Source organism: Agromyces sp. GQ35, from assembly GCF_059758475.1.
In genome coordinates, this window is record NZ_JCAXEO010000001.1 from 1,806,547 (window position 1) to 1,864,217 (window position 57,671).

The 57,671-nt window shown below is 69.2% G+C and carries 50 protein-coding genes (2 of these 50 only partly in view); 30 read left to right on the top strand and 20 right to left on the bottom strand.

Going from position 1 to position 57,671, the window contains the following annotated elements; translation table 11 throughout:
* On the bottom strand, positions 1-1,571 hold the 5' portion of the coding sequence (locus AC6CH0_RS08355) for an MOSC domain-containing protein (protein WP_498099627.1). 265 nt of this gene lie to the left of the window's left edge; only the first 1,571 of its 1,836 coding nucleotides appear in the window; its start codon is at positions 1,569-1,571; its stop codon lies off the left edge, out of view.
* A gap of 295 nt (positions 1,572-1,866) precedes the next feature.
* On the opposite strand from AC6CH0_RS08355, the gene AC6CH0_RS08360 reads away from it, so the two are divergent.
* From AC6CH0_RS08360 to AC6CH0_RS08400, 9 genes are all read left to right on the top strand, one after another.
* A complete protein-coding gene (locus AC6CH0_RS08360; protein WP_498099629.1) occupies positions 1,867-3,489 on the top strand; it encodes an ABC transporter substrate-binding protein in 1,623 nt (540 codons plus the stop codon).
* 3 nt (positions 3,490-3,492) lie between these two features.
* Entirely contained in the window at positions 3,493-4,464 is a 972-nt protein-coding gene (locus tag AC6CH0_RS08365; RefSeq protein ID WP_498099631.1) for an ABC transporter permease, read from the top strand.
* Positions 4,461-5,345 carry an ABC transporter permease gene (locus AC6CH0_RS08370; RefSeq protein ID WP_498099633.1) on the top strand — a complete coding sequence of 295 codons (885 nt, stop codon included), beginning with the start codon at positions 4,461-4,463 and terminating at the stop codon, positions 5,343-5,345. Before AC6CH0_RS08365 ends, AC6CH0_RS08370 begins: the two co-directional genes overlap by 4 nt.
* On the top strand, positions 5,342-6,250 hold the full coding sequence (locus AC6CH0_RS08375) for an ABC transporter ATP-binding protein (protein ID WP_498099635.1): 909 nt from the start codon (positions 5,342-5,344) through the stop codon (positions 6,248-6,250). The genes AC6CH0_RS08370 and AC6CH0_RS08375 overlap by 4 nt, the downstream gene beginning before the upstream one ends.
* Before the next feature lies 1 nt (position 6,251).
* Positions 6,252-7,007 (top strand): ATP-binding cassette domain-containing protein, encoded by a 756-nt coding sequence (locus AC6CH0_RS08380; protein WP_498099637.1) that lies wholly within the window; start codon positions 6,252-6,254, stop codon positions 7,005-7,007.
* Positions 7,004-8,041, top strand: a complete 1,038-nt coding sequence (locus AC6CH0_RS08385) for a P1 family peptidase (RefSeq protein WP_498099639.1) — start codon at positions 7,004-7,006, stop codon at positions 8,039-8,041. The genes AC6CH0_RS08380 and AC6CH0_RS08385 overlap by 4 nt, the downstream gene beginning before the upstream one ends.
* Before the next feature lie 32 nt (positions 8,042-8,073).
* Positions 8,074-9,150: a P1 family peptidase gene (locus AC6CH0_RS08390; RefSeq protein WP_498099641.1), complete on the top strand. Its 1,077-nt coding sequence runs from the start codon at positions 8,074-8,076 to the stop codon at positions 9,148-9,150.
* Between the two features lie 85 nt (positions 9,151-9,235).
* On the top strand, positions 9,236-10,312 hold the full coding sequence (locus tag AC6CH0_RS08395) for a C45 family autoproteolytic acyltransferase/hydrolase (RefSeq protein ID WP_498099643.1): 1,077 nt from the start codon (positions 9,236-9,238) through the stop codon (positions 10,310-10,312).
* A gap of 43 nt (positions 10,313-10,355) precedes the next feature.
* Positions 10,356-11,363: a LacI family DNA-binding transcriptional regulator gene (locus AC6CH0_RS08400; protein ID WP_498099645.1), complete on the top strand. Its 1,008-nt coding sequence runs from the start codon at positions 10,356-10,358 to the stop codon at positions 11,361-11,363.
* Here the strand turns inward: AC6CH0_RS08400 and AC6CH0_RS08405 are convergent.
* Both AC6CH0_RS08405 and AC6CH0_RS08410 read right to left on the bottom strand, forming a co-directional pair.
* Positions 11,350-12,717 carry an FAD-binding oxidoreductase gene (locus tag AC6CH0_RS08405; RefSeq protein WP_498099647.1) on the bottom strand — a complete coding sequence of 456 codons (1,368 nt, stop codon included), beginning with the start codon at positions 12,715-12,717 and terminating at the stop codon, positions 11,350-11,352. The two genes, AC6CH0_RS08400 and AC6CH0_RS08405, sit on opposite strands and share 14 nt — an antisense overlap.
* 55 nt (positions 12,718-12,772) lie before the next feature.
* A complete protein-coding gene (locus tag AC6CH0_RS08410) occupies positions 12,773-13,345 on the bottom strand; it encodes a GNAT family N-acetyltransferase (RefSeq protein ID WP_498099649.1) in 573 nt (190 codons plus the stop codon).
* A 117-nt stretch (positions 13,346-13,462) separates the two neighbouring features.
* Here AC6CH0_RS08410 and AC6CH0_RS08415 point away from each other — a divergent pair, with 117 nt between their 5' ends.
* Positions 13,463-14,026: a DUF6434 domain-containing protein gene (locus AC6CH0_RS08415; protein WP_498099651.1), complete on the top strand. Its 564-nt coding sequence runs from the start codon at positions 13,463-13,465 to the stop codon at positions 14,024-14,026.
* Between the two features lie 218 nt (positions 14,027-14,244).
* Here AC6CH0_RS08415 and AC6CH0_RS08420 read toward each other — a convergent pair whose 3' ends face one another.
* Positions 14,245-14,976, bottom strand: coding sequence for a TetR/AcrR family transcriptional regulator (locus AC6CH0_RS08420; RefSeq protein ID WP_498099653.1), 732 nt, complete (start codon positions 14,974-14,976; stop codon positions 14,245-14,247).
* Positions 14,977-15,158: 182 nt separating this feature from the next.
* Between AC6CH0_RS08420 and AC6CH0_RS08425 the strand changes: the two genes are divergently transcribed.
* From AC6CH0_RS08425 to AC6CH0_RS08450, 6 genes are read left to right on the top strand one after another with little or no spacing between them, the layout of a single operon-like run.
* Positions 15,159-16,817 (top strand): amidohydrolase, encoded by a 1,659-nt coding sequence (locus AC6CH0_RS08425; protein WP_498099655.1) that lies wholly within the window; start codon positions 15,159-15,161, stop codon positions 16,815-16,817.
* A 15-nt stretch (positions 16,818-16,832) separates the two neighbouring features.
* Positions 16,833-18,491: an ABC transporter substrate-binding protein gene (locus AC6CH0_RS08430; RefSeq protein WP_498099657.1), complete on the top strand. Its 1,659-nt coding sequence runs from the start codon at positions 16,833-16,835 to the stop codon at positions 18,489-18,491.
* Between the two features lie 48 nt (positions 18,492-18,539).
* The gene (locus tag AC6CH0_RS08435; RefSeq protein WP_498099659.1) at positions 18,540-19,496 is read left to right on the top strand and encodes an ABC transporter permease; all 957 of its coding nucleotides are present in this window, start codon (positions 18,540-18,542) and stop codon (positions 19,494-19,496) included.
* The gene (locus AC6CH0_RS08440) at positions 19,493-20,353 is read left to right on the top strand and encodes an ABC transporter permease (RefSeq protein ID WP_498099661.1); all 861 of its coding nucleotides are present in this window, start codon (positions 19,493-19,495) and stop codon (positions 20,351-20,353) included. The genes AC6CH0_RS08435 and AC6CH0_RS08440 overlap by 4 nt, the downstream gene beginning before the upstream one ends.
* Entirely contained in the window at positions 20,350-22,053 is a 1,704-nt protein-coding gene (locus AC6CH0_RS08445) for a dipeptide ABC transporter ATP-binding protein (RefSeq protein WP_498099662.1), read from the top strand. The genes AC6CH0_RS08440 and AC6CH0_RS08445 overlap by 4 nt, the downstream gene beginning before the upstream one ends.
* Positions 22,050-23,339, top strand: a complete 1,290-nt coding sequence (locus AC6CH0_RS08450) for a flavin-dependent oxidoreductase (RefSeq protein ID WP_498099664.1) — start codon at positions 22,050-22,052, stop codon at positions 23,337-23,339. The genes AC6CH0_RS08445 and AC6CH0_RS08450 overlap by 4 nt, the downstream gene beginning before the upstream one ends.
* Here AC6CH0_RS08450 and AC6CH0_RS08455 read toward each other — a convergent pair.
* Positions 23,320-24,345 carry an NADPH:quinone reductase gene (locus AC6CH0_RS08455; RefSeq protein WP_498099666.1) on the bottom strand — a complete coding sequence of 342 codons (1,026 nt, stop codon included), beginning with the start codon at positions 24,343-24,345 and terminating at the stop codon, positions 23,320-23,322. The genes AC6CH0_RS08450 and AC6CH0_RS08455 overlap by 20 nt on opposite strands.
* A 111-nt stretch (positions 24,346-24,456) precedes the next feature.
* Here AC6CH0_RS08455 and AC6CH0_RS08460 point away from each other — a divergent pair, with 111 nt between their 5' ends.
* On the top strand, positions 24,457-24,837 hold the full coding sequence (locus tag AC6CH0_RS08460) for a DUF7882 family protein (protein ID WP_498099668.1): 381 nt from the start codon (positions 24,457-24,459) through the stop codon (positions 24,835-24,837).
* 13 nt (positions 24,838-24,850) lie between these two features.
* Here the strand turns inward: AC6CH0_RS08460 and AC6CH0_RS08465 are convergent, their stop codons facing one another.
* Both AC6CH0_RS08465 and AC6CH0_RS08470 read right to left on the bottom strand, forming a co-directional pair.
* Positions 24,851-25,780 (bottom strand): NADP-dependent oxidoreductase, encoded by a 930-nt coding sequence (locus tag AC6CH0_RS08465; protein WP_498099670.1) that lies wholly within the window; start codon positions 25,778-25,780, stop codon positions 24,851-24,853.
* A gap of 26 nt (positions 25,781-25,806) precedes the next feature.
* Positions 25,807-26,889 (bottom strand): alkene reductase, encoded by a 1,083-nt coding sequence (locus tag AC6CH0_RS08470; protein ID WP_498099672.1) that lies wholly within the window; start codon positions 26,887-26,889, stop codon positions 25,807-25,809.
* Between the two features lie 100 nt (positions 26,890-26,989).
* Between AC6CH0_RS08470 and AC6CH0_RS08475 the strand changes: the two genes are divergently transcribed.
* Positions 26,990-27,529, top strand: a complete 540-nt coding sequence (locus AC6CH0_RS08475; RefSeq protein ID WP_498099674.1) for a MarR family winged helix-turn-helix transcriptional regulator — start codon at positions 26,990-26,992, stop codon at positions 27,527-27,529.
* Here AC6CH0_RS08475 and AC6CH0_RS08480 read toward each other — a convergent pair.
* On the bottom strand, positions 27,526-27,900 hold the full coding sequence (locus AC6CH0_RS08480) for a hypothetical protein (RefSeq protein ID WP_498099676.1): 375 nt from the start codon (positions 27,898-27,900) through the stop codon (positions 27,526-27,528). The two genes, AC6CH0_RS08475 and AC6CH0_RS08480, sit on opposite strands and share 4 nt — an antisense overlap.
* Before the next feature lie 80 nt (positions 27,901-27,980).
* Positions 27,981-28,823 carry an aldo/keto reductase gene (locus tag AC6CH0_RS08485; RefSeq protein WP_498101078.1) on the bottom strand — a complete coding sequence of 281 codons (843 nt, stop codon included), beginning with the start codon at positions 28,821-28,823 and terminating at the stop codon, positions 27,981-27,983.
* 159 nt (positions 28,824-28,982) lie between these two features.
* Between AC6CH0_RS08485 and AC6CH0_RS08490 the strand changes: the two genes are divergently transcribed.
* Positions 28,983-29,480: a DUF2975 domain-containing protein gene (locus tag AC6CH0_RS08490; RefSeq protein ID WP_498099678.1), complete on the top strand. Its 498-nt coding sequence runs from the start codon at positions 28,983-28,985 to the stop codon at positions 29,478-29,480.
* Entirely contained in the window at positions 29,480-29,749 is a 270-nt protein-coding gene (locus AC6CH0_RS08495) for a helix-turn-helix domain-containing protein (RefSeq protein WP_498099680.1), read from the top strand. Before AC6CH0_RS08490 ends, AC6CH0_RS08495 begins: the two co-directional genes overlap by 1 nt.
* A gap of 36 nt (positions 29,750-29,785) precedes the next feature.
* On the opposite strand, the gene AC6CH0_RS08500 is transcribed toward AC6CH0_RS08495, so the two are convergent.
* On the bottom strand, positions 29,786-31,366 hold the full coding sequence (locus AC6CH0_RS08500) for a PucR family transcriptional regulator (RefSeq protein ID WP_498099682.1): 1,581 nt from the start codon (positions 31,364-31,366) through the stop codon (positions 29,786-29,788).
* 146 nt (positions 31,367-31,512) lie between these two features.
* Between AC6CH0_RS08500 and lysA the strand changes: the two genes are divergently transcribed.
* From lysA to AC6CH0_RS08535, 7 genes are all read left to right on the top strand, one after another.
* Positions 31,513-32,823: a diaminopimelate decarboxylase gene (gene lysA, locus AC6CH0_RS08505; RefSeq protein WP_498099684.1), complete on the top strand. Its 1,311-nt coding sequence runs from the start codon at positions 31,513-31,515 to the stop codon at positions 32,821-32,823.
* 43 nt (positions 32,824-32,866) lie between these two features.
* Positions 32,867-33,802 carry an ABC transporter substrate-binding protein gene (locus AC6CH0_RS08510; protein WP_498099686.1) on the top strand — a complete coding sequence of 312 codons (936 nt, stop codon included), beginning with the start codon at positions 32,867-32,869 and terminating at the stop codon, positions 33,800-33,802.
* On the top strand, positions 33,799-34,776 hold the full coding sequence (locus AC6CH0_RS08515) for an amino acid ABC transporter permease (RefSeq protein WP_498099687.1): 978 nt from the start codon (positions 33,799-33,801) through the stop codon (positions 34,774-34,776). Before AC6CH0_RS08510 ends, AC6CH0_RS08515 begins: the two co-directional genes overlap by 4 nt.
* Complete coding sequence (locus tag AC6CH0_RS08520) at positions 34,773-35,576, top strand: amino acid ABC transporter ATP-binding protein (RefSeq protein ID WP_498099689.1); 804 nt, start codon at positions 34,773-34,775, stop codon at positions 35,574-35,576. The genes AC6CH0_RS08515 and AC6CH0_RS08520 overlap by 4 nt, the downstream gene beginning before the upstream one ends.
* A 92-nt stretch (positions 35,577-35,668) precedes the next feature.
* Positions 35,669-37,705, top strand: coding sequence for an N-acyl-D-amino-acid deacylase family protein (locus AC6CH0_RS08525; protein ID WP_498099691.1), 2,037 nt, complete (start codon positions 35,669-35,671; stop codon positions 37,703-37,705).
* A gap of 178 nt (positions 37,706-37,883) precedes the next feature.
* A complete protein-coding gene (locus tag AC6CH0_RS08530) occupies positions 37,884-39,170 on the top strand; it encodes a DUF2254 domain-containing protein (protein ID WP_498099693.1) in 1,287 nt (428 codons plus the stop codon).
* 157 nt (positions 39,171-39,327) lie between these two features.
* Positions 39,328-40,920: an ABC-F family ATP-binding cassette domain-containing protein gene (locus AC6CH0_RS08535; RefSeq protein ID WP_498099695.1), complete on the top strand. Its 1,593-nt coding sequence runs from the start codon at positions 39,328-39,330 to the stop codon at positions 40,918-40,920.
* A gap of 10 nt (positions 40,921-40,930) precedes the next feature.
* On the opposite strand, the gene AC6CH0_RS08540 is transcribed toward AC6CH0_RS08535, so the two are convergent.
* Entirely contained in the window at positions 40,931-43,078 is a 2,148-nt protein-coding gene (locus AC6CH0_RS08540; protein ID WP_498099697.1) for an NHL repeat-containing protein, read from the bottom strand.
* 467 nt (positions 43,079-43,545) lie between these two features.
* Positions 43,546-44,949, bottom strand: a complete 1,404-nt coding sequence (locus AC6CH0_RS08545) for an HNH endonuclease signature motif containing protein (RefSeq protein WP_498099699.1) — start codon at positions 44,947-44,949, stop codon at positions 43,546-43,548.
* A 244-nt stretch (positions 44,950-45,193) separates the two neighbouring features.
* Here AC6CH0_RS08545 and AC6CH0_RS08550 point away from each other — a divergent pair, with 244 nt between their 5' ends.
* Positions 45,194-46,165, top strand: a complete 972-nt coding sequence (locus AC6CH0_RS08550) for an alpha/beta fold hydrolase (RefSeq protein ID WP_498099701.1) — start codon at positions 45,194-45,196, stop codon at positions 46,163-46,165.
* A 199-nt stretch (positions 46,166-46,364) separates the two neighbouring features.
* On the opposite strand, the gene AC6CH0_RS08555 is transcribed toward AC6CH0_RS08550, so the two are convergent.
* The 5 genes from AC6CH0_RS08555 to AC6CH0_RS08575 all read right to left on the bottom strand — a co-directional run bounded on the left by AC6CH0_RS08555 (position 46,365) and on the right by AC6CH0_RS08575 (position 53,018).
* A complete protein-coding gene (locus AC6CH0_RS08555) occupies positions 46,365-49,877 on the bottom strand; it encodes a glycosyl hydrolase family 95 catalytic domain-containing protein (protein WP_498099703.1) in 3,513 nt (1,170 codons plus the stop codon).
* Between the two features lie 267 nt (positions 49,878-50,144).
* Positions 50,145-50,927 carry an SDR family oxidoreductase gene (locus AC6CH0_RS08560; protein ID WP_498099705.1) on the bottom strand — a complete coding sequence of 261 codons (783 nt, stop codon included), beginning with the start codon at positions 50,925-50,927 and terminating at the stop codon, positions 50,145-50,147.
* A 9-nt stretch (positions 50,928-50,936) separates the two neighbouring features.
* Positions 50,937-51,698, bottom strand: a complete 762-nt coding sequence (locus AC6CH0_RS08565) for an SDR family oxidoreductase (protein WP_498099707.1) — start codon at positions 51,696-51,698, stop codon at positions 50,937-50,939.
* 86 nt (positions 51,699-51,784) lie between these two features.
* Positions 51,785-52,150, bottom strand: a complete 366-nt coding sequence (locus AC6CH0_RS08570; RefSeq protein WP_498099709.1) for a hypothetical protein — start codon at positions 52,148-52,150, stop codon at positions 51,785-51,787.
* A complete protein-coding gene (locus tag AC6CH0_RS08575) occupies positions 52,137-53,018 on the bottom strand; it encodes an RNA polymerase sigma-70 factor (RefSeq protein ID WP_498099711.1) in 882 nt (293 codons plus the stop codon). The genes AC6CH0_RS08570 and AC6CH0_RS08575 overlap by 14 nt, the downstream gene beginning before the upstream one ends.
* A gap of 303 nt (positions 53,019-53,321) precedes the next feature.
* On the opposite strand from AC6CH0_RS08575, the gene AC6CH0_RS08580 reads away from it, so the two are divergent.
* The gene (locus tag AC6CH0_RS08580; protein WP_498099712.1) at positions 53,322-53,777 is read left to right on the top strand and encodes a GNAT family N-acetyltransferase; all 456 of its coding nucleotides are present in this window, start codon (positions 53,322-53,324) and stop codon (positions 53,775-53,777) included.
* A 45-nt stretch (positions 53,778-53,822) separates the two neighbouring features.
* Here the strand turns inward: AC6CH0_RS08580 and AC6CH0_RS08585 are convergent, their stop codons facing one another.
* The 3 genes from AC6CH0_RS08585 to AC6CH0_RS08595 form a co-directional block, all read right to left on the bottom strand.
* Positions 53,823-55,271 carry a DUF2252 domain-containing protein gene (locus AC6CH0_RS08585; RefSeq protein WP_498099714.1) on the bottom strand — a complete coding sequence of 483 codons (1,449 nt, stop codon included), beginning with the start codon at positions 55,269-55,271 and terminating at the stop codon, positions 53,823-53,825.
* Complete coding sequence (locus tag AC6CH0_RS08590) at positions 55,268-56,908, bottom strand: MFS transporter (RefSeq protein WP_498099716.1); 1,641 nt, start codon at positions 56,906-56,908, stop codon at positions 55,268-55,270. Before AC6CH0_RS08590 ends, AC6CH0_RS08585 begins: the two co-directional genes overlap by 4 nt.
* Before the next feature lie 143 nt (positions 56,909-57,051).
* Complete coding sequence (locus AC6CH0_RS08595) at positions 57,052-57,366, bottom strand: ArsR/SmtB family transcription factor (protein ID WP_498099718.1); 315 nt, start codon at positions 57,364-57,366, stop codon at positions 57,052-57,054.
* A gap of 85 nt (positions 57,367-57,451) precedes the next feature.
* Here AC6CH0_RS08595 and AC6CH0_RS08600 point away from each other — a divergent pair, with 85 nt between their 5' ends.
* Positions 57,452-57,671: the 5' portion of an SDR family oxidoreductase gene (locus AC6CH0_RS08600; RefSeq protein ID WP_498099720.1), read on the top strand. It continues 842 nt past the right edge of the window; only the first 220 of its 1,062 coding nucleotides appear in the window; the start codon lies at positions 57,452-57,454; its stop codon lies off the right edge, out of view.

Below are 57,671 nucleotides of genomic sequence, written 5' to 3' on the forward strand. Positions count from 1 at the left end.
GACGGGTCGCGCGGAGCGGCCAGCTCGGCCGTGGTCGGGGAGAAGAACACCTCGGTCGAGAGCCGCTGAGGGGCCAGCCCGAGTTCGGCGAATCGCGCGCGGAGCTCGGCGGTGAACTCGGCGGGCCCGCAGACGTACGCCGAGACCGTCTCGAGGTCGAGTTCGGCGAGCACCGCCGCGAACGACTCCGTCGTCGGCCGCCCTGCTCTCGCCCCGGCGGACGCCGCGGCCGTCGGCGTCTCTCGGGTGAGGAAGAGGTGCGCCTCGGCATCGGGGAGCACCGCGCATGCGTCTCGCACCTCGTGCCAGAGGGAGAGGTCTGTGGCGCTGCGCTCGACGTGCATCACCCGGATGCGGCGGGTCGAGCCGTCGAGCGCGCGAAGCATCGCGACGGTCGGCGTGATGCCGGCGCCGGCGCTCACGAGCAGCACCTCGCCCGCGGCATCCGGGTCGATCGTCACCTCGCCGAACGGGCCGGTGATGACCAATTCCGTGTCGGGCGCGAAGTCGTCGTGCAGGGCGGAGGAGACCCGGCCGTCGCGCTTCACGCTGATGCGCAACCGGCCCGGCTCGGTCGCCGAGATCGTGTAGCACCGCCAGCTCGGCGCCGTGGCACCGGGCAGGTGCACGCGCACGTGCTGACCCGGGCGGGCGTTCGGTGCGAAGCCGAGGGGGTCCGAGATCCAGAGGCTCGTGGTGCGAGCCGATTCCTCGCGGCGCTCGAGCACGACGCCGGTGCGCGGCCAGCCATGCTCGCCGTCGATCGGGCCGGCCGGCTCGTCGAGCACCTCGATCGGCGCGCCCGGCATCACGTCGCCCGCCTCGATGACACGGGCGTAGACGCCGCAGAACATGTGGCCGAAGCGGCTCGCGAGCAGCGCCGGCACGTTGAGGTCGGAGACGGCGTCGGCCGGGTTGATGGTCGTGGCGCGACAGCGGTCGGTGGGCTGGAAGACCTCGAGCACGGCGGTGCCGATGCGGATGCGGCGGCCGAGCATCGCCAGCTCTCCCCACGCGGGCAGGCCCCCGACGTAGAGGTTCCCGCGGAAGCGGCGTCGGTCGACCGGCGCACCTGCCGCGTCGGCGAGGGCGTCGAGGGTCGCGAGGTTGATGATCGACAGGTGCGCCTCGGGCCAGTCCCAGAGGCCGGCGCCCGTGTGCACGAGGGCCGGTGCTCCGATCGGACCGGCGGGCAGCACCGCGCCGAGCAGGGTGTCGACCTCATCGGTGCCGGTTCCTGCCGTGGTCGCCGCGCCGTCGCCCGCGCCGAGCTGCACTCGGGCGCTGCGGCCGTCGGGTGCGGTCAACGTCAGCGCGGGCGCGTCGCCCTCCGCCTCGTCGAGGGTCACGCCGAGGCGCACGATCGCCTCGTGCTTGGCGACATGGAAGTACGTCTCGCGCGGGTTCCATCCGGTGGGTGAGCTCGGCGCGACGACGCCGTTCTCGATGGCGTGGCTGCGGTCCCAGCGCAGGCCGCGGCCGGGGTGCAGCGCCACCGGCTCGTCGGCGATGACACCGGCCAGGCCCTTCACGGGATAGCGCACGATGCGGTCGACGTATGCCGCGGTCATGGCCGTCTCCTCGGGTCGGTGTGTGCGTGCGACGGGTACTGCCGGATCGATCCGGCATTGTGGCGATGCTAGCCCGAGCCGGGTGCACGCGTCAACGATTCGCGGATGCCTCGTGCGCGCGCGGTTCCGGTCGGCGACGGCTTCGTCTCGATGCGCCGCGATCTGAAATCCACTCTTGACGATGAGATGAGCTGCGGCTAGGTTTCCTGCAATGCCGGAACGATCCGGCTTGCTGCTCCTCACTGCACCGCCCGCACCGCGGCCCCGCCGCGCCACAGCACACCAGGAGTCACCCATGCGAACCGCCCTTCCGCTGCTCGGCACCTTCGCCGCAGCTGCGCTCGTGCTCACCGGCTGCACCGCGGCCGATCCCACCGACACCGCCACCGAAGAGGTCGCAGAGGGCTTCCTCGCGGTGGCCGACGACTCGATCGAGTCGAGCGGCACCCTGCGCGCCTACCTCGACTACGACACCGTCGAGCCCAACGGGCTCGACCCCCGCTCCGCCGACACCGCCCGGTCATGGACGATCATGGGCCTGTCGTACGAGACGCTCGTGAACATCGACGAGAACTTCGGGTTCACGCCCGGCCTCGCCGAGTCGTGGGAGGAGGTGAGCCCGACCGAGTACGTGTTCCACCTCCGCGACGACGCGGTGTTCTCGAACGGCCGGCCGATGACGGCCGACGATGTGAAGGGCAGCATCGAGCTGCTGCAGGAGAGCCAGTCGGCCTGGTCGCTGCAGCTGGGCCCCGTGGCATCCGTCGAGGTCACCGGCGAGCTCGAGGTCACCGTCACCCTCGCGTCGCCGTACACGGCGCTGCTCGGCGCGCTCGCCAACACCCCCGCGGCGATCCTGCCGGTGCAGGAAGTGCGCGACGGCACCGTCGACCTCACCACCGAGATGGTCGGCACCGGTCCGTTCGTCGCGACCTCGCACGTGCAGGACGAGTCGTGGACCTTCGAGCAGAACCCGAACTACCACGGCATCGACGAACTCGGCATCGACGCCCTCGAACTCGAGATCGTGCCCGACGAGGCCAACCGTCTCGCCGCGATCCGCGACGGCAGCGCGCAGTACGCCTTCTTCAACAACGCCGACGCCCTCGACCTGCTGGCCGGCACGGCAGAGGCCAGGGCCGTGAACCAGCAGAACACCGACTTCTACTACGCGATCCTGAACTCCACCGACCCCGATTCGCCGCTCGCCGACGAGCGCGTTCGATTCGCCGTCAACGCCGCGATCGACCGCACGCAGCTCTCCGAGCTCACGCTCGCCGGCCACGGGCTCGCCACCGGCGTCTCGCCGGTCAGCCTGCCGGGCGCGTGCAACCCCGACGAGCTGCCCTCAGCGCAGCTCAGCGACGAGGAGATCACCGCCCTGCTCGAGGAGGCCGGTGCGGAGCACATCGAGCTCTCGCTGACGACGTGGAACTCCGAGAGCGCCCCCGGCCAGATCGCGCAGGTGATCCAGCAGCAGCTCGAGCCCTTCGGCATCACGGTCGACATCAAGATCGTCGACGACGCCACCTACGGCGCCGAGTTCTACGGCGCCGACGAGACCGCCGGCGCCGACATCGGCATCAGCTGGTACGCAGGCTACGGCGACGCCGCGATGGTCTCCCGCTGGTGGAACACCGATCAGGCCGCATTCACCGCGCGCTTCATGACGGGCACGCCCGAACTCAACGAGCTCGTCGTCGCGGCGAGCGAGGAGCCGGCCGGCGCCGGCCGCGACGAGGTGCTCACGGAGCTCTGCGCCGAGGTCGACCAGACCGCCGAGCAGGTGCCGCTCGTGACCCGACCCGGCGTCATCGCCTACCGCAGCGACCTGCTGAGCCCGACGATCAATTCGAACGAGGGGTACGGCGACATCTTCCGCTACATCACCGACTTCCGGCTGATCGAGGCCGGCTAGGCGATGCGCGTTCTCCGTTGGCTTCCGGGGAGGCTCCTCAGCGCGCTGATCGTGCTGCTCGGGGCATCCATCCTGATCTTCGCCGCCGTCAGGAGCCTCCCCGGCGACTTCGCCCAGATCGTGCTCGGCCCTCTCTCGAACGAGGAGGCGCGCGAGCAGTTGCGGCAGAGCTTCGGCTTCGACCGGAGCCTGCCCGAGCAGTACCTGCTGTGGCTCGGCAACGCGGCGCGGGGTGACTTCGGCCTCTCGCTCGCCAGCCAGGCGCCGGTGCTCGACGAGCTCGCCGCCCGGCTGCCGGTGACGGCGCTCCTCGCCGCGATGGCGATGCTCATCACGATCGCCATCGGCCTGCCGCTCGGCGTCTACGCCGGCACGCACGCGGCGAGCGGTCGCGGCAGCGTCGCCACCCGCATCGTCAGCACCATCGGCATCAGCCTGCCCGAGTTCGTCATCGGATGCCTCGTGGTGTTCCTGTTCTCGCGCTTCGACCTCGGCCTGAGCGTCGGCACCTTCACCTCGCCCACCGACGACTTCGGGCGCGGACTCGTCTCGCTCATCCTGCCCGCGATCGTGCTCTCGATCTTCTGCGTCGCGGCAACGGCGCGCACCACGCGGGATGCCGTGATGGGCGTGCTCGTGGAACCCCACATCGCGGCATCCGTCGCCCGCGGCGAGCGGAAGGGATTCATCGTGCGCCACCACGTGCTGCGCAACGCGCTCATTCCCGTGCTCACGCTCACCGCGACCATCACCGCCTACCTGCTCGGCGGGGCCGTCATCGTCGAGCGGGTGTTCAACGTGCCGGGCATCGGTTCGTACCTCGTGCTCGCCCTCGACCGGCGCGACTACACCGTGATCCAGGCGGGCGTGCTGCTGGCGACGGTCGTCTTCGTGTTCGCGAGCCTCATCATCGACCTCGTGACCGGCATCATCGATCCGCGCGTGAGTGTCACGGCGAAGGGACGCACCGCATGACCACCGTCATCGCGACCGAACCGCGTCGGCGAAACCCGATCGCGCGGGCCTGGGCCTACCTCGCGTCATTCGACGGGCTCGCGAAGACGGCGATGTGGACGATCGCGGTGCTCTTCGCCCTCGCCCTGCTCGGCCGCCTGTTCGGCCTCGGCGGCAGCCCGACCGAGATCGTCGGTGCGCGCCTCGCGCCGCCGTCGCTCGCGTACCCGGTCGGCACCGACAGCCTCGGCCGCTCGGTGCTGCCACGACTGCTCGAGGGCATCATGACGACGCTGCTGCTCTCGGCCGTCGCCGTGCTGCTGACCGCCGTCATCTCGACGGTGTGCGGCATCATCGCCGGCTATCGGGGCGGCCGGCCTGGTGGGGTGATCATGCGCATCGGCGACATCCTCTACGCGTTCCCGGCCATCGTGCTGGCGATCCTCGTGGCCGCAGTCGTCGGCCCGGGCTACATCGCGGCGCTCGCGAGCATCGTGCTCGTGACCGTGCCGCTCATGACCCGCATGGTCGGCCAGTCGACACGGCAGATCGCCCAGCGCGACTTCATCACCTCAGCCGTCATCAGTGGCGTCTCGACACCGACGATCATGACCCGCCACATCCTTCGCAACGTCTCAGGAACCATCGCAGTGCAGGGTACCTACGCGCTCTCGGTCGCGATCCTCGTCGAGGGCGGCCTGAGCTTCCTCGGCTACGGCGTGCAGCTGCCAGGGTCCTCGCTCGGCCTGCTCGTGCAGGAAGGAACGCTCTACATGGTGAAAGCACCGTGGCTCATCATCGCGCCGGGCGCGATCCTCGTGATCGCGATCCTCGCGATCAACGTGATCGGCGACAGCCTGCGCGATCGCTTCGAACCCAGGGAGGTGAGGTCGCTCGAATGAGTGCCATCCTCGACATCCGAAACATCGCGGTCGAGTACTCGACCGGCGGCACCGTCGTGCGTGCGCTCGATGGCGCGACGCTGCAGGTCGAAGCCGGGGAGACCGTCGGCATCGTGGGTGAGTCGGGCTCGGGCAAGTCGACGCTCGGGCTGCTCGTCGGCAAGCTGCTGCCTGGCAATGCCCGGTTCACCGAGGGCAGCGTGCTCGTCGACGGAGCCGACGTACTCGCCCTCGATGCGAAGCGGTTGCGCGAGCTGCGCCGCGACTGCCTCGGCTTCATCCCGCAGGATCCGATCGCCGCGCTGAACCCGACGATGCGCATCGGAAAGCAGCTCGAACTCGCGTTGCGGGGGCTGCCGAACGACCGGGCTGCGCTCGTGGAGCACCTCGACCGTGTGCGCATGCGCGAACCGGAGCGGGTCCTGCGGCTCTTCCCGCACGAGATCTCAGGCGGCATGGCCCAACGAGTGATGATCGCGATGGCGATGGCCAGGACTCCGCGACTGTTGGTCGCCGACGAGCCCACCGCAGCACTCGACAGCAATGTGCGCAGCGAGGTGACGAAGCTCGTCTTCGGCCTCGCGGCAGAGGCCGGCAGCACCGTGCTCTGGCTCAGCCACGACCTGCGGTCGATCGGTCGCTGGTGCGAGCGCGTCGCCGTCATGTACGGCGGCAGGGTCGTCGAAGACGGCTCGGCGGTGCAGGTGCTCGAGCGTCCGACGCATCCGTACACCCGAGCGCTCGCCGCCGCCGACCCGGCGCTCGCCAAGCCCGGACAGCGAATCGAGACCAGGTCGATGGATGTCGGATCGGTCGCCGCTGCGCTCGCCGCGGAAGAGGCGGCTGCGGGTCGACCGGGCCAGACCGGGAGACCTGCCGACGCGACCCCGAAGGCGATGGTGTGACATGACCGAGACGATCCTCGAACTCGAACACGTGACGACCGTCTTCACCACGGGGTGGGGCCGCGGCCGCAGTGTGCTGAGCGCAATGCGCGAGGTCAGCTTCGCCGTGCATGCCGGCGAGACGCTCGGGCTCGTCGGCGAGTCGGGCTCGGGCAAGAGCACGACCGCGAGCGTCGCACTCGGGCTGCGGCAGCCGACGTCTGGCACCGTGCGGTTCCTCGGCACGCCCTTCGGTCGCCGGTCCGAGCGACTCGGCCAGATCCAGACGGTGCCGCAGAACCCGCACTGGTCGCTCGACCCCCGGATGCCGGTGGGCCAGTCGATCGCCGAACCGCTCGCCGCGCTCGACCGCTCGTCGCTCCGCAGCCACCGCGAGGCGGTCGTCGAGATGCTGCATCAGGTTCGCCTCGAGACGGCGATCGCCGACCGCTTCCCGCACGAACTGTCGGGAGGACAGCGCCAGCGCATCGCAATCGCACGTGCCCTCGTCACCCGGCCGAGATTCATCGTCTTCGACGAGGCGGTGAGCGCGCTCGACGTCTCGGTGCAGGCGCAGATCCTCAACCTCATCGGCGACTTGCAGGCCGAACATGGGTTCGGTGCGCTCTTCATCTCGCACGATCTCGCCGCCGTGCGGTACCTCGCGCACCGCATCGGCGTCATGCGGCTCGGTGAAATCGTCGAGCTCGCCGAGACGGCGCGCTTCTACGACACCCCCGCCCACGAATACTCCCGCCAACTCCTGGAGGCACTGTGACCACCGAACCGCAGACCGTCGAACATCGGCTCGCCGGCGTTCCAGAGTGGGGCGATCGCATCGCCAACCGCGATCTCGAGCTCGTGCCGCGCACCGCCGCGGCCGGGGCATCCGTCGCCTACGACTTCCCGGGCGTCGAGGTGGGCGTCGCCGAGTACGCCGAGGGTCCGACCGGCGTGACCGTGCTGCACGTGCCCGCGGGCGCGCGCCTCGCGATCGACGCCCGCGGGGGCGCCATCGGCCTCAGCAGCGGCTTCGAGTACTTCGCGCATGCGATCTGCCTCACCGGCGGATCGATCTACGGCCTGTCGGCAGGCTCGGGGGTTGCCGATGAGCTGCGTGCGCGCGGCGGCAACCGCGGCGCGGTCGACGACCTGAAGCTCGTGTCGACGGCCGTGATCTACGACTTCTCGGCACGTGACAACGCCGTCTATCCCGATGCAGCGCTCGGTCGCGCTGCGACCAGGGCGGCGAAGCACGGCAGCGTGCCCGTGGGGCGCGTCGGCGCCGGGGCCACGGCATCCGCCGGCAAGATCGACTACGCCCGCACCGAATTCACCGGGCAGGGGGCCGCCTTCGCCCAGGTCGGCGAGGTGCGGGTGCTCGTGGTGACCGTGCTGAACCCTGTGGGCGTCATCGTCGATCGCGACGGCGCCGTGGTGCGCGGCAACTACGACGCCGCGACAGGCGAGCGACGGCGCCTCGAGCCCGACTACGTCGCGGCGCTGGAACGCGCCCAGCGCCCCGCGACCGAGCACGGCAACACCACCATCACGGCGGTCATCACGAACGTGCGGATGTCGGATCGGGAGCTCGTGCACTTCGGCCGCCAGGTGCATTCGTCGATGAATCGCGCCATCCAGCCGTTCCACACGGCCCTCGACGGCGACGCGCTCTTCGCGCTCACGACCGACGAGATCGACCTGAACCCAAGCATCCCCGCCGAAGACGATGACGGCCCCGTGAACTCGATCGCGGTCGGCGCGCTCGCTTCCGAGCTCGCCTGGGATGCCGTGCTGCGAGCCGCGCGATGACCGCCGACTCCGCATCCGTTGAAGGGGCCATGATGACCAGCACTGCCAGTTCTGCCACACATGCCGCGAACGTCGTGAGCATCGCCGACGCTCCGACCCATCGGCTCACGCCGCCGCCCTTCTGGGGCGACCGCGTGGGCAACGACGACGTCGAGCTCGTACCGAGCCACGGCAGTGGCCGTGCGCTCGTCGAGTTCGACTTCCCCGGCGTCGAGGTCGGTACAGCCGAGTACGCAGAGGGCCCCACGGGGGCGACGGTGATCTCGATCCCTGCCGGCGCGCGCACCTCGGTCGACGCCCGCGGCGGTGCGATCGGCATCATCGGCCGTTACGAGGAGCTGAACCACGCCATCTGCTTCGCCGGGGGCTCCTCGTACGGGCTCGCCGCCGCGACCGGCGTGAACGAGGAACTGCTCGCGCGCCAACGCAACCGCGTCGGATGGCAGGACCTGCGCGCGACCTCGGGCGCCGTGATCTACGACCTCGCCGCTCGCGACACCGGCATCACGCCGGATGCCGCGCTCGGCCGGGCGGCGCTGCTCGCCGCTCGCGGCGATGCGATCCCCGTCGGTCGAGTGGGCGCGGGTATTGCGGCCTCGGCCGGCAAGGTCGATCTCTCGCGGTGCGAGTTCACCGGGCAGGGCGCCGCCTTCCGCCAGCTCGGCCCGGTGAAGATCCTCGTCGTCACGATCGTGAACCCCGTCGGCGTGATCGTCGACCGCGACGGCACCGTGATCCGCGGCAACTACGACCGTGAGACCGGCGAGCGCCGGCTGCCGGTCGTCGACTACGAAGCCGCCCTGCTGACCGGGACCGCGCCGACGACGGCACCGGGCAACACCACCATCACCGCCGTGATCACGAACGTGAAGCTCGACGACAAGGAGCTGCGCCTCTTCGGGCGCCAGGTGCACAGCTCGATGCACCGCGCCATCCAGCCGTTCCACACCAACCACGACGGCGACACCCTCTTCGCCCTGACGACCGACGAGGTGGCGTTGCCGCCGGCCGGCAGCACCCGCCTCGGCGAGCAGGCCGTGAACTCGATCGCGCTCGGCGCGGTCGCGTCCGAGGTGGCGTGGGACGCCGTGCTCGCCAGCGCCCGATGACGGCGGCGATCGCCGACCGCTTCGGCGAGGCATCCGTCGCCGTCACCGCAGCCGTCGAATCCGATTCCACGAAGGGACCCGCTTCATGACCGTACGCCGCTTCGAGACCGATGAGCTCGACCCGTACACGCGCGGGCTCGCGCTCGGCCGGTTCGGCGCCGAGGAGATCGCCGCGAACGTGGCCGGCTACGCCGAGCTCTTCGCAGTGGTCGGCGTCGCCGACGGCGACCTGCCCGTACTCGGCGAGCAGGCCATCGCCCGCATCGACGCGTGGGCGCCGCAGCTCGCCGACGAGCTTCGCGGGGTCGCCGACGGCGCTGAACTCGAGCTTTGGCAGATCGGCATGCTGAACGCCCGCACCGAGGTGCTCGCCACCGTCGGCGCGATCGGCGAGGGCGAGTGCTCGACCGTCGTGGTGCTGCCCGAGACGGGCGCTCCGCGCACCGTGCAGACGTGGGACTGGCACGACGTGTCGAACGACGACACGCTCGTCGTTCGATATCGCGCCCGCCCCGGCCACGAGGTGCGGTACTTCTCCGAGTTCGGCATCCTCGGCAAGATCGGCGTGAACAGTGCCGGCATCGGCGTGCACTTCAACATCCTGAATCACGCGGGCGACGGCGACGGCATCGGGGTACCGGTGCACGCCGTGGCCCGAGCGGTGCTCGACCGCGCGACGACGCTCGACGAGGCTGTGGAGCTCGCCCGCTCCGCCGAGGTCAGCGCCTCGACCGTGCTCACGATCGTGTCATACGCCGACGGTCAGGCCGACGCGCTGTGCGTCGAGCTCAGCTCGGGCGGCACCGCCGTCGTGCGGCCGGCCGACGACGGGTTCCTGCTGCACACGAACCACTTCCTCGACGCGTCGCTCGCCGAGGGCGACCTCGTGCCCGCCACGTCGAACACGTACCCAAGGCTGACGCTGCTCGGCGACCGACGTCTCGCGCTGTCATCGACCGACCCGGTCGAGCGCGCAGGGGTGGGCATGCTCGTGCATGACGCCGACGGTGCGCCGGTGTGCTGCCACCCCGATGCCTCCCTCGCCTTCGAGCACCGTTGGCAGACTCTGCTGACCATCGCCCTCGACGTCGAGGGCGGGCATCTCGAGTTCCACGAGGGCGGGCCGTGCACCGTCACCCGGGAGTCCTGGCAGGTGTTCTAGGGCGATGGGGTCTGACACAATGGCCAAAACTCGGGGAGGGCACGTGGCGCCAGCGACGATCGTCGACGTTGCGAGGGTGGCCGGCGTCTCGAAGACAACGGCCTCCGATGCGCTGCGGGGGCGCGGTCGAGTCTCGGATGCCACGCGCGAGGCCGTGGTCTCGGCTGCGGCGCACCTCGGCTACTCGATCAACCGCTCGGCTCGCTCGTTGCGCACGGCGACCACCGGAGCGATCGGGCTCTACATTCCGCAGGTGCTCGTACGCAGCGAGCACTACATGTCGTTCGTCTACGGCGTCGTGAACGAGGCGGCGGAGTTCGACTACGACGTGACGCTCATCGTGTCGGGCGAGGAGTCCCGTCCGCAATATGCGCCGCACGTCGATGGCCTCGTCATCATCGACCCCGTCGAGGGGGACGCGATGGTCGAACGGCTCATCGCCACCGGTCTGCCGGTGGTGTCATCGGAGCGGTTCACCAGCGGTGTGCAGCCGCCCGGCGTCGTCTGGTCGGACCACGGTCGGTACACCACGTTGCTGCTCGACCACCTCGCCGCCCGCGGCGCGCGGCGGCCGGCACTCATCGGCTCGACCACGATCTCGGAGTGGTCCATCGGCATTCAGAACGCCTACCGGGAGTGGTGCCGACAAGCCGGGGTGGAGCCGTTGATCGCCGTCGCGCCATTCGGAGCCGACCCGTCGTTCCTGCAGCGCGCCGCCGGTGAGCTGCTCGCCCGGGAGCCCGGCATCGACGCCCTCGTCGGGGCCGGCGATGGCGTCGCCGCCGCGATCGCACCCGCGCTGACCGCCGCAGGCCACGTCATCGGCACCGAGTTCCTCCTTGCCTCGTGCGTCGACAGCAGCACCATGCAGGCCCTGCAACCACCGGTGACCTCGATCGACACCCGAGGCGGTGAAGCCGGTGCCGCGTGCGCCAGGCTGCTGTTCCAACTGCTGCAGGGCGCGGCCGAGCCGGGCACCTCGATCGAACTGCCGCTCGAACTGCACGTGCGCGACTCGACCCGAGGCACCGAGCCCGTCAGCTCGCGGTGAGCGCCCGGTTGCCGCGGATGAGCCCGTCGGGGTCGACGCGCTGCTTCACCGCGGCGAGCCGGTCGAGCACTTCGCGATCGTAGGCGTCGGCGAGGGGCGCCGCCGCCCCGAGGAACGTCGGCAGCGTGCCGCCGCCCGGGTACTTCGCCACGAGCTCGCGCAGCGGTTGCAGGGCTGCCGCAGCATCGATCGTCGGGTCGAACAGGAGCACCCCGGAGTTCAGGAGTCCCTCGGCGTGCACCGCGCCGACCGCGGATTGATCGGCCCCGAGCTCGTCGGCGATCGCGCCGCCCATGGCGCGGATGCTGCACCGCATGAGGCCGAGATCGGCGCCGCGGAGGAACGCATCGACGAAGTCGCGGGGGAACGACTCATCGAGACCGGCGATCGCGCCACCGAAGTCGGCGGAGGGCATCGGGTCGACCGGCTCCGCTGCGACGGCGGCGAGCGAGCCGACCGTGAACGGCACGAGGGTGTCGGCGATCGGCTCGGCGACCGAACGAAGGCGGTCGGCGAACGCGCGACCCGTCTGCTCGTCGCCGAGGTGCACGAGACCGACCGTGGCGACGGTGCGACCGCGCAGGTGCGGCGGCAGGGCCAGTGCATCGGGGAATCGCATCATGCCGATGTCGAGGCCGAGCTCGGGCTCGTCGTGCGCCAGGGCGAGCGCCGCGGTGATGACGGCCTCAGCGGCCTCGGAGGGGAACATGAGGCTGCCACCGAAGATGGCGTCGCCCGGGTAGAGCGCGAGCTCGATCGCCGTGATGACGCCGAACAGCCCGCCACCGCCGCGCAGCGCCCAGATGAGCTCGGGGTCGTCGGCGTCGGTGACCCGGCGCACCTCGCCCGACGCGTCGACGAGTTCGACCGCGACGATCGAACGCGCCGTGAGCCCGTATCGGCGGCTGAACATCGACTGACCGCCGGCGATCGCGAGCGCGACGACGTTGACCTCGGGGTTCGACCCGGCGAGGGCGATGAGCCCCGTGCCGTCGAGCTGCTCGAGCGCACGACCCCAGTTGACTCCCGCGCCGACGCGGAGGAGTCGCGCTGCCTCGTCGACCGCGATCTCATCGAAGCTCGACGGGCGGATCACGATGACCCCAGAGAGGTCGGCGAAGGCGGCGTGGCCGTTGGGCTGCGTGGTGACGCCGAGACCGGCCGTTGCGGCGACGCGGAGGATGGCCCGGATGTCGTCGACATCGGCCGGCACCGCGATGGCCGCCGGCCGCTGGTCGACGCTGAGGTTCCACGGCGTGCGCGCGGTGTCGTAGTCGGCGTCGCCGGGAAGCACGATCGAGCCGTGCAGCTCGGTACGGAGGTCGAGCAGCGCGGAGTCGGGGGAGGAGGTCATCGAGGTCCTTTCGTCGGTGTCACGTTAGCGGCGGCATCCGACACTCGGCGAGGCCTCAGCCCAGGTCGAGTCGCATGAGCACACGCGGAAACCCGTTGAGCACCGACCCGGTGTCGGCAGCCTTCGTGAACCCCGCCCGCTCGAAGAGCGTGCGGGTGCCGACGTAGGCCATCGTGAGGTCGACCTTGTCGCCGCGATTGTCGACGGGATACCCCTCGATGGCGGGCGCGCCTCGCTCGCGCGCGAACTCGACCGCCCCGGTCAGCAGGTGGTGCACGATGCCCTCGCCGCGATGCCCGGGCCGCACCCGGAAGCACCACACCGACCAGACGTCGGTGTCGTCGACGTGCGGGATCTTGCGGTTGCGCGCGAAGCTCGTGTCGGCTCGCGGATGCACGGCCGCCCAACCCACGACTTCGTCGCCGTCGTAGGCGAGCACGCCGGGCGGCGGGTCTTCATCGCAGAGTCCGCGCACGCGTTCGGCGCGAGCTGGCCCCACGAGCGACACGTTCTCTTTCGACCCGATGCGGTAGCTCAGGCAGAAGCACACGTTCGACTCGGGCTTCTTCGGCCCGACCACTGCCGCGACGTCGTCGAACACCGACGCAGGACGTACTTCGATCGCCATGTCGCAACCCTGCCATCGGGGTCCGACACGGGCAAGTCCGGCCGGCCTCACCTCACGTACCTGCCGCCGTTGCGACACGAGCGGCGTCGAACTCGTCGCATCTGCGACAATTCCGGTGTGATCGAGAGCTTCGCGAACCGTCCGCCGCTCGAGTCGTCGATGTCGTCGCGTGAGTTCGAGCGCTGGTACTGGTTGAAGGGTGAACTCGAGCCGTTCGCTCGTTCGCTCGGGGTTCGTGCGACCGGCCCGAAGGAAGAGATCGCGAACAGGATCTCCGCCGCTTTGGATGGGAAGCCGGCGCCTCGTGAGGCTTCGACTCGTCGCGCGTCGAGTCAGCAGCTGAGCGGGCCGCTCTCGGAGGCGACCCTCATTCCGCCGGGCCAACGGTGCAGCCAGGAGTTGCGGGTGTGGTTCACCGATCGGATCGGTGACCGGTTCCGGTTCGACGGGCCGATGCGCGAGTTCATCGCTGCCGCCGACGGCACCAGCACTCTGGGTGACGCCGTACACGCGTGGCACGCGACCCGGGACCGGGGACCGGACGAGATCAGCGGGCAGTTCGAGCTCAACCGGTTCACACGGCACTGGTACGACCAGAACCCCGGAGGGTCACGCGCGCAATTGATGCGTGCATGGGCCGTCTATCGCGACACACCGGTCGACCTGCGGGGCAAGATCTGACCCGCACGGTCTGTGGAAACCCCGGCACCGACAGCCGGCCTGGCGGCGGGCGCCGGCTCGTTCATGGAGGCGGAGCGTCAGCAGGTGGATGCCGCGGCCGGGCGCGCTCTCGCGGGCGCCGCGGATCTCCTCGGTCGCCTCCTCGAGGGTGGGCATGGTGCCACTGCGCTCGCCGACGAGTGGGCGGTACCCGGCGGCATCCGTTTCCTCCCACAGCTTCAACACAACCGCGGGCGGACCGTGGCGGCGTCAGCCCGGGGGCGCCCCGCGGTGCGTTCGGCCGACTGGATGACGGCTTCGACACCGAGCGTGAAGAGCTCGTGATCCTTGAGGTCGGCGAGTTCGGTGTTGAACGCGGCGATGAGCGGGAACCGTCGCGGGTCGGCGAGGATCGGGCCGTCGAACCAGGGTGCCGGCTCCGGGCTGTCACCGCGTTCGGCTCGCCCGCGAGCGATGCCGGCGGCGCTCGAGAGCACATGAGTGGCGAGCAGCGCGTAGTGACGCACGACGTCGTCGCCCGTGAGGCCGGCTTCGGAGAACGCCTCGAGCATGATCTCGATGGCTTGGAGCTCGCCCGGCCCGTGCGTGGTGAGGATCACGGCCTCGGTGCCGACGGCGGGATGCGCCGAGTAGATGGCGAGCGTCGCGGAGGCGAGTTCACGGATGCGTCCGCGCCAGTCGGACGGGTCGGCGGTCACTGATGCGACGCTGCGCAGCGCCAGCTCGTCGAGGAGCGCCTGCATGAGCTGCTCCTTGCTGCGGAAGTGGCGATAGATCGCAGTCGGGTCGGCGCCGAGCTGGGCGCCGAGTTCACGCACCGAGATCGTCGAGGTACCGGCGGTCGCGGCGAGCTCGAGGCCGGCAGCCACGATCGAGTCGCGATCGAGGCGGGTTCGTCCGGCCGAGGCGCGCGATGCGCTGCCGCCGTTGGGGCCTGTTGCGGTCGTCATCGTCCTCTTCCCTGGCCGGTGGATTCCATCTTGCCGCGCGGGGCGGCGAACCCGCCGGAGCGAGTTCCCATTTCGTCAGCATAACGAATACGCGCACAATGCTGTCAACAACGTTGACAGCGGCGTTGCGACCTCGCTAACCTCGCCCTCACCATCCCAATCGACGAAGAAGCGAGGGCGACGTGTCAGCTGCCGACGTGCTGTTCACCGGAGCGGCCGTATTCACCGGAACCGGCGAGCCGATACACGGCCATGCCGTGGCGATCACGGGCGACCGCATCACCGCTGTGGTGCCCGAGCACGAGGCGGGCGGGCTCGCCGATGCCGCCACGAGGGTCATCCGGCTCGAGGGAGCGCTGCTCAGCCCGGGTTTCCAAGACGCCCACGTGCACCCCGTCGGTGCAGGCGTCGAACTGCTCATGTGCAACCTGACGGACGCGCGAGACGCCGAGGAAGCGGTCGCGAGCGTGAAGGCCTACGCCGACGCCAATCCCGACGAGCCGTGGATCCTCGGCGGCGGCTGGTCGATGGACCACTACCCGGGCGGCGCCCCGGTGAGGGCGCTCCTCGACGCGGTCGTGCCCGACCGGCCCGTGCTGCTCTCGAGCCGCGACCATCACAGCGCGTGGGCGAACACGGCCGCGATCACCGCGGCCGGGCTCGACGCCTCGACGCCCGACCCCGTCGACGGACGCATCGAACGCGAGTCCGACGGGTTTCCCGCCGGCACCTTCCACGAGGGTGCCGAGCACCTCTTCGAGCCGGTCCGCCCGGGCATCGGTTCCGACCTGGCATACGCCGGCCTGCTGCGCGCGCAAGACGAGCTCGTCTCGCTCGGCATCACCGGGTGGCAGGACGCGATGATCGGGAGCCTCTCGGGCATCGAGAGCATCGACGCGGTCTATCGTCGTGCGCTCGAAGCCGGCACGCTGCGCGTGCACGTCGTCGGCGCACAGTGGTGGCGTCGTGACGGCGGTCTCGAGCAGGTCGCAGAGATGGTCGAGCGGCGCGATGACCTCGCGGCGCTCGGCTCGACGCGGCGATATGCGCTCGGCACCGTGAAGATCATGGTCGACGGCGTCGCCGAGAACCAGACCGCCGCGATGCTCGCGCCCTATCGCGACCGCCACGGCCACGACACCGACAACAGCGGCCTCTCGTTCATCCATCCCGAGTTCCTGAAAGAGGTCGTCACAGAGCTCGACGCCGCCGGCATGCAGGTGCACTTCCACGCGCTCGGCGACCGGGCGGTGCGCGAAGCGCTCGACGCGATCGAGACGGCACGCGACGTCAACGGATCGACGGATGGCCGGCACCACCTCGCGCACCTGCAGATCGTCGAAGACGTCGAGACGACGCGATTCGCAGGGCTCGATGCGGTCGCGAACCTGCAGGCCCTGTGGGCGACGCACGAAGACCAGATCGACGAACTCACGCTGCCGTTCCTGCAGGACGGCGCCGAGGCGCGTCAGTACCCGTTCGGCGATCTCGTTCGCCACGGTGTGCGCCTCGCGGCCGGCAGCGACTGGCCGGTCTCGAGCGCCGACCCGATGGACGCCATCCACATCGCGGTCAACCGGGTCGCCCCCGGCCTCGACTGCGAGCCGCTCGGCGGCGAGCACCAGCGGCTCGACCTCCCGACGGCGATGGCGGCGTACACCTCGGGCTCCGCCTACGTGAACCACCGCGAGCACGACACCGGATACATCCGCGAGGGCTACCTCGCCAATCTCGTCGTGCTCGAACCGAATCCCTTCAGCGTCCCGGCAGGGGAGATCCACCGCTCGACGGTGACCTCCACCTGGATCGAGGGCGCACCCGTCTTCACCCGCACCGCCTGATCGCGAGGAGCCAACATGTCCCCATCACCCGCCACCACCGCCCGCGCGAACCGTCGACGTCTCACCTCGGTCGCCGCTTTCGGCCTCGGAGCCGCCCTGATACTCACCGGTTGCACGGGCTCCGAACCCGAGAAGAACGAGCCGGCCGAGTGGGAGCTCACTGGCCAGACGGATGCCCCGTCGGGCGACCTCGACTCGTTCACCTGGGTCAACTACGGCGAGCCGTACTCCCTCGACTACGCCTATGCCTTCGACTACGCCGACAACATGGTGCTCTCGAACGTCTGCGAGTCGTTGCTGCGACTGAACCCCGACTGGACGCTGTCGCCGGGTCTCGCCGAGTCCTTCGCGCATCCGACGCCCGAGACCTGGGTCTACGAGATCCGCGACGGAGTCACCTTCCACGACGGCACCCCACTCACCGCGGCCGATGCCGTGGCATCGATGAGCCGTCACCTCGATCCGGCCGTCGGGTCGTCGTGGTACTCGATCTACCAGAACGTGGTCTCGATCGAGCAGACCGGTGACCGTCAGGTCACGGTCACCATGGCTTCCGCCGACTCGCAGTTCAACCTCGGCATGGGCGGATCCGCCGGTGTCGTCGAGTCCGCGGCGACGCTCGCCGAGAAGGGCGCCGACTACGGCAACTCCACCGGAGGCGTGAACTGCACGGGCCCGTTCAGCTTCGGTGAATGGCAGTCGGGCGAGTCCATCACGCTCGAGCGCTACGACGGTTACTGGGACCCCGAGTTCACCGCGCGGTCGGCCGAGGTGGAGTTCATCTTCATGAACGACGCCAACGCTCGCATCAATGCCCTGAAATCGGGGGAGGTCGACGGCGGCTGGATGATTCCGGCTGACGCCGTGCCCCAGCTCCGCGAATCCGACCGGGGCGACATGCTGTTCGGCCTGAACACCGCGGTCAACAACCTGATCATCTCCGACCTCGACGGCCCGCTCGGCGACGTGCGCGTGCGTCGCGCGCTGCTGATGGCGCTCGATCGCCAGGGCATCGTCGATGCAGCGGTCAAGGGCTACGGCACGGTCACCGACGTGCTCACGACCGAGTCGGTCTGGGACAGCGCGAGTGATGCGGCGATCTCGGCGGCGTTCGGCGAGATCGAGCAATACCCGTACGACGTCGAAGCGGCCAAGAAGCTCATCGAGGAGGCCGGCGTCGCCGGTGAGGAGCTGACCTATGTCACTGCCCCGATCAGCAGTGACTTCAACGTCTATGCGCAGGCCACTGCGGCCGCGGCGGAATCGATCGGCCTGAAGGTCAACATCGAGACCGTCACGCCCAACGCGTACACCGCGCTGTTCTCCGACCCGAGCGCACGAGAGGGCGTCGACCTCTTCTACACCTCGTGGTACCTCTCGAGCCCCGACCCGCTCGAGATGTACAGCGTGCTGCGTGACGGGGAGTTCAGCAACTACGGCGAATGGTCGAACCCCGAGTTCGACGAGGTCGTCAACGAGGCCCTCGCGATCGACGACCCTGCCGCCCGCTCGGAGAAGACGGCGGAGGCGCAGCAGATCGTGAACGAGGAGTTGCCGTGGCTGCCGATGTTCGAGGCCCCCGTGACCCTGTTCATGGGCGAGCGCATCACCGGTGTCGCGCCGTCGATCGCCTTCATGTATTCACCGTGGGCGGCGACCATTGGCGCACGCTAGCACCGGCGTGCGCGGCCCGATGCCCCTCGGCGGACGAACGGTCATCCGATGACGATGCTCCGCAGGATCGCCGGCAAGCTCGGTGCGCTGCTGCTCACCCTCTTCCTCGCGTCGCTGCTCGTCTTCTTCTCGCGGTTCCTCGTGCCCGGTGATCCGATCAGCTTCCTGCTGCGCGGCCGCAAGCCGAGCCCCGAGGCAGTGGCCGAGGTCACCGCCCAGTACGGGCTCGGCCTGCCGCCGTGGCAGCAATACCTGAACTGGCTGACCGGCGTGCTGCAGGGCGACCTCGGCCGCTCGCTGCAGTACCGACAGGACGTCACCCAGGTGATCGGCGACCGGCTTCCCGTCACGCTCGGCCTCGTCGTCATGGCGGGCGGCATCATCGCCGTCCTCGGGCTGACCGCCGGCATCGTCGCTTCGCTGAACCGCGGCAAGGTCCTCGATCGGGCGGTACTCGTGGGCCTCACCGTGCTCGGCGCGATCCCGTCGTTCGTCGGCGCGATCGTGCTCATCGCGGTCTTCGCGGTGCAGCTCGGCTGGTTTCCGTCGTTCGGCTCGGGTGAGGGGTTCCTCGACACCGTCGCACATCTCGTGCTTCCGTCGGTCGCGCTGGCGCTCGTCTTCGTCGTGCTCGTCGGCAAGGTGACCCGTTCCTCGATGGTCGAGCAGCTGGGCCGGGAGCACGTGGAGGTGGCCACGAGCCGCGGTCTGAAACGCGGCACGGTGATTCGGCGCCACGTCTTCCGGAACTCCATCGGTCCGATCCTCACCGTCAGCGGTGTGCTCGTCGCCGGCCTGCTCGTTGCCAGCGCCATCGTCGAGGCCGCGTTCGGCCTCTCCGGCATCGGATCCCTGCTCGTGCAGTCCGTCGACCGCCTCGATTTCCCGGTCGTGCAGGCGATCGTGCTCCTCGTGGTGGCGGCATTCGTCGTGGTCAATGCCGTCATCGACGTCCTCGAGCCCGTGATCGACCCCCGAGCCGCTGCAGGAGTTGGTGCCCGATGACCACACCCACGCTCGCCATGAAAGTGCTGCGTGCGCCGCGCGTGCGTCGCTCGAGTACGACGTTCGCGGTCAGCGCGGCGTTCCTCGCAGTGGTGACGATCGCCGCGATCCTCGCCCCGATCGTCGCGCCGTACGATCCGAACCACGTCGATCTGCTGAACTTCCAGGCCGGCCCGAGCGCGGCGCACTGGCTCGGCACCGACTCGCTCGGCAGGGACATCCTGAGTCGCATGATCTACGGCGCGCGCACCGCGCTGCTGGCGCCGCTGCTCGTGGTCGTGTTCTCGACGGTCGTCGGCGTGCTGCTCGGCCTCCTCGCCGGCTGGCGCGGCGGGTGGATCGACGCGACGCTGGGCCGGATCTTCGACGTGGTCTTCGCCTTCCCTGCGTTGCTCATCGCGATCATGGCGGTCGCGCTGTTCGGCAAGGGCCTCGTCGCCCCGGTCATCGCGATGAGCATCGCCTACGCCCCGTTCGTCGCGCGCCTCACGCGGACGCTCGTGGCCTCCGAGCGCTCTCGTCCGTACGTCTCGGCGTACCGGGTGCAGGGCTTCGGGGGCGCGTTCATCGCCCTCCGTCGCGTGCTGCCGAACGTCACGCCGATCGTCGGAGCGCAGTCGACGCTGAACTTCGGATACGTGCTCGCCGAACTCGCCGCACTCTCGTTCCTCGGTCTCGGCGTCCAGGCGCCGACCGCCGACTGGGGCGCCATGATCAACGAGGCCCGGTCGGGACTGATCGGCGGCTACTTCCTTCCCGCGCTGGTCCCGGCGGTCGCCGTGGTGCTCGTCGTGGTCGCCGTCAACGTCATCGGCGAAGAACTCTCTGACCGCATCGGAGGCGAGATCCCCGCATGACACTCCTCGACATCGCCGGGCTCACGCTCGACCTGCCCAACGGCAGGCGGCTGCTCGACGGCATCAGCCTGACCGTCGCCGAAGGCGAGACCGTCGGCCTCGTCGGCGAATCCGGCTCCGGCAAGTCGCTCACGGCGCGATCGGTGCTCGGGCTGCTGCCCGATCGGGCGACCACCGGCGGTTCGGTGCGGCTCCTCGATCGGTCCGTGCTCGACTCGAGCCGCAGCGAGTTGCTCGACCTGCGTCGCACCCGAGCCTCGATGATCTTTCAAGACCCACGCGCGGGCATCAACCCGATGCGCACGGTCGGTGATCACCTCACCGAGACGATGCGGCTCTGCGAGGGGCGTTCGTCGGCCGATGCCACGGCAGTGGCGCTCTCCCTCATGGAGGCCGTGCGCCTCCCTCGCCCGAAGGAGCACCTGCGGCAGTACCCGCACGAACTGTCGGGCGGCATGCTGCAGCGCATCATGATCGCCGGTGCGCTCACGAGCTCGCCGCGACTGCTCATCTGCGACGAGCCGACGACCGCGCTCGACGTGACGACGCAGGCCGAGATCATCGCCGTGCTCGCCGAGCAGCGTCGCAGCCGGGGCATGGGCATGCTCTTCATCACCCACGACCTGAACCTCGCGGCCTCGATCTGCGATCGGGTCTACGTGATGAGCACAGGCCGGGTCGAGGAGCAGGGCGACGCTCGTGAGGTCTTCCTGAATCCGACGGCCGACTACACCAAGCGGCTCGTCGCGGCGACGCCCACGATCGTTGTCAGGCGCGACACGGTCGCGTCGGTCGATGCGGGCACGGATGCCGCAGGTCGAGTAGGCGCGCCAGCGCCGTACCGAGGCCCGGAGCCGTTGGCCTCGATACGCGCTTCGCGCTCCTCGGCCGACGGCCCCGAGCCGATGCTCTCGGCGAGCAGCGTCTCGAAGACCTACCATCGCCGCGGCAAGGAGCCGGTGCGCGCGGTCATCGATGCCTCCATCGAGATTCCGCGCGGCGGCGCCCTCGGCGTCGTCGGCGAGTCCGGCTCGGGCAAGTCGACCTTGGCCCGCATGATCGTGGGTCTCGAGCAGGCCGACGTCGGCGAAATCCGCATCGCCGGTCGCGAGCGCACGTCGGTGGCGGGCAACCGCGCCGAACGGCTCGAGCGCGCTCGGTCGGTGCAGATGGTCTTCCAGGACCCGTACCTCTCGCTCGACCCGCGGATCACCGCGGGCAAGGCGATCGAGGACGCCCTGCTGCTGCACAACCGGCTCAGCAGGGCGGATGCGCGCGCCCGGGTGATCGAGTTGCTCGAGCAGGTCGGCCTCGGCGACGTGCACGCACAGGCGCGCCCGCGCACACTCTCGGGCGGGCAGCGGCAGCGCGTCGCGATCGCCCGCGCCCTCGCGATCGAGCCCGACGTGCTCGTCATGGACGAGGCGACGAGTGCACTCGACGTGTCGGTGCAGGCGCAGGTGCTCTCCGTCGTCGAGCGGATCCGCAGGGAACGCGGACTCACGGTGCTCTTCATCAGTCACGACCTCGCCGTCGTGCGCCGGCTCTGCGACGAGACCGTCGTGATGAAGTCCGGCGAGATCGTCGAGCGGGGCCGGACGACCGAGCTGCTGAGCGCACCGCAGCATCAGTACACGCGCCTGCTCATCGATTCCGTGCCGCGACCCGACTGGAACGTCGAGACCCTGGCGGGCGCATGACCGAACCAACGACCCTGGAGGACTCCACCATGAACGTCATCATCGCCGGTGCCGGAATCGGCGGCCTGACGACGGCGCTCTCGCTGCATGCGGCGGGCATCGACGACGTGATCCTGTACGAGTCGGCGCCCGAGATCCGCCCCCTCGGTGTCGGCATCAACCTGTTGCCGCACGCGGTGCGCGAGCTCACCGAACTCGGCCTCGGCGAGCAGCTCGCCGACATCGGCGTGGCCACGAGCACCCTCTCGTACTTCAACCGTCACGGGCAGCTGATCTGGACGGAGCCGCGCGGGCGGGCCGCCGGCTACGACTGGTCCCAGTACTCCGTTCATCGGGGACGCCTGCAGATGCTGCTGCGCGACACCGTGCTCGATCGGCTCGGCGCGGACGCCATCCGCCTGGGCAGCCCGGTGGGTGACGCCCGTGACGAGGGCGGGCGCACGAGCGTCGGCATCGGCGAGGGCACGGATGCCGCGACTCGCGTATCGGCCGACGTCGTGATCGGTGCCGACGGCATCCACAGCGCGTTGCGCCGCCAGCACCACCCCGACGAGGGGGCGCCCGTGTGGAACGGCCTGATCCTCTGGCGCGGCACCGCGAGGGTGCAGCCGTACCTCGACGGGCGCACCATGATCATGGCGGGCGACGCGATGCAGAAGTTCGTCGCCTACCCGCTGTCGCCGCCCGGCGACGACGGGCTGCAGACGGTCAACTTCATCGCCGAGTACCGCTCGGACGACCCCGAGCCCGGTGCGAGCAGCTGGAACCGCAGCGCGGATCCGAGTACGGTGCTCGGCCGGTTCTCCGACTGGCGGTTCGACTGGCTCGACGTGCCGGGCATCATCACCGCAGCGGACGAGATTCTCGAATACCCGATGGTGGACCGCGATCCGATCGCGCGCTGGACGTACGGAACGCAGACACTTCTCGGTGACGCCGCGCACGCGATGTACCCGATCGGTTCGAACGGTGCATCGCAGGCGATCATCGACGCCAGATTGCTCGCGTTCGAGCTCGGTACGGGCGAGACCGTCGAGCACGCGCTCGGCGCCTACGAGGCCGAACGTCGCCCGCGTACCACGGCGCTCACCCTCAGCAATCGCTCGATGGGCCCCGAGCAGGTCATGCAGCTGGCCTACGAGCGTGCGCCGGGCGGTTTCGACGACATCGATCTCGTCGTGCCGTGGGCCGAACGCGCCGAGATCGCGAACCGCTACAAGGATGCCGCGGGGTTCGTGCCCGAGCTGTTGAACCGACGCCCGAGCCTCACCGTTCCACGTCGATGAGCACCTTGCCGATCGTGCCCGCCTCGACCGCGTCATGCGCCTCGCCGGCGCGGTCGAGCGGGAATCGGGTCAGCGGCAGCCCGGCCTGCTCGCCGACGTCGAGGGCCCTGTCGCCGAGCGCGCGGCCGATGTCCTCGGCCGCAGCCGCCAACGGCTCTGCGCCGACCGTGTAGAGCAGGAGGAACTGGTAGCGCACGTTGAGCGCGAAGTGGTGGCGCACGTCGAGCAGCATCTCGCCGCCGCCGTCGGTCGCATACACCGCGATCGTGCCGTGGTTCGCGATGACACTGGAGTTGAGTTGGGCGTTGCGAGCCGGGGAGACCTCCACGATGACGTCGACGCCGTCGGGGGCGATCGCGCGGATGGCGCGGGTGGTGTCGCCCTCGCGGTAGTTCACGACGTGGTGCGCGCCGGCGGCTGAGGCGAGCGCCGCCTTCTCGGCAGAGCTCACCGTGGTGATCACGCGGGCGCCCGACCAGCGGGCGAGCTGGATCGCGGCATGCCCGACCGCGCCGGCGCCGCCGGCCACGAGCACCGTGCGGCCGTCGAGGGATCCGGGGCCGAGTCGCGACGGTCCGCCGTCGGCGACGGTGAGCGCCCGGTGCGCGGTCATCGCGGGAACGCCGAGGCTCGCGCCGATGTCGAAGCTCGCGGCATCCGGAAGCTGCACGACCCGTTCGGCGGGCAGCACCGTGAACTCCTGGGCCGTGCCGGTCGGACGCTCGTGAGCGGCGAGGAACAGCCACACCCGGTCGCCGGCGGCGAGGCCCGCGACTTCGGGGCCGACTGCATCGACGACGCCGGCGCCGTCTTGATCGGGAACCACCTCGGCGAACGGCGTCGGTCGACCCGGCCTGCCGCCCACGCGCGCCTTCCAGTCCGTCGGGTTGACGCCCGACACCACGACGCGCACCCGCACCTCGCCGGCGCCGGGTTCCGGCAGCGGTCGCTCCACCGATTGCAAGACGGATGAATCGCCGGTCTCCGCGTACACGATCGCTCTCATACTCGAATCAACACGGCGGAGCCACTGGTTCTTCCACGTGGAGCACCGGCACTCGGCGATCGCTGATCTGCTCGGTACGCGTGGGCCCGACGGCAACGTAGGCTGTGCGGCGTGGGAACCCTCTACTACGGCAACTCCGGCACGCCGATCGGCATCGACGACCGCGCGCTCGCCCACCTGAAGGTCGCCATCACGACGAAGCTCCGCCGAGGTGAGTCGTTCACGATCTCGTGGCAGCACGCCGACGAGCAGCTGCGAGGCCGGAGCACCCTGTGGGTGCATTCCTCGATCCCGCTGCGGTTCGTCTTCGACGAGCCCGAGGCTCCCGAGATGAGCCGGGAGTGGATCGAAGGTCTGATGCGGTCGGCCAACAGCACCGGCGGCATCCAATTGGTTCCCGAACATCTCGACACCGATCCGATCCCCATGCTCCCCGACCAGCCGCACCAGGTCGGCGCCGACGTGCAGAAGCTCGAGCCGCTGCCCGCCTGACCGGGCTCCGCTTCTACGGCGTGAGCACGACCTTGCCGCGCACTGCACCCGCGGCACCGAGCGCGTGCACCCGCGCGAGCTCCGACAGGGCGTGGCGCGCGCTCACGTCGACCCGCAACTCGCCGGCGTCGACCAGCTGCGCGAGCTCGCCCAGCTGCGTCGCGTCGCTCCGCGCGAAGACGCTCACGGTGCGGATGCCGGCGCCGGCGGCGGCCTCGCCTGGCGTCGTCGTGGAGACGAACGTTCCGCCGGGCTTCACGAGCGCCACGAGCGCCGCGGTCTGCTCGGGTGTCGTGCGAACGAGGTTGAGCACCACGTCGACCGGCTCGGAGACTGCATCGATGACCGGGGTCACCGTGTAGTCGACGACCTCCGCGGCGCCGAGCGCACTGACGATGTCGCGGCTGCGCGGACCGGCCGTGGCGATCACGGTCGCTCCGGCGCGGGCGGCGAACTGGATCGCAAACCCGCCGACGCCGCCGCCCGCCCCGTTCACGAGCACGCGTTGCCCCGTCTGAACGTCGGCGTGATCGACGAGTGCCTGCCAGGCGGTGAGCCCGCTCGAGGGGAGTGCCGCGGCGTCTGCGAGTGGGATCGAGCTCGGCGCCGTCGCGAGCAGTGCCGCGGGAACGGCGACGAACTCCGCGGCGGAGCCGGCCGCCGTCATGGGGAGGAAGGCGATGACCTCGCGACCGACGAGCTCCCCTGCAACGCCGGTGCCGACCTCGACGACCGTTCCGCTCAGATCGATGCCCGGAGTATGCGGCAGGTCGATCGGGAAGGCATCGGCCATGAGGCCGGCGCGAATGACGGCGTCGACCTGGTTGAAGGCGGTGCCCGCGACGCGCACGAGCGCCTCGCCCGCTCCCGGGACGGGACGCGGGATATCGACCGCTTCGAGCACGGTGGGGTCGCCGTAGGCGGAGAACTGGATGGCACGCATGATGTGGTTCCTTTCGTTCGGGTGGATCACGCCGCGAGGCGCGGGTAGTCGGTGTAGCCGTGCTCTGCGCCGCCGTAGAGCGTGGCGCGGTCGGGCTCGTTCATCGGGGCGCCGGCGCGGATGCGCGCGACGAGGTCGGGGTTCGCGAGCGCGAGGGCGCCCACGGTGACGACGTCGGCGAGTCCGTCGCGCACGTCCTGCGCGCGGCGATCGAGGTCGGCGCCCGCCCGATTCAGCACGAGCCCGCCGTTCCAACGCTCGCGGATGCCTCGGAGCAGGGCCTCGTCGCCGAGGTGCACGACGTGCAGGTAGGCGAGGTCGAGCTGAGCGAGTTCGGCGACGAGGGCGTTGTACAGCTCCGCGACATCCGCTTCGACGATGTCGCCGAGGGGGCTGCCGGGGCTGATGCGGTAGCCGACCCGGTCGGCGCCGATCTCGTCGACCACGGCGGCCGTGACCTCGAGGGGGAACCTGATGCGAGCGGCGATGTCGCCGCCGTACCCGTCGGTGCGCAGGTTCGCGTTGGTGCTCATGAACTGCTGCAGCAGGTACCCGTTGGCGCCGTGCAGTTCCACGCCGTCGGCGCCGGCGTCGACCGCGAGGCGGGCGGCCCGACGGAAGTCGCTGATCGTCTGCGCGAGGTCGGCGTCGGTCATCGCACGTGGTTCGGGCATCGGCTGAGGCCCGGTTGCGGTGAACATGTCGCCAGCAGCGGCGATCGCCGACGGGGCGAGCGGAGTGCGACCGTGCGGCGTGTTCGAGGGGTGCGCGATTCTGCCGACGTGCATGAGCTGGATGACGAGCGATGAACCCGCCGCGTGCACCGCGTCGGCGATGCGGCCCCACGCTTCGGCCTGCGCCTCGGTGTGGACGCCCGGCGTCGTGAGGTAACCCTGGCCGTCTTCCGATGGCTGGGTGCCCTCGGTGATGAGCAGGGCGAGCGACGCGCGCTGCGCGTAGTAGGTGCGCGTGAGGTCGGTTACCCGGCCGTCGGCGGTCGCTCGGCTGCGAGTCATCGGGGCCATGGCGAGCCGGTGCGGAAGGGGGATGCGGCCGAGCCGGGTCGGAGCCCAGAGGGCCTCGGTCGTGTCGGTGTCTGCGGTGGTCATGACAACTCCTTCGAATTCGAACCAATGTGTTCTGCATTCGAAACGAGCATCGGGGCGCGTTTATTTCCAATTCGAAACATCAGTTTCGTAGGATGTGGGTATGCCCGACGTCGACCGTCCACCCGAGCTGCCCGCCGAGTTCGGGGTGTACTTCGCGCTCCTCGAGGTGAGTGCCCTCGTGCAGCACGGAGTGGAGCATCAGCTTCGAACCGAGGGCGACCTGAGCTTCACCCAGTTCCAGATCCTCGCGATCCTCGGTGAAGACCCCTCCACGACGTGCACGATGACCGACCTCGCCGACCGGCTCGTGCACAGCCGCAGCGGCTTGACCTACCAGGTCGGTCGGCTTGAGCAGGCCGGCCTGGTCGAGCGTGCGCCATCCGTCGACGACGAGCGGAGCGTGCACGCCGCGCTCACGCCCCGGGGTTCCGCCCTGCTCGCGCGAGTGCTGCCTGGGCACGTCGAAGTGGTGCGCGACATCCTGGTCGACGCACTCGACGACGACGAGCGCGATGAACTCGCTCGACTGCTCACGCTCGTCGGTCGCCGAATGCGATCACGGCCGCCCCGCTCGGCGCGGCGCTCCCCGTCGGGCAGCTCGGCGGGGGAGGTCGCCGAAGAAGAGGCGGATGGCGCCTAGCCGAGTGCGACGAGGAGGCTCAGCAGCGCGAGCACCGCCGAGAGCGGTGCCATCGTGAACCGCTCGGGCTTGCTGCGCGAGATCGCGTTCATCGCGATGCCGAGCACGAAGTAGCCGAACACGATCCACATGCCGACCGTCGACACGCCGTCGGGCACGGCGTCGAGCATGCCCGCCCGGTCGAGGGCGAGCACGGCGATCACCGCGTAGATGAGGATCGACACCGCGCTGCCGATGCGCAGCTTCGTTGGCAGCACGCGATGCTGGCCGCCCCACGCGAACCGGCCGATCGGCGCGCCGAGCGCGAGTGCGCCCTGCAACACCGCGAGTACCCCGAGAATCGCGGTCAGGGCGATGGCGGCGGCGGGCATGCCGCGAGCCTATCGGGCGGCTGCGTCGGGAGTGCGTCGTCGACCTGCCGCAGCGAGTGCCTCCGTGAACCCCGTCGCTGCTACGCCTCGGGAATCGTCAGGCTGGACGTCTCGGTTGAGATGGAGTCGGGCTCCGGCCCGCCGCGCACGCCCGTGTCGAGTCGGTCGATCGCCTCGAGCTCGGCGCCGGCGAGCCTGAAGTCGAACACGTCGAAGTTCTCGGCGATGCGCTGCTCGCGCACAGACTTCGGAATGGCCGAGCGCCCGTGCTGCAGATGCCAGCGAAGCATGACCTGCGCCGGCGTCTTGCCGTGGTTCACGGCGATGCCGCCGATCACGTCGTCGTCGAGGGTGCTCGCCCCTTCACCGCGGTAGAACGTGATGCCGCCGATCGGCGACCACGCCTGCGTCAGGACTCCGTGGGCGTCATTCGCGGCGCGCACCTCTGGTTGGGAGAAGTACGGATGCACCTCGACCTGGTTCACCGCCGGCACGACCGTCGTCTGCTCGAGCAGCGACTCGAGGTGCTCGGGCATGAAGTTGCTGACGCCGATCGAGCGCACCCGGCCGTCGGCGAGAAGCCGTTCGAGCGCCCGATACGCGTGCACGGTCGCGTCGAATCGCTTCGGCATCGGCTGGTGCAGGATGAGCAGGTCGAGCGTGTCGACGCCGAGCTTGCGGGTGCTCTTCTCGAAGGCGTGCAGCGTCTCGTCGGGGCCGTAGTCGCTGATCCAGACCTTCGTCTCGATGAAGACCTCGTCGCGGGCGAGGCCCGAGCGGCGGATCGCCTCGCCGACGCCGCGTTCGTTGCCGTACGCGGCGGCCGTGTCGATGTGGCGGTAGCCGATGCGGAGGGCGGATGTCACGGCCTCGATGGTCTCGTCGGGCGGCGTCTGGTAGACGCCGAACCCGAGGGACGGCATCGTGATTCCGTTGTTCAGCATGAGGGTGTCGGTCACCCCTTCGACGCTAGGCGCATTCGCTCGATCCGGGTGCGCGGTCTGCGCCTGTCGGAAGATCGCCGGCACGCGACATCCACTCAATCGATTGACAAACGATAGATACATCATGAAAATCGATGCATGCAGAGAATTGATCGAGTGGTCGTGCCGCTCCGCGTGTTGCTCGTGCTGGTCTTCGCCGGGCTGCTCGTCGCCCAGCTCCTGAGCCTGCCCGGCGAGTTCTCGCAGATGGCGCGCGAGAACCCCGATGCGGGAGCCATCCCGTGGCTGCTCCTGACCTTCGCGATCCTCGAGGTGCTCTGCTTCCAGATCGTGATCGTCTGCACGTGGCGGCTGCTCACCCTCGTCAGGTCAGACCGCATCTTCAGCTCTGAGTCCTTCGCATGGGTCGACGCGATCATGTGGACCGTTGCCGCGGCCTGGCTGCTCCTGGCGGTCGTGGCCGCATCGTTGATCGCCATCATCTACTTCACGCCCGAGCTGCGCGATCCGGGCACCCCCATCCTGCTGACCGGCATGACGCTCATCGGCGCCGTCGTCGTGCTCGTCGTCGTGGTGCTGCGGGCGCTGCTGCGGCAGGCCACCGTGCTGCGAACGGATCTGGAAGACGTCATCTGATGGCCATCATCGTGCGCATCGACGTCGAACTCGCGAAGCGGAAGATGAGCGTCGGGGAGTTCGCCGAGCGGGTCGGGCTCACCCCTGCGAACGTGGCCGTCTTGAAGAACGGCCGCGCCAAGGCCGTGCGCTTCACCACTCTCGACGCCATGTGCCGGGTGCTCGAGTGCCAACCCGGTGATCTGCTCGAGTGGGTCGAAGACGATGATGAGGGCGATGAGGGCGACGACAACCGGTCGACCGAGCCGTCGCGATCGTCGGGCGCCTGATCTGCCGACCTGCCGACCTGCCGACCACCGCTGAACTCAGATGCTGGGCGTCGAGTCAGGACCTTGGTGATCCGCGCGAAGTTGCAACCACAACGCGAGGCGCTGATCGGCGTGGTCCAATCCGATGCCGTGGGCCTCGTTCGCCCGACGCAGCCGATGACGCACGGTGTTCTCGTGAACGCCGAGGCGGTCGGCGGTCTGCGCGATGTTGCCGAAGCACTCGAGCCAGACGAGCAGTGTCTCTGCGATCGGCCGGGTGGATTCCATGGCCTGCACGGCCTCGACCGCGGGGTCGCGCAATTCGTGCGCTGCCGCGAAGATCCTCCCCGCGCGTTCGACGACGAGGGACGGACGCAGGCTTGCCGCAGTCACGATCCGCGGCATGCCAGGGTCGGCGCTGCGCGCCGCGACGTCGAGCAACCGGCCGGCGAGCTCGCGAGCCGCAGCGACGTCGCCGGAGCGGTGAGCGGGCCCGGCGATCGCCACTCGCGCGCCATCGCCCACCAGTCGATCGACGAGGGGGAGCAATGGCGTCGCGACCGTCGCAGCCTCGTCGACGGTGCTCGCGGCGAAGAGCGTGTAGACCCGCCCCCGGTGCGGCACGGCGACCGCGTCGGGCCGTTGGAGCGCGAGATGACGGATGACGGTCGAGCGCAGTTGGGCGATGGTGGTCGGGCCGGCGCCGGGCACGTCGAATGCGAGCAGCGCAGCACCCCGCTCCTCGGGGATGCCCAGCTCGGCGAACTCGGTTCCCGTCAGGTCGATGCCGGTCAGCAGGGTTCGCAGGCGGTCTTCGCGGGGTCGCTGATTCGTCGCGTGCACTCGCAGGTCGTCGAGCAGGTGCGCCCCGGCGAGCTCGCTGGCGTGCCGCATGCGGCGCTCCTGCTCGGCGGTCAGGCTCGACTCGCCCGACGCATCGATCGCCCAGATGCTGCCGAGCGGGAGTGAACCCGCTCGGATCGCGAACGCGACTCGAGGTTCCTCATCGCCGAGGCGAGGGTAGCTGATCGGCCGATCCGAGCGCAGGACGGTGCGATATTGGTCGTCGTTGTACGGGGATGCCGGCACCTGACGCGCCAGGATGCCGTGCGTTCGCAGTGCGTCGATGACCTGACCGGGCACCGAAGAGTAGGCGAGGATGTTGCGGCTCAGGTCTTCGACCGCGACTGAGCCGCCGAAGAACTCGGCGAGTTCGTTCGCGATCGCGAAGAGCGGCTCCGAGCCCCGGTCCTGTGGTGCCGACAGCAGGGTGTCGGCTTCGCCGAGCAGATGCGTGAGTTGGGCGTCGAGGAGGCGCCAGCTGATGCGGTCGCTCACGCGGAGGAGTGCCAGGCCCGTCGATTCGGCGATCGCGGCGAGCGCCTGGACCCGCTCGGCACTGCACTTCACCGCGAGTCCGGCGGCGCCGTGCTCAGCGGCGACGGCGGCGAGTGCGCCGATGCGTGCGGTGCTCAGCGAACTGGTCGACGGGGCGAGCAGCAGGGTGCCCGACGCATCCGCCGGCTCATCGGCGACGTCGAGGAACTCGGTGCCGGTGACGGCGACCCGATCACCGATCGGCCCTATCGCGGTGAGCGTGCGCGGGCCGAGCTGCTCGACGAGCTCGGCGAGGCTCACTCGAGCCTCGGACGAGCGGGCAAGCTGCGTTGGAGAATTCACTGCGCCCATGGTGCAAAGTTATCCGAAATCGCCAACCAAACACACGCGCGATGTTTCTAGGCTGGCCCCGGTGAACGCGATGACGCGTCGCCGAAGGAGGAACGATGACTGCGACCCGGCCCGCGCCCGACGGCACCCGCCTCGGCGAACTCTGGCGAATCCTGCCCGAGGAATCGACCGCGAGCGCCGACGGGGTGCTCGAGATCGGGGGAGTGGCGGTCACCGAGCTGGCCGAGCGATTCGGCACTCCGCTGCACGTCTACGACGAGGTCGGCTTGCGCCGGCAGATTCGACGCTTCATCGATGGACTGCGAGTCCGGTGGCCCGATTCCGATGTGCTCTTCGCCTCGAAGTCGCTGCCGGCGGTCGGCATGTATCGAGTCGCGTCCGAGGAGGGGCTCTCGATCGACATCGCCGGGGGCGGAGAGTTGCAGCTCGCGCTCGCCGCGGGCGTCGACCCCGATCGACTGTTCTTCCACGGCAACGCGAAGACCGATGCCGAGCTGCAGATGGCCCTCGACGCCGGCATCGGCACGATCATCGTCGACAACGACGACGAGCTCGACCGTCTCGAACGACTGCTCGAGAAGCCCCAGCGGCTGCTGCTCCGGGTCATTCCCGGCGTCGAGGCGAAGACGCACGCCTCGCAGGCGACTGGCGGCTCGAATTCGAAGTTCGGTCTGCCGGTGGACCAAGCGGAGCGCGCCATCGCGCGCATGCTCGCCCACCCCTTGATGGACTTCGGAGGGGTGCACCTCCACATCGGCTCGCAGATCCTCGACACCGCGCAGTTCGCCGAGGCCGTTGCCAAGATCTCGACGGTCGGCGCGTTCCCCACCTACGACGTGGGAGGCGGGCTCGGCGTCAGCTACACCTATGACGAGCACGCGCCGAGTGTCGAGTCCTATCTCGACGCCATCGTCGCATCGGCGATGGCGGAGCTGCCCGCCGGCTCCCGCCTCCTGATCGAACCGGGTCGATCGATCGTCGCGCGGGCAGGAGTGACCCTCTACCGGGTCACGTCCGTCAAGCGCACGGGACGCACCTTCGTGGCGGTCGACGGCGGTCTGGCCGATCAGATGGACGTCGCGCTGACGCAGCAACGGTACGAGGCGATCATCGCCGATCGACTGCTCGAGCCGTGGGCCGAGACGGTGCAACTCGTCGGACGCCAGTGCGAGTCGGGCGACCTGCTCGTCGACGGTGCGCCGATGCCGCCGGCCCACGTCGGCGACCTCGTCGTGATGATGGCGACGGGTGCCTACGCGTACACGATGTCGAACAACTACAACGGTGCGCTGAAGCCGGCGATCGTCTTCGTCAGCGATGGCGAAGCGCGGCTCGTGACGCGCCGGGAGACCTATGCCGACCTGCTCGCAACCCACGCGCCGGCGCGCGCCGACGTGCTGGTCTGACCACCCGACCCCCTGAGTACCCCGACGACGACAAGGAAGTCACATGAAGGCACGCACCACGACACTGCTCGGAGCGGCGACGCTCACAGCGGCTGCTCTGCTCCTCAGCGGATGCTCCGGCATCACGGGGTCCGGTGAGGCCGTGGCATCCGGCCCCGACCTGCCGGTCGACGATGAGATCTCGACCACCGTCGATGCAGCGCTCACCGAGCTGCTGCCCGCCGACATCGTGGAGAAGGGGCGCATCGACATCGCCGTCGACATCCCCTTCCCGCCGATGGCGATGTACGACGACTCGAACCGGGCGATCGGCTTCGACCCCGAACTGGGACGTCTTCTCGGCCAGAAGCTCGGCATCGACGTCTCGCTCAACAAGCAGGCATTCGACTCGGTGATCCCCTCGCTCCAGGCGGGCAACAACGACATCATCATGAGCGGCATGAACGACACTCCCGAACGCCAGGAGACGGTGAGCTTCGTCGACTACACGCACGGAGGATTCGCGATTCTGGTGCCGGCCGGAAATCCCGATGACATCACGACCCAGACCGACCTCTGCGGCGCGACCGTTTCGGTGCAGAAGGCGACGGTGCAGGGCGACCTGTTGCGGGCGATGGACTGCGGATCCGACCCGGTGATCGTCACCGAACTGCCGTCGGACCTCGACGCCCAGACGGCGCTGCGGGCCGGCAAGAGCGATGCCTATGTCGCCGACGCCGTGGTCGCCGAGTACGTGGCGGCCACGACCGACGACGGCGAGGCGTTCGATGTCGTGCGCGACCCGGAGAATCCGGCCGGCTTCAACCCGGTCTACAGCGGCATCGGCGTGCTGAAGGCCGAGACCGAGCTGATCGACGCGATCCAGCAGGCACTGCAGGCACTCATCGACGAGGGCACGTACCAGCAGGTGCTCGAGCGCAACAACATCGGCGCCTATGCGGTCGAGTCGGCGGAAGTGAACCAGGGGTCGGCCCAATGACCCTGCTGGGGCACGCTCCCAGCGAGCTCGGAGCGGATGCCACCGACGACGATGTCGTCGCCATCCCGCTGCGGCGACCGTGGCGTTGGATCGGCGCCGGGCTCGTGCTGCTGCTCGCCGGAGCTTTCCTGTACTCGGTGCTCACGAACCCCAACATCGACTTCTCCGCGATCGGCGAATTCCTCTTCGATCGGCGCATCCTCGAGGGGGTCGGGCTGACCCTGTTGATCACCTTGATCTCGATGGTCGTCTCGACGGTGCTCGCCGTCGTGGTCGCCGCGATGCGACTGTCGTCGAATCCGGTGCTGTCGACGGTGGCGTGGTTCTACGTCTGGGCGTTCCGCGGCACGCCGCTCCTCGTGCAGATCGTGCTCTGGGGCTACCTCGGCCTGCTGTACGAGAAGCTCTCGCTCGGCATCCCGTTCACCGACGTGGTCTTCTGGCAGGTCGACACCAATCAGCTCATCAGCGCATTCGTGGCCGGCTTGCTCGCCCTCACATTGAACCAGGCTGCGTATTCGTCGGAGATCGTGCGGGCCGGCATGCTGTCGGTCGACGAGGGTCAGCGGGAGGCGGCGTACTCACTCGGGATGTCGCCGCTGTACACCTTCCGGAGGGTGCTCCTGCCCCAGGCGATGCGGGTGATCATCCCGCCGATGGGCAACGAGACGATCTCGATGCTGAAGAACACCTCGCTCCTCTCGGTCATCGCCGTGCTCGAGATCTACACGCAGGCCACGGTGATCTCCTCGCAGAACCTCAAGCAGGTCGAGTTGCTGATCGTCGCGAGCCTCTGGTACCTCGTCATGACGAGCGTGTTGTCGATTCCGCAGTACTACCTCGAACGACGGTACGGCCGCGGCACCTCGCGCGCGCTGCCGCCCACCCCACTGCAGCGGATGCGCCGAGCATTCGCCTCCCGTCGGCCCGGCGTCGCGCCGGCGCCCGAGACCAAGGCGGTCAGCGTCATATGAGCATCACCGTTCCCGGCGATCCGTCGGCAGTGACATCCGACCGTGCGCTCCTCGAGATCCGCCGAGTGCGCAAGAGCTTCGGCGCTCACCAGGTGCTGCGTGACGTCTCTCTCACGGTGCCGGGAGGCACCGTGACCGTACTGCTGGGGCCGTCGGGCTCGGGCAAGAGCACGCTGTTGCGCTGCATCAACCACCTCGAGACGATCGACGGCGGTCGCATCATCGTCGACGGCGAGCTCATCGGGTACCGCCAATCCGGTCATACCGCGCACGAGATGACGCCGCGGCAGATCGCCCGGCAGCGGCGAGGCATCGGCATGGTGTTCCAGAGATTCAACCTGTTCCCGCACATGACGGCACTCGAGAACATCGTCGAGGCGCCGATCGGCATCGCCGGCCGCCCCCGGGCGCTCGCGAAGGCCAGAGCGAAACAGCTGCTCGACCGGGTCGGGCTCGCCGACTTCTCGGCGCACTACCCCGCCCAGCTGTCGGGCGGACAGCAGCAGCGGGTCGCGATCGCCCGCGCGCTGGCGATGGATCCGAAGCTGATGCTGTTCGACGAACCGACGAGCGCCCTCGACCCCGAGCTCGTGGGGGACGTGCTCGATGTCATGCGCGAGCTCGCGAACGATGGCATGACCATGATCGTCGTGACCCACGAGATCGGCTTCGCACGCGGTGTCGCCGACCAGGTCGTGTTCATGGACGGGGGTGTCGTGGTCGAGTCGGGTCGTCCGGAAGCGGTGCTCGACGACCCGCAACGCCAGCGCACGCGGAGCTTCCTCGAGAGCGTGCGGTAGCGAGAGCGGCAGTGAACCGGACGCCGGTCGGCGCTCCGAGCAGATGGTCTGTGCCCGGCGACGTGCCGGGCCACGAAGGAAGAGGTGGAACCGTGGAACAACGTCGTTCGCGTGTCGTTCGCGAGAGCAACTTCGAGAATCTCAGTGCGCCCCGGCCGCCCGGAGGCGCGTTCCCTCGCCGATACGGCCGAGCCCTCCTCGTCGCAGCGGTCGCGGCGTTGACGGCGGGGTCGCTCGCAAGCCCGCTCGCTGGGCCGGCTGCAGACGCGAGCGCGGCACGACCGGCGGCCTTCGACGTGGTCATCCACGGGGGAACGGTGTTCGACGGGACAGGGAGCCCCGGCAAGGTCGTCGATGTGGGCATCGCCGACGGCCGCATCACGAGGATCGGCGACCTCTCGCGGGCAGTGGCCGACGCCAGATATGACGCAACGGGACTGTACGTCACGCCCGGATTCATCGACGTGCATGCGCACACCGATACCGGCGATGCGCTCGCCCTCGCGAAGAGTGCCTTGACGCAAGGGGTGACCACGGAAACACTCGGCCCCGACGGTGTCGGTCGTTCCGACATCGCTGCCCAGCTGGCTGAGCTGGACGCCCGAGACAAGGCCATCAACGTCGCACCGTACGTCGGCTTCAACACGGTGTGGGCAGACACCGTCGGGGAAGCGAACGTGCGCCCGACCCAGGCCCAGATCGAAACGATGCGCACTGTGCTCCGCGACGCGATGGCGGATGGGGCATGGGGAGTCTCAAGCGGGCTGGGCTACCCGCCCGCGAGATTCGCCGAGACCGGCGAGGTGATCTCGGCGCTGCAGGAGGTCGGGCCGTGGCGGGCGATGTTCAGCGATCACATGCGCGATGAGACGAACTTCGTGGTCGAGTCGACGCAGGAGAACCTCGCCATCGGCGCGGCGACCGGGCTGATGGCCGAGGCGACGCACATGAAGGTCGCGGGGCCATTGAATTGGGGGGAGTCGGCCACGTTGCTGCAGCTCCAGGCCGAGGCTCGGGCGAACGGCCACCATTCCGGCGGCGACGTCTATCCGTACACGGCCGCCCAGACCGGCCTGTCGTTCTACATCCCGTCATGGGCACAAGACGGCGGCACCGCGGTCATGCTCGCCCGCTTCGAGGACCCTGCTCAGCGTGCGCGAATCGACGCGGAGGTATCGGCATTCGTGGTCGACGATGTCGGCGTGCCCGAGAACATCGCCTTCCCGGCGCTCGGCAACGCAACGCTCGGCGACCTCATGGCGGAGTACGGCGGGGTGACGATCGGCGAGGCGGTCATGCGAATCCTCCAGGAGCACGAGGGAGACATCTCCGCGGTCATGCAGATCGGCTCGGAAGGCGATCTCAGCAACTTCCTGCAGGATCCGTTCGTCGCCATCTCCTCTGACGGCGGCGTGACCGAATCGGCGGCGACGCATCCGCGGCACTACGGCTCCTACCCACGCGTGCTCGGTCGTTACGTGCGGGAACTCGGGGTGTTGAGCTGGGAAGAGGCCATTCGAAAGATGACCGGCCTTCCGGCGACTATGCTCGGCATGGTCGATCGGGGCTTCATCGCCGAAGGCATGGCCGCGGACATCACGATCTTCGATCCGAGCTCGATCATCGATCGGGCCACCTTCGCCGAGCCGAAGCAGTATGCGGAGGGCGTGCGTTGGGTCTTCGTGAACGGTGCACTGGCGCTTGATGGTGGCGAACCGACGGGTGTGCACTCCGGCGAGGCGCTGCGGCGAGCTTCCAGCATGCCGACGCGGCCGCAGAACGGCGGTGAGCGAGTGGCTGTAGCGGCCACCGGCACCGTGACGCCCGTCGACGGGTCGCGCCCGATCAAACTGAACATCGCACTCAACCAGCGAGCCGGTACCGGCACCGCTCGAGGAGCGCTCGTCGTGCACGGCCCCGACGGTGCTGCGTTCCACGGCGTGCGATACGGCGTGCTCCAGACCGCAGAGGAGTGGTCGTCGATCACCGGGATCGGTCGGGACGGGCACGGAGTCGAGCACGCGTTCGTCGTCATCGTGGACGGACGTGACCCGCTCGCGGATGCCGGCGAGACCCGTGTGACGATCAGGATCGATGGCGTCGGCGAGACGTACGGCGCACTCAGGTAACGCCCCGTCGAACGCGCCCGGCGACCTGCTCGAGTGGGTCGCCGGGCGACCCGTCAAGCCCATAGCCGCAATCTGCGAGCGTCAGTAGCCTGAGGCGACGTCACTCCGCGAGACCAGTCGAGACGCAGCGTCGAATCACGGCGATCGGCTGGTGTCCGGTGCGTCGCGAAGGAGCGGCATGCAGAACACCGTCTACAAGGCAGTGCGCAACATCTCGACGGCGCTGTGGCTGATTCCCGTGCTCTGCGTCCTGGTCGGCATCGCGATCTCCTTCACGACGATCGCGATCGACCGGGCCACCGACTACGAACTCCTGCCGGCGGATATCGTCGGCGGCCCCGAGGCCGCCCTGGAGATCCTCACGACGGTCGCCACGTCGATGGTCAACCTCACCGTCTTGGTCTTGACCATCGTGTTGGTCGTGGTGCAGCTCGCGATGGGCCAGTTCTCACCGCGGATCGTGCAGCGGCTGCTGCGCGACCGGCCGAGCCAGTTCGCCATCGGGCTGTTCGTCGCGACGTTCGTGCACACGCTGCTGACCATCCGAGAGGTCGAGATCGGCAGCGGCGACGATCCCGGCCAGGTGCCGGGCGTCGCGATCGTCACGACGTTCCTGCTCTCGCTCGTCAGCATCGCGGTTCTCGTGGTGTACATCCACCACATCGGCCAGGCGCTCCGCGTCTCGGCGCTCGTGGAGATCGCGGGCGAAAACACGCGAAAGATGGTGCACAAGGTCTACCCGAACGAGGAGTCGGTGCCCGATGCCGACGACCCCGCCGTCGTCGTGGCAGAGCAGTCCGGCGTCGTCACGTCGATCAGGTACGAGAAGCTCATCGCCGCAGCGCGGCGGGCCGGATGCGCGTTGGAGCTCGTGCCCGCACTCGGCGAGTTCGTCCCATCGGGCGGCCGGTTGTTCAACGTGCACGGCGACCCGATGCGTCTCGACCGACGGAAGGTGCACGGCTCCATCGTGCTCCGCCCGGAGCGCACGTTGGAGCACGATGTCGCGTACGGGGTGCGCTTGCTCGTCGACATGGCGATCCGCGCCCTCTCCGACGCGCCGTGGCAGGACCCGACCACGGCGGTCCAGGCCATCGACCGTCTGCACGATTGCCTGCGCGAACTGGTCAGGCGGGAGTTCCCGGACGGACGCCACTACGACGAAGACGGGGAGCTGCGCCTGACGGAGAAGGTGATGACGTGGGGCGACTACGTCACCCTTGCCTTCGCCGAGGTCCGAATCGCCGGCGTCGGCTCGCCGCAGGTGGCGCGTCGCATCCACTCGGCGCTGGACGACCTGCTCGCGGTGGCTCGCGAGGATCGGCGCCCGCCCCTGGCGCTGCAGCGGCGCCTCCTGCTCGCCGCGGTCGAACGGCAGTATGCGGATACCAGTGACATCGAGCTCGCCTCCGGTGTCGACGGCAGTGGGATCGGCGCGACGCTCCATGGGGGAGGCAGGCTGTAGGTCTGCTGCGGCCTCCGCCCCGGCGTTCTCGGGCCGTCGTCAACCCGGGCGCAGCGGTCAGGCGCTGGAGCGTTCGTGCAGGCGGCGTCGGTAGAGTTGGCGCGCGGCTCGAGGCATCCGTCTCGCCGCCCGATTCCTCTCGAACGCTAGGACCCCCGTGAGCCTGATCCGCCTGAACGACGTGAGCATGGAGTTCGACGGGCGACCGGTGCTGCGAGAGGCGTTCCTCAAGCTGCGACAGGGCGACCGCATCGGGCTCATCGGCAAGAACGGCACCGGGAAGACGACCTTCCTCGAGCTCGTGCTGGGCCGGCAGGAGCCCACTGACGGCACCGTCGACGTCACCCTCGGCACACGGGTCGGCTACTTCTCGCAGTTCTCCGAACTCGATGGCGAGCAGAGCACGCAGCAGACGCTGAGTGCGCACTTCGCTTCCGTGCACGAGACGCAGGCCAGGCTCGACGAGATCGGCATGCAGCTGGCCGAGCCGATGACGGATGCCGCGATGACGACGCTGCTCACCGAGCAGGGCGAACTGTTCGAGCGCATGGACGCGATCGGCGGCTGGACGTACGAGAACACCATCGACACGGTGCTCACGAGCCTCGGTTTCGACGAGGAGCGGCGACACCTGCCCGTCGACCGGTTGTCGGGCGGATGGCGCAACCGCGCCGCACTCGCGCAGATCCTCGTGCAGGCGCCCGATGTGCTGCTGCTCGACGAGCCGACGAACTTCCTCGACCTCGACGGCGTGCGCTGGATCGAGGGGTGGCTCGGCGGTTTCACGGGCGCGGTGCTCGTGGTCTCGCACGACCGGCAGTTCCTCGACGGCGTCGTGAACCGCATCATCGAGATCGAGAACTACCGGCTGCAGGAGTACGAGGGAAACTACTCGGCGTACGTGCACGCGAAGCAGTCGCGGCTCAAGATGCTCGAGCGCCAGTTCGCGCACGAAGAGGAACTGCTGGCCTACGAGCAGGCCGCGTCGGCCGCGCGTCGTGAGGCAGCTCGCAATCCCTCGAACGCCGTCGCACGCCGTCTCGCCGACATCAAGAAGCGCCAGGCGCCGCGCCCGATCGACCAGATCATCACCGGTATCTACGACGGGCTGCGGGTCAGCAACGACCTGCTCACGGTCACTGGGCTCACGAAGGGCTTCAACGGCGCGCCGCTGTTCGAGAACCTCTCGTTCGACCTGCAGCGCGGCGATCGGGTGGCAGTGCTCGGTTCGAACGGCTCGGGCAAGTCGACGCTGCTCGACGTGCTCACCGGCGAGACTGAAGCGGATGCCGGCACGGTGCGCTGGGCGAAGGGCGCCCGGTTCGTGTCGTACAACCGGGTCTACGCCGAGTTGAACCTCGACGACACCGTCGGTCACGCCGTGAACGCCTACCCCGATTCGCTCGCGTTCACGGCGACGAAGAAGAGCGTGAACCGCTTTCTTGCGATGCTGCAGTTCTCGGAGGCAGACCTGCAGCAGAAGATCGGCACCCTTTCGGGCGGCCAGCGTGCCAGGGTCGCCATCGCCCAGTGCCTGCTCTCGGGCGCGGCGGTGATCGTGCTCGACGAACCGACGAACCACCTCGACATCACCTCGACCCAGGTGATGGAGCGCGCGCTCACGCACTTCCCTGGCGCGGTCGTCGTGGTCTCGCACGACCGCTTCTTCGTCGACAAGCTCGCCGACCGGCTGCTCGTCTTCGACGGCACGCCGCACGTCACCGAGACGGCGGCGACCGGAGCGCTCTGACTCGTGCCCCTCAGCCGACCGCGCGCCGCCTGAGGAGCAGGACGATGCCGCCGGCGACGAGCAATGCGATCGCACCGGCGGCGGTCACGAGCATCGAGTGCTCATCGGCGCCGCTCGCGGCGAGCTGAGGGCCGGGCACGACTCCAGGGTCGGGTGTGCCGCCGGCGCCGGTCGGTGCTGCGATCGCGGTCGGAGCCGCAAGTCCGAGGAACGCGACGATCTGATGACCGCCGGGGTTGGACTGCACCGGCACCTCGAGCCAGTTGTTGGTGACCCAGACGTTGCCCGACTGGTCGACGGCGGTGGCCGTATTGCGGGTCAGGCCGTCGAAGAAGAATCCCGTGACATCCGGTGAGATGGGGTCGCCGGTGGTGAGCCCAGGAGGGCACGTCGACGGGTCGGCGCCGCAGAACGCCGAGAGTCGCTTGCCGGCGAAGTTCGCGACCCAGACGTTGCCGTCGCCATCGGTCGAGATGCCCCAGGCGACCGTCGTGCCTCCGCCCTCGAACTCAGTCGTCGTGCCGTCGGGGGCGATCAGGGCGACCGAGCCGAGCACCTCGTCGAGGCCGCTGACGTCGCCGTCGGCGAACGGGCCGGTGCCGCCGGGCGGCGTGGGGCAGGGGAGCGTGATGAGGCTCGAGTTCGACACCCAGACGTTGCCCGCGGCATCCCGGGCGAGGCCCATGGGGTTGTCGAAGGCCGGGTTCGCGCCCGGCGATTCGGGGAGCAGGTTGCCGTCGTAGTCGACCATCGCGACCGAGCTGTTCACGATGCCCGAGATGACGAGTCCGCGCCCGTTGTCGACGATGTCGAACGGCTGCTCGAGCCCGAGCCGGTCGTAGGGGAGGTTCAACGCCTTCGTCGGATCGGCGTCGGGGTAGACCGTCACCGAGTCGTTGCCGCAGTTGGCGGTCCAGATCGAGCCGTCGCCGGCGAAGGTCATGCCCTGCGGCCAGAAGATGTCACCCTGCGTGAATCCGGTGTCGGGTGAGATCGGCACCCCCTCGGCAGTGAAGGCGGAGTTGCTGTTGTGCGGCGGTTGGTCCGCCTCGGGGCAGAGCGGCGCGGGGGCGGCGAATCCGAAGTTGCTCACCCAGACGTTGCCGTTCGCAGGATCGAGCGCGATGCCGTAGCCGACACCGCTGAGCCCGCCGCCCGTGAAGGTCATGAACTCGCCCGTCGGCGAGACGCGGAACAGCTTGTCGGAGTCGCAGACGGGCGTGTTCGGGTCGGCGGCGTACTGGTAGTTGTTGTTGACCCAGATGTTGCCCTCGTGATCGATGGCGAAATTGCCCGGGCCGCCGAGCGACTGACCGTCGCCGTCGAAACGCAGGGCGAGGGTCCACGCTGCAGGGGGCGAAGCGAGCACGGGCTGGTCCGCCGGCAGGGTGACGACGCCGGTGAGGGCGAAGACGCGCGCCGGGTCGGTGGCCGGCGCGCGTGCGATCGACGCGAACGCCCGGAAGGTGTCTGTCGGTGCTGCCTCACCGGGCGCGGCAGCGGCCTCGAGGAGGGAAGCGCAGATCCCGGTCGGGTGTGCGATCGGGTCGGCGAACGGCACATTGACGCAGCCCACGAGTGCGGCGGTCAACGAGTCGAACGCTGCCAAGGTCGAGGTCTCGGAGCCGTTCGGCGAGGTCGTCAGTACCTCGCTGAGCCCGCCCGTCAGGGGATCGGCGACGTTGGTCGCCATCGCAGCGGAGTTCCGCACTCCCGGTGCGAGCCCCGTGACGTTGTCGGGCGTGACGAATTGCGCCATCGCGTAGGCCATCGCCACCGTCGTGCGTTCGTTGAGCGTGACGGCGCTCGTGGGGAGACCGGCGGGCAGCGCGACAGCCAGCGTCGCCGAGGGGCCGGCGGGGTCGGTCGGGCCCGTCGCCGTGAGGTACGCGATGCCGTCGACCGGAATGCTGTCGGCGAATGCGACCGAGAAGGCACCGGATGCCGCGGCGGTCGTCGTCGCCACCGGCGCGGTGCTGCCCGTCAGCCACGCATCGACGGTCCATCCGGACCAGTCGCTGAGCGCCTCGGCTCCGTCGTAGACGGTGTCGATCACCCCCGACACGGTCGTCGGTGCCGCCTCGGCGGCCACAACGGGGCCGGAGCCGACGGACGCGATCGCGGCGGTCCCACCCCCGAGCACCGTCGCGACGCTCACTCCAGCAAGTACAGTCCACCCCAGCGCTCTACGCATGCCCGCCCCATCGTTCACGACCTCGTGCTCGCTCTGCGGGGCCAGCCTAGCGCCGGTGTCGGGTCGGCAGTCGAGGCGGTCGCTGATCGTGCCGACGGATTCGACGGGCTCGACGGGCTCGACGGGTTCGACGGGTTCGACGGGTTCGACCTGTCGACCTGTCGACCTGTTCGACCTGTTCGACCTGTCGACCTGTCGACCTGTTCGAATGGTTGGAACGCACGAGCACGAGCACGAGCGCGCCCACGAGCAGTGCGCCGCTCACCGATTCCACCGGTGGCGGCTTGGACGGCGGGGATCCAGGCGTCGAGGAGTAGTCGAGAAGCGTCACGCGCGCGTCAGAGCGCTCCAAGTTCGCGGGTCGCTGCCTCACTGCGGTGAGGCTCGCCGCGTGAGCGATCTCCCGTTTGGCGCCACCTCATCGCGCCGCATCATGCGACGGCTGCGGGTCTTCGGTCGAGTTGGTCGGCGAGGCGGGTGGGGGATTTCGTGGCGGGGTGCCAGGTGCCGCCGGGGTCGAGCCATGCGGGTGGCCGGATCTGTGGTGTGCCCCGGGTCATGCGGATGGCCCACCCGGAGGTGTCGATCGTGCGGTGGTGGAACCAGCACAACAGCACACCGTTGTCAGGATGCGTCGGGCCACCGTCGGCGTCGGGGATGACGTGGTGGATCTCGCACCAGGATGCCGGTACCTGGCAGCCCGGGATGAGACAGCCGCCGTCGCGGAGGGTGATCGCACGGCGTTGGTGCGGGGTGAAGCAGCGTTCGGGTGAACCGAGCCGGATGATGCGCCCGTCGTCGTCGAAGACGACCTGTTGCGTGCCGCCCGTGCACATGAGTTGCCGGGCGGCACGCAGCGACACGGGGATGTCGATGCCGTCGGCGTGCGCAACACCACGCCCGGACTCGAGATCCGCCGCGCGGACACTGATGAGGACCGTGGGTGCGGCGCCGCCGATGCTGGGATGCTCCCCGGAGCGGGCGGCCGTCGCGATGATCGCGGCCACCACGTCGTGGCGTTGCTGGTCGGCGGTGCGGGTTTCGCCGTTGGCGGCGATATCGGCGCGTTCTTCGGCGGTCATGAACCCGCCACCCGACCGGGGCGCCAGGTGCGCGTCGAACAACCGGGTGAGGCCTGCAGCGACCTCGGGCAGGAGTTCACCGGTGACGGGGATGAGTCCGTCACGGGCACGTCCGATGCGGAACCCTCGGCGCCGCATGGCGCGTTCGTCGTCGGGTTCGGGGCCGTCTTGATCGAGGAACACCGCCCACGCTTGGGCTTGCACCCGCAGCTCATCGGCCGTGCACCGCACCGGGTACGCGTCACCGGCGCCGAGGGCCGCAGCGACCAGCTCCCGCTCGGCGGTCTCGAGCGCGGTGGGGTCGGCGACTCGGCGGGTGGCGTCGAGTTCGCGGATGATTGTGCCCGCAGCATCCACCCCCAACGCACCACCGGCCAACGCTGCCGCAACAGAGGCGAATCGCGCCGGCACCCGCTCACCGGTCAACCCGACACCAGGCCGGGTCGCCGCGCCGAGCGCAACACGTCGCCGTGCTTCACCGCCCGACACCTGCGTCACCCGCTCGAGCAACTCGCCAGCAGTGCGGCAGCCGCGGCGCGTCGAGAGCCGTTCGGAGCCCAACTCGACCCGCGACCGCTCCGCAACCTCCCCGGCACACGCCGCGCGGTGCGCGTCGATCACCCGGCCCACGGCTTCGAACGCGGCGGCCGCGGCGAGCAGCTCGTCATCAGACCAGCCCGCGACATCACCAACGCCCACCACGTCGAGGAGCGCGGTGCGCACCCCGTCGAGGGTCGCAGCGAGTTCGGTCATGACCCCAGTCTGGCGCCACCCACCGACATCCGAACCGACCCCGACGAACCACAAAACAGCAGATCAGCCTGTGAATAACTCCACCCGAACACTACCTGTGGAGGACACGTCGCACGAGGCATGAGCATGGGAGAGCTGCACAATTCTCACTTTTCTCGCCGCCGCGGGAATAGCGAGGGCTGCATTCGCCGTTGACTCCTACATCAGGACAATCCAGTCCTACTTTAGGAGTTAGGAACCCATCATGAACACAGCACTCACCAACCTTCCCACCGCCACCGGTCTCGGATCCGTGACCGGTGCCCCGAATCTGCCCGTCGGATTCACCGACACCTTCACGAGCCGCTACGTCGATGCCGACGGCACTCGACTGCACGCGGTGATCGGCGGCCAAGGACCCGCAGTGCTCCTCGTGCACGGCTGGCCCGAGACCTGGTACGCCTGGCGCCTGCTGATGCCCGCCCTCGCGAAGAACTTCACGGTGATCGCCGTCGACCAGCGCGGAATCGGCCTCTCCGACAAGCCCGACGCGGGCTACGACGTCGGCACCCTCGCCGCCGACCTCGTCGCACTCATGGACACCCTCGGCCACGAGCGGTTCGCGGTCGTCGGCCACGACACGGGTTTCGCGGTCGGCTACGCGCTGGCATCCGATCACGCCGAGCGCGTGAGCCGGCTGGTGCTCGCCGAGCTCCCGGGCGCGCCCGGCACGACGCCGGCTCCGCCGCTCTTCGTCCCCGCGCCGATCAACAACACGCTGTGGCACATCCCGTTCAACCGCGTCGAGCAGCTCCCCGAGCAACTCATCACGGGCCGCGAAGACGTCTACTTCGGCTACGAGTTCGCCGTGCAGGGTGGCGGGGTGCGCGCCGAGGCCATCGCGTACTACGTCGAGCTCCTCTCGAACCCGGAATCGTTGACCGGCAGCCTCGGCTTCTACCGTGCGTTCGACGCAACGGTCGCGCAGAACACGGAGCGCGCAACACGCAGGCTGCCGATGCCGGTGCTCGCGCTCGGCGGTGAGCGGAGTTACGGCGACCACGTCGCCGGGGGTGTCGCCCTCGTCGCCGATGATGTCGAGGGCGTCGTGATCGCGGGTGCCGGTCACTGGCTCGCGGAGGAGGCCCCCGAGCAATTCCTCACAGCGCTCGACCGGTTCCTCGCACCCGACCTCGCGGCAACCCGGGCGGCGACGCTCGAGGCATCCGTTCGCTGATTGCACACGGTGCGCTCGCGCACGACGAAGCCGGCCGACGGATGTCCCGTCGGCCGGCTTCATCTTCGCCCCCGTGAAGTCGGGGATCACCCGGAGATCAGGCGGGGATGACTCGGGGATCACCTGGGGATCAGGCGGGGGATCACTTGGGGATCAGGCGGGGATCGCCTTGGGGATCAGGCGGGGATCGACCCGCAGGTCACCCGGGGAACCCCTCGTACGGCACATCCCGAGACGTGGCGATCGGCTGGCCGCCGACGGTCTTCGTCGCCGTGACCTTCACCACGCCGGCCGGGATCGCGGTGAGCCTCGTCGAGAACGAGTGGGTCGCGTTCTTGCCGGCGGCGACGTCCGCGATCGTCTTCGTTCCGTAGGCGGATTCGAGCGCGAACGTCAGCGGTGCATCGTCTTCGTTCCGCGCCTTCACCACGAGCTGCACCTTGCCGCCGACCATTCGGCGCTTCACCTCGACATCGAATGCGACATCGACGGCCGGGCCGAGGTCGAGCATGGGCGTGCCGGAGGTCGGATTCGCCGGCCGCACTCGGCGGCCCTCGCCATTGACGATGACGATCACCGGACTCGCGTTCGGCGCCTTGTCGCCGACGACGTTGTAGGACGTGACCACCCCGTTCTCCCACTCCGCCGAGACCTCGTAGCCGCCGCGGGCCCGGAGGCCCGTGAACGAGCCGGTCGGCTTCCATGCATTCGGCAGGGCCGGCAGCAGCGCGATGCGCTGCTCGTGGCTCTGCAGGAGCATCTCGGCGACCGCGCCGGTGATGCCGAAGTTGCCGTCCATCTGGAACGGCGGGTGGTTGCCGAACAGGTTCTGCAGCGTGTTGTACCGCAGCAGGCCCCGCACCATGGAGTTCGCCCGCTCGGCCTCGCCGAGGCGCGCGAAGAGTGCTGCCCGCCACGGCCAAGTCCACGAGCGGCGGCTGTCGCCGGTCACGTTGGCCTCGGTGAACGGTTGCCCGTCGACCTCGCCGCAGCGTGCCTTCAATGAGACGAGCGCTGCGGCCGCGAGCTCGGGCGTCTGCGAGGTGATCTGGCGGCCCGGGTACACCGCGAACAGGTGCGAGGTGTGTCGGTGCAGGTCGGTCGGGCTGTCGCGGTCGGTCTGCCATTCCTGCAGCTGCCCCCAGCTGCCGATCTTGTTCGGCGCGAGGCGAGACTGCAGGTCTGTGACGGTCGCCTGGTACTCGGCGTCGAGGTCGAGGGCGGCGGCGCACTCCCGGTAGTTCTGGAACAGGTCCCAGATGATCTGCTGGTCGTGCATGACGCCGTCTTCTCGCGGACCGTGCTCGGGCGACCAGCCGTTCGGGGCGACGAGGGTGCCGTCGGGCAGCTCCTTGAGCTCGTGCTCCCAGAATTGACAGATCTCCTTGATGAGCGGGTAGGCGAGGGTTTCGAGGTACGCGCGATCCTGCGTGAACGCCCAGTGCTCGTAGAGGTGCTGGGCGTACCAGGCGCTCGCGATCGTGTTCCATTCCCACGCGTTGCCGCCGAAGATGCTCTGCGAGGTGCGCGCTGTCCAGCCGGGGGTGTCCTGGCCGAACGCGTTGCGCGTGGCCACTCGGCTCGGCACCGCGACCTGCTCGATGAACGCGGCGAGCGCTTCGTGGCTCTCGGGGAGGTTCGTGGTCTCGGCCCCCCAGTAGTTCATCTGGAGATTGATGTTGGTGTGGTAATCGGAGGCCCACGGTGGCTGGTTGCTGTTGTTCCACAAACCCTGCAGATTGGCGGGCAGGCCGCCCGGTCGCGATGAGCTCAGCAGGAGGTAGCGCCCGTAGTCGAACATCGCCTGCTCGAGGGTGGGGTCTGCGCCGCCCGCGCCGTAGCGGGCGAGGCGCTGGTTCGTCGACAACTGCAGCACCGAGGCATCCGTGTCGCCCCAGGTCACGACGGCACGCGACATGAGGGCGCCGACCTGCTCGGTGTGCTCACTGCGCAGCTCGTCGAAGGGGCGAGCGGATGCCGCGGCGATCGCGGCATCGATCACGGGCTGCGGCTCGACCCCACGCCAGCCCTCGGCTGCACTCAGCTTGTAGTCGGTGCGGGCATCGAGCAGGGGCGTGAGCGTGGAGGCGCCGGTGAAGCTGAGCGAGTCCGAGCCTGCTGCGACCTGGCCATCGGTGTCGACGATCTGCACGGTCGCGGCGTGCTTGAGCGCGTTGAGCATGGCGCCCTGGAAACCCAGGCGGCGAGAGGTGCCGTTCGCCGTGGTCGGTGCGTTCGCCTGCCCCGATGCGAGGGTGATGACGCCGCTGAGGCCGGCCGCGTCATCTGTCGTGTAGCGCAGCACGATGAGGTCGGCTCCGCGACTCGCGAACGCTTCGCGCGTCACCCGGCCGGTGCGCAGGGCGAACTGGGTGTGATGCACGCCGATCGCGGTGTCGAGTGCGCGACGGTAGTCGGCGGCGACACGGCGGGTGCGGGTGTCGAACCCCGAGCCGGTGAACGCCACGCCCGCGAGGTGGAAGGCGCCGGGCGCCGTGAACGTCAGGCGGTAGAGCGAATACTCCGTGGCGTTGGCGAACGCGAACTCCTTGGCCTCGCCGCGAGCCGAGAACGTGGTGCCCGTGCGCGAGTCGAGCTGCTGCCACGTGCTGCCGTCGTTGGAGCCCTCGAGCACCCAGTCGCGCGGGTCGGCCGCAGAGGTGTCTGCGGCGCTCGTGATGACATAGGTGTCGAGCGCCCGCTTGGCGATCAACTGCAACTGCCAGTGGGCGCCGCCATCGACGTCGTCGACGTGCCAGGCCGTGGCGAGATCGCCGTCGATGCTGCGAGCGATGTCGGCATCGTCATCGCCCGAGTGGCCGCTCGGCGAGGTGATGTAGACGAGGTCGCCCTGCACGAGGTCGACGCCGGCGAGGGCGAACTCGGCGACCTGGAAGTGGCTGACTCCCGCCTTGGGCACGATGTCGAACCGATATTTCGCGTAGGCGGTGGTGTTGGCGAACGTGAACGACTTCGTCTGGAAGCGCTGCTCGAACGGCGGGCCGACGCGGGTGTCGAGGGTGACCCACGTGGTGCCGTCGTTCGATCCCTGGAATGCCCACTCCTGCGGGTCGCGCGCCGGGGTGTCGTTCGCGCTCGTGATGCTGTAGCCGGAGACGACCGCCGGGGCCGTGAGGTCGGCCTGCCAGAGCACGTGGGCGGGCGGGCCGATGATGCACCACTTCGTGTTGCTCCGGCCGTCGATGGTGTTGGCGATGGTCTCGGAGCCCGAGATCACGTAGGGCCCGCCCGGAGAGCTGACGGTCGGCCCTGCTGCGAACCCGATGCGCATCGTGCCGAAGTCGCGGTACGAGCCGAACCCGGTCTCGCTCGTGTCGTAGCCGCCATCGGGCTGCCCGGCGAGCGCGTTGTCGTAGTTGTTGAGTCCGCCCCAGAGGCTCTGCTCGTTGAACTGCACGACTTCCTCGTCGGGGTTGCCGAAGAGCATCGCGCCCACGCGGCCGTTGCCGATCGGCAGTGCCTGCGTCTCCCAGTCGGTCGCGGGCACGCCGTACCAGAGCGCCTTCGCGGAGATCTCGGGGAGGCTGAGGCCGCCGGTGGCGGCTCGGACGCCGCCGGCCGGCAATGGTGCCGCCGCCGCCGCCGCCGCTGCGGCCTGGCCGCCCATCAGGTTGGGTACGAGCGGCGCGAGCGCGAGCACGCCGCCGATCTGCAGTACCCGACGTCGATCGAGTTCGTGGTCGAGAATCAAGGTGAACCTCCCAGGGCAACATTGGTCTGGTGTCTGACGGATGCGATGACGCGAAATCGCGGCAAGCATCACATCTCGACCCATCATTGCTGACAAGAGGTCAGATGTATAGGTGGTTCTTCCGAGGCTCACATCACCGAACGGCGAGGCCCGCACTCGCGTCGATCGCGGCGGCGAACGCGGTCGGTGCATCCTGAGGGAGGTGGTGACCGGCGCCAGCACGCGTGTGCTGCTGCCCTGGCGCCGGCCGCTGCGGCCGTCGGTCCGTCAGAACGCCCCCTCGAGGTCGACATTGGGCCGTCCCCCGGCGGCGAGCCACTCCTCGTACCGCGTCGGCGCGATCGTGGCGTCGGGTCCGGGCAGCAGCTCGCGCTCGTCGAGATCGGTACCGAAGTACCGGGCGAGCGGATCGACCTCGACAGCGCGCAGGTCGCTGCGGGCCCGCAACTGGCGACGCACGAGCTCCTCGAGCCTGAACTGCTCGGGCCCGGCGAACTCGACGACCTGGTTCAGCGGCGAGCCGACGGCGGTCGTCGCCACCGCGGCAGCGACATCGTCGGCGGCCATCGGCTGGAAGAGCGCGCGCGACAGGCGCACGACGTTCCGGCTCGTCCCTGCATCGGCGATGTTCGCGATGAACTCGAAGAACTGGGTGCCGTGCACGATCGTGTACGGCCGGCCCGATTGCCGGATGAGGCGCTCCTGCGCCGCCTTTGCTGCGAAGTAGCCGCCTTCGGTGCGGGCGAGTCGGTCGGTGCCGACGACGGAGAGGGCGACGTGGTGCGGCACCCCGGCGGCGGCGCCGTACGTCAGCAGGTTGAGCGTCGAGCCGTAGAAGAACTCGTTCGCTCCCGCCTCGTCGAGATAGTCGGAATTGGAGACGTCGATGAGCACCTCCGCCCCGGCGAGGGCCTCCGCGAGACCCTCGCCCGTGTAGGAGTTGACGCCCGTCGCGCGCGAAGCGACGACGACGTCGTGGCCGTCGGCCTGCAGCCGCGCCACGAGCCGGGTGCCGATGAGACCGGTGCCGCCGATGACCGTGATACGCATGGCGGCGGCCTACTTCACCGAGGCCGACTGCGCGGCGAGCCAGTCGGCGAACGTGGTCGTCGACAGTTGGGCATCGTCGCTCAGTGGCACGAGCTCGGTGCCGGTGAGCTTCGCGCCGAAGTACGGTGCCTCGGGGTCGCCGACGACGGCGCGGGAGTCGCCAATCGCCGTGAGGCCGCGACGGATCAGCTCGTCTTGGCCGAGGCGCTCGGGCCCGCCGACCTCGAGGGTGCCGTTGATCGGGGCAGTGGCGGCGACGCGTGCGACGGTGGCCGAGACATCCGCAGCGCCGATCGGCTGCATGAGTCCCGTGGACACGCGCACGGTGCCGTCGACGGTCGCGGCATCGGCGATCCGTCCGACGAACTCGAAGAACTGGGTCGCCCGCACGATGGAGTACGGCAGGCCGGACTCCTCGATGAGCTTCTCCTGTGCGATCTTCGCGCGCAGGTACCCGCTGTTCGGCACCCGCTCAGCGCCGACGATGGAGAGCGCGACGTGGTGGGTGACCCCCGCCTCGCGCTCGCCCGCGAGCAGGTTCTTCGTCGACGTCGTGAAGAACGCGAGCACGTCGTCGTCGGCGAACGACGGCGAGTTCGAGACATCGACGACGACGTTGGCGCCGACGAGCACCTCGGCGAGGCCTTCGCCGGTGATGGTGTTCACGCCCGAGTTGGGTGACGCGGCGACGGCCTCGTGGCCGTGCTCGGTCAGGTGCTCGACGACCTTGGATCCGATGAGGCCGGTGCCTCCGATGACGACGATCTTCATGACTGGTGCCTTCCATCAGGGCCGCGGCGAATCCGCTGCCGTCATGTAGCTCAGACCGGGCTGCCCGATGATTTGTGACGGGCGAGTCAGTCGATCTCGGGGCGTCGGCGATTCCAGGCCGCGAGCTTGCGCGGTGCGGTCGAGAGCCAGAGCACGTCGATCATGTCGATCGCGTCGATGCTGAGCACGCCGAGCACGTGGTCGTCGGATCGGCGCAGTGCGAGGCCGAGCCGTCCGTTGACGTGCACCGCGTGCAGCACGGCCTCCGGATGCATCGCCAGTCGCCGTCTCAGCACGCGAATCGCGCGAGCACGCCCGCGAAGATCGCACCCGCCATCGTCACCGGTGTCGACGACCAGGCGTACCTCGGGATTCAGCACGCCCGCCAGCGCGAAGTCGTCTCCAAGTTCGAGGGCGACGCGCAGGCGAGCGACGAGGTCATGAGGCTGCACGGGAGGCCACTGCGCCCAGCTTGTGGGGGTTCATCATCCAGAGCACTTGCTCGATGCCGAGCGAAGAAGCGACGAGGGTGAGCACCGCGAACGTCGTTCCCTCCTTCGAGAGCAGCATCGAGGGCCGCCCGTTGACCTCGGCCTCGGTGACCTCCACGCCCACCCAGAAGTGCGTGTGGAAGGCGCGGATGTACTTCGCGACGATCGCCCGGCTGCGCACCGGGAACTTCGAGGCCCGCACGACACCGCCGCCGTCGGAATACGACACGACGTCTTCGGCGAACAGCCGTTCGAGCTCGACGAGGTCGCCCGTCTGCGCAGCGCTGACGAACGCCGTGAGCAGTCGTCGCTGCTCCTGCTTGGTCACCTCACGCCGACGTTCGCCCGTGAGGTGCTTCCGCGCGCGAGAGACGAGCTGTCGCGCAGCAGCCTCGGAAACCTGCACGATCTCGCAGATCTGCTCGTAGGGGTAGGCGAAGGCCTCGCGAAGCACGTACGCGGCCCGCTCGGTCGGAGTGAGCCGCTCGAGCATGACGAGTACGGCGACGCCGAGCGCCTCGGCACGTTCGGCGCCGAGCGTCGGGTCGGCGCTCGTGTCGACGGGCTCGGGCAACCACGGCCCGACGTAGGTCTCACGGCGAGCACGGGCGGATTGCAGTGCGTTGATCGCGAGCCGAGTGGTGGTGGTGGCGAGGAACGCGGGCGGCTCCAGCACGACCGATCGATCGGTGCCCTGCCAACGAAGCCACGCCTCCTGCACGATGTCCTCCGCCTCGCTCGCGCTGCCGAGCATCCGATAGGCGATGCCGAAGAGTCGCCCGCGCACGGCTTCGAATGCGGCGAGCGCGTCGTCGAGGTTCTCATCCATCGGTGATCCCGTCGGTCGGCAAGTGAGGACCGCGATCGTCCTTTCCAGCTGAGACCGCATGGTACGCGCGGATGTGACGGCTTTCCAGGAATTGCCCCCATTTTCGGATGAAGGCGGCGGCGGATGTCACAACGTCGCGGCATGCCCGGTCGAAGCTCGTGACAGGCTCGGTCGAGTCGTGAGGCAAGAGCGGGAGCACCGGGTTTCAGGCGGCCCTCTTCAGGGTTGCGCCAAGCAGACCACGACTGGTCCCACCCGCCGCCGAGGCCCTGTCGACGCGAGGTCATGAGATGGAGGGTTTCGATGAGCACACGAGATGGATTCACGCCGGTCGAGTATCCGGATGCCGCCGGGTACCCGGATGGGGCCGGGTTTCTCGACGAGGGCACTGCTGCACTCGTCGACGAGGTGACGACGGCGGAGGTTCGCGAGGTCGACCGGCCCTCGGCCGATGCCGCGTTCGAGATCGAGGTGCATCACCACGCAGAAGCGCACCGGTACGCTGCGACGATCGACGGTCGTGAGATGGCGTATGTGCAATACGACGAGGTCGACGACCGCATCGTGGTGCTCACGACGAGCGTCGACCCCGAGTTCCGCGGCCGTGGCATCGCTGCCGATCTCATCGCCGATGTGCTCGACGACCTGCGCGAGCGGAACCGGCCCATCACCGTTCGCTGCCCGGTCGTTGCGGCGTTCATGGCTGGGAACCCGCAGTACGCCGACCTGCTCGAGCCGAACCAGCCACGCTCGAGCTGACGCAATCGGTGGGTCGACCGGCCTGCCCGCCCTCCGCGGCTGCGGTCAGCGCGCGGTCGCCGCCTCTGCCGCTTCCAGGCGGCCGGATGCCACGGCAGCCATGAACGCGGCGTAGTCGCGCTCGTTCTGGTCGGCGTAGGCGACCGCGAACTCGCCCAACGCCCGATCGAACCGGTCGCTCGACCCGAGGTAGGCGGCGATGGCCACCCGATCGCCCGAGCGCGCGTGCGCTCGGGCGAGCATCTCGCCGCACGCGGTCGCGTACAACTCAGCGCCCGCCGCCACCATCACCTCGACGTCGAGGCCGCCCTTCCAGTCGTGCAGCTGGCGCAGGTAGAAGTCGCGTACGACTCCGTCGTGCCCCGTGACCTGCTGCCAGCCGAGGAAGATGTCGCTGGCCGCCTGCATGAGCCGCTGACCGCGAACGACCCGCTCACCGTGTTCGACGTATTCGCTGGGCGGCAGGAACCGTTCGAGCACCGATGCTTCGGCCTGCTTTGCCTGCAGCATGAGTGGATCGCCGTCGTCGCGCCCGCGCAGCAGCACGATCCACGCACGAGTGCCGACGCTGCCGACGCCGACGACCTTGCGGGCCATGTGCAGATAGCTGAACTCGGCGAGCGGATGCCGCGTGCCGGGCAGCGTCGTCTGGTAGCTGCGGAGCAGCGCGCGCATGACCTCCTCGTCGTCGGCGTGCGTACGCCCCAGCGGCCCCAGGTCTTCGATCGGCACCACGAACGGCGGGTCGGCGGCGATCCTCGGTCGGCCGTCGACCAGGTGCACGAGCTTGGAGAACGCCCGCGCGCTGTCGCGTGCACGTGCCTTGGCGAGCACCGAGTCGGTGCGTTTCACCATTTGCTTCTCGAGCTTGCGTTCCTTCTGCCGGGCGCTGACCCACGCTGACAACGCGTCGGCGTCGAACCGGTCGTACCACGCGTCGAGCACGCGCGCCTCGGCGGCCCGGCGCATCTGCTCGCGATATCCCCGCGCGGCCGCGCGACGGATCGCGTCGCGCTCGTCGTCAGTGAAGTCGCGGTGGCGACCGGCCACCTCGAAGCTCGCCACGAGGCGCTTGAGATCCCATTCCCAGGGGCCGGGGAGGGTCTCGTCGAAGTCGTTGATGTCGAAGATCAGCCTGCGTTCGGGGGTACCGAACACACCGAAGTTCGAGAGGTGGGCGTCGCCGCACAGCTGCACGGTGATGCCGGAATCGGGAGTCGTCGCCAGATCTGCAGCCATCAGCAGGGCTGCGCCACGGTAGAAGCTGAACGGCGACGCCATCATGCGGGCATGGCGGATCGGCACGAGCTCCGGCACGCGGGTCGTCGCCTGTTCTTCGAGCAGCGACACCGGATCGGTACGGTTCGCCGGCGGCTCCCACGCCGCATGCGCGGACCGCGGCACGCGCATGCGGGCGGCGCGGCCCCATTCGGCGCGCGCGCTGAAGTCGGTCGGCGCCGGCTCCGGGGGCAGCTCCTCGCTCGCGTCGTTCATGTCGTCTCCTTCACCGGTTCGGCGGCAGCATCGGCCTCGGCCTCGGGCGGGCGACCTGCGATCTCGGTCGGAATGCCCCGTGAGAAGAACAGCGACAGCAGCGCGATCACGATCAGCGCGACGAAGGCGACACGCAGTGATTCGATCTGCGAGTTCTCGTAGATCGACGTCAGCTCCGCGGCATCCGCTTCGTTCAGCCCCGCCTCCTCTGCGAGGCCGTCGACGGATGCCGCAGGCACGATCTCGACGCCGCCTGCCGTCGCCTCCTGCACGGCCGAGCGGGTCTCCGCAGACAGCTCGCTCGTCGCGACGGCCGATCCGAACGAGGTGGCGAGTGTGCCGATGAGCACGGATCCGATGAGCGCGGTGCCGAGGGAGGAGCCGAGGTTCTGGAAGACGCCTTGCAGGCCCCCGACCTCGCTGGACTGCGTCTCGTCGACGCTGGACATGTTCACGTTGCCGATCTGGGAGGCGAGCAGCCCGAGGGCGGCGCCGGCCGCGAACATTCCAGCTCCGAACGCGATGCTCTTGAGTTCGAGGTCGACCGCGCCGAGCAGCACGATGGCGCTCACCACGAGGATGATCTGGCCGGCGCGGATGATGCGACGCGGCGACCAGATGAACGACAGCTTCGTGCCCAGGATGGAGAAGAGTATGAGGGAGATCGAGAGCGGGAAGATCCTGATGCCCGTCTCGAGCGCGTCGAGCCCGAGCGTCATCTGCAGGTACACGGGCACCATGAAGAACAGGCCTGCCGTCAGGGCGTACTGCGCCGCGAGCACGGTCAGCCCGCTGCGGAGCCGCCCGATCGAGAAGAGCGAGACGTCGACGAGGGGCGCGCGACCCGCGGCGACCAGGCGTCGTTGCCGCCCGATGAACGCCCAGATCAGCAGCGCTCCCGCGAGCATCAGCCACAGCGTGAGCGAGACCCCGAGCGGCGCGATCGCGACGCCGTTGATCTCGGGCGACTGCAGCGGAGTGACCCAGCCCCACGTCTTGCTCTGCAGCATTCCGAACACCACGAGCACCAGGCCGGATGCCGAGAGCACGACGCTCAGCAGGTCGATGCGCGCCGGCCGGGCTCCGGCCCGATCCGTCACCGCGCGGGAGAAGATCACGACGCCGATCATGATGACGACCTCGGCGACGAAGACGTACCGCCAGCTCAGATAGGTCGTCATGAAGCCGCCGATGAGCGGACCGGCGGCGACCGCGGCACCGGAGGCCGCGCCGATGATGGCGTAGGCGGTGACGCGTTCGTGTCCCTCGTAGTTGTCGGCGATGAGCGCCGCGATCGCGGGAATCACGAGCACCGCGCCGAGCCCCTCGATCACCGACCAGCCGAGGAAGAGGAACCCGATATTGGGGCTGAACGCGGTGATGAGCGAACCCAGGGCGTAGATGCACGAGCCGATGACGAACGCTCGTCGGCGGCCCCAGACATCACCGAGCTTCGCTCCGAGCAGCATGAAGGCCGCCATCGTGAGCGTGTAGAAGGTGATCGCGCCCTGCATGGCGGCGACGCTCGTGTCGAGATCTTTCACCACGGTGGAGATCGAGACGTTCATGACGGTTCCATCGAGCACCATCACGAACTGCGCGCTGCCGAGGATTGCGATGACTGACCATCGCTTCATGCGCGGCGTCGATCGGTCGGCGCGATCATCGATTCGCCGGCAACGGTCCTTCTGCACATCGGCACATCTCCTGCCCCCGGGCGTCTCCACCGACGCCGACCGCCACCAGTCTCCTCCTCGGGGCGCTGATCGTGGTGATTTTTCTAGATCGACGTGCCGACGAGCTGAGCGAACCGGGCGATCTCGGGCTCGTTGCGCTGATAGTGCGACCACTGACCGACGCGGGTGCAGGTCACGAGGTCGGCCCGCTGCAGTGTTGCCATGAACTGCGACGCCGTCGATTGCGAGACGTTCGCTCGGGCCTGGATGTGCTTCAGGCACACCCCGACCTGCACTGCGGGCCGGTCTTGAGGCGGGAACGAGCCCGGGTCCTTGAGCCACCCGAGGATGGCGAGGCGCGTCGGATGCCCGAGCGCCTTGAACACGGCCACCAACTCGTTCTGCGTCGGTTCGGTCATGCATCGAGTGTATCGCAGTATCGCAATTTACCGATGATGTGGTACATCTTGGATCGGTAAAACACGATTTAGCGATGGAGTCGAAATGACGAGAACAGCACTGGTGGTCGGGGCACGCGGAGTGATCGGGAGCAACCTCATCGACCATCTCGAGCGGATCGGGGGCTGGAACGTCGTCGGACTCTCGCGTCGCGGCGGTCTCGACGCCGGCCCGGTGCGGCACCTCGCCGTCGACCTGCTCGACCGTGAGTCGACCGCTTCGACGCTCGCGGGCGCCGATCTGGCAGAGGTCACGCACGTGTTCT

Coding starts and splice junctions, on each gene's coding strand:
- AC6CH0_RS08510 (WP_498099686.1), top strand. CDS start 32,867: ATGAAGGCACGCACCACGACACTGCTCGGAGCGGCGACGCTCACAGCG.
- AC6CH0_RS08375 (WP_498099635.1), top strand. CDS start 5,342: ATGAGTGCCATCCTCGACATCCGAAACATCGCGGTCGAGTACTCGACC.
- AC6CH0_RS08370 (WP_498099633.1), top strand. CDS start 4,461: ATGACCACCGTCATCGCGACCGAACCGCGTCGGCGAAACCCGATCGCG.
- AC6CH0_RS08595 (WP_498099718.1), bottom strand. CDS start 57,366: ATGACCGAACCGACGCAGAACGAGTTGGTGGCCGTGTTCAAGGCGCTC.
- AC6CH0_RS08480 (WP_498099676.1), bottom strand. CDS start 27,900: ATGCCCGCCGCCGCCATCGCCCTGACCGCGATTCTCGGGGTACTCGCG.
- AC6CH0_RS08565 (WP_498099707.1), bottom strand. CDS start 51,698: ATGAAGATCGTCGTCATCGGAGGCACCGGCCTCATCGGATCCAAGGTC.
- AC6CH0_RS08580 (WP_498099712.1), top strand. CDS start 53,322: ATGAGCACACGAGATGGATTCACGCCGGTCGAGTATCCGGATGCCGCC.
- AC6CH0_RS08390 (WP_498099641.1), top strand. CDS start 8,074: ATGACCAGCACTGCCAGTTCTGCCACACATGCCGCGAACGTCGTGAGC.
- AC6CH0_RS08465 (WP_498099670.1), bottom strand. CDS start 25,780: ATGCGTGCCATCCAGTTCTCCGCCTACGGCGACCCCACCGTGCTCGAA.
- AC6CH0_RS08530 (WP_498099693.1), top strand. CDS start 37,884: ATGCAGAACACCGTCTACAAGGCAGTGCGCAACATCTCGACGGCGCTG.
- AC6CH0_RS08445 (WP_498099662.1), top strand. CDS start 20,350: ATGACACTCCTCGACATCGCCGGGCTCACGCTCGACCTGCCCAACGGC.
- AC6CH0_RS08455 (WP_498099666.1), bottom strand. CDS start 24,345: ATGAGAGCGATCGTGTACGCGGAGACCGGCGATTCATCCGTCTTGCAA.
- AC6CH0_RS08575 (WP_498099711.1), bottom strand. CDS start 53,018: ATGGATGAGAACCTCGACGACGCGCTCGCCGCATTCGAAGCCGTGCGC.
- AC6CH0_RS08430 (WP_498099657.1), top strand. CDS start 16,833: ATGTCCCCATCACCCGCCACCACCGCCCGCGCGAACCGTCGACGTCTC.
- AC6CH0_RS08435 (WP_498099659.1), top strand. CDS start 18,540: ATGACGATGCTCCGCAGGATCGCCGGCAAGCTCGGTGCGCTGCTGCTC.
- AC6CH0_RS08560 (WP_498099705.1), bottom strand. CDS start 50,927: ATGCGTATCACGGTCATCGGCGGCACCGGTCTCATCGGCACCCGGCTC.
- lysA (WP_498099684.1), top strand. CDS start 31,513: ATGACTGCGACCCGGCCCGCGCCCGACGGCACCCGCCTCGGCGAACTC.
- AC6CH0_RS08365 (WP_498099631.1), top strand. CDS start 3,493: ATGCGCGTTCTCCGTTGGCTTCCGGGGAGGCTCCTCAGCGCGCTGATC.
- AC6CH0_RS08475 (WP_498099674.1), top strand. CDS start 26,990: ATGCCCGACGTCGACCGTCCACCCGAGCTGCCCGCCGAGTTCGGGGTG.
- AC6CH0_RS08405 (WP_498099647.1), bottom strand. CDS start 12,717: ATGACCTCCTCCCCCGACTCCGCGCTGCTCGACCTCCGTACCGAGCTG.
- AC6CH0_RS08410 (WP_498099649.1), bottom strand. CDS start 13,345: ATGGCGATCGAAGTACGTCCTGCGTCGGTGTTCGACGACGTCGCGGCA.
- AC6CH0_RS08395 (WP_498099643.1), top strand. CDS start 9,236: ATGACCGTACGCCGCTTCGAGACCGATGAGCTCGACCCGTACACGCGC.
- AC6CH0_RS08420 (WP_498099653.1), bottom strand. CDS start 14,976: ATGACGACCGCAACAGGCCCCAACGGCGGCAGCGCATCGCGCGCCTCG.
- AC6CH0_RS08485 (WP_498101078.1), bottom strand. CDS start 28,823: ATGCCGTCCCTCGGGTTCGGCGTCTACCAGACGCCGCCCGACGAGACC.
- AC6CH0_RS08360 (WP_498099629.1), top strand. CDS start 1,867: ATGCGAACCGCCCTTCCGCTGCTCGGCACCTTCGCCGCAGCTGCGCTC.
- AC6CH0_RS08590 (WP_498099716.1), bottom strand. CDS start 56,908: ATGAAGCGATGGTCAGTCATCGCAATCCTCGGCAGCGCGCAGTTCGTG.
- AC6CH0_RS08470 (WP_498099672.1), bottom strand. CDS start 26,889: ATGACCACCGCAGACACCGACACGACCGAGGCCCTCTGGGCTCCGACC.
- AC6CH0_RS08515 (WP_498099687.1), top strand. CDS start 33,799: ATGACCCTGCTGGGGCACGCTCCCAGCGAGCTCGGAGCGGATGCCACC.
- AC6CH0_RS08495 (WP_498099680.1), top strand. CDS start 29,480: ATGGCCATCATCGTGCGCATCGACGTCGAACTCGCGAAGCGGAAGATG.
- AC6CH0_RS08490 (WP_498099678.1), top strand. CDS start 28,983: ATGCAGAGAATTGATCGAGTGGTCGTGCCGCTCCGCGTGTTGCTCGTG.
- AC6CH0_RS08450 (WP_498099664.1), top strand. CDS start 22,050: ATGACCGAACCAACGACCCTGGAGGACTCCACCATGAACGTCATCATC.
- AC6CH0_RS08545 (WP_498099699.1), bottom strand. CDS start 44,949: ATGACCGAACTCGCTGCGACCCTCGACGGGGTGCGCACCGCGCTCCTC.
- AC6CH0_RS08380 (WP_498099637.1), top strand. CDS start 6,252: ATGACCGAGACGATCCTCGAACTCGAACACGTGACGACCGTCTTCACC.
- AC6CH0_RS08440 (WP_498099661.1), top strand. CDS start 19,493: ATGACCACACCCACGCTCGCCATGAAAGTGCTGCGTGCGCCGCGCGTG.
- AC6CH0_RS08550 (WP_498099701.1), top strand. CDS start 45,194: ATGAACACAGCACTCACCAACCTTCCCACCGCCACCGGTCTCGGATCC.
- AC6CH0_RS08520 (WP_498099689.1), top strand. CDS start 34,773: ATGAGCATCACCGTTCCCGGCGATCCGTCGGCAGTGACATCCGACCGT.
- AC6CH0_RS08585 (WP_498099714.1), bottom strand. CDS start 55,271: ATGAACGACGCGAGCGAGGAGCTGCCCCCGGAGCCGGCGCCGACCGAC.